The organism is uncultured Halovibrio sp., from assembly GCF_913056445.1.
Classification (GTDB): Bacteria; Pseudomonadota; Gammaproteobacteria; order Pseudomonadales; family Oleiphilaceae; genus Halospina; species Halospina utahensis_B.
Genome location: NZ_CAJXMA010000002.1, coordinates 1 through 57,671, shown reverse-complemented (window position 1 = coordinate 57,671; position 57,671 = coordinate 1). Strand labels below are relative to the sequence as shown.

At 63.1% G+C, this 57,671-nt stretch carries 46 protein-coding genes and 1 pseudogene (1 of these 47 running past the window's edge); 27 read left to right on the top strand and 20 right to left on the bottom strand.

Features of this window, described 5'->3' with window-relative positions:
- The 3 genes in view from QZ501_RS01220 to QZ501_RS01210 are tightly spaced (each overlapping or abutting the next) and all read right to left on the bottom strand, a layout consistent with a single transcriptional unit that may run on beyond the window.
- A protein-coding gene (locus QZ501_RS01220) for an N-acetylmuramoyl-L-alanine amidase (protein ID WP_160897891.1) crosses the window boundary here: on the bottom strand, nucleotides 1-783 show its 5' portion. Its footprint begins 558 nt before the window's first position; 783 of the gene's 1,341 nt are visible here — the first part of the coding sequence; it begins with the start codon at nucleotides 781-783; the stop codon falls past the left edge of the window.
- On the bottom strand, nucleotides 780-1,259 hold the full coding sequence (gene tsaE / locus QZ501_RS01215; protein ID WP_160897890.1) for a tRNA (adenosine(37)-N6)-threonylcarbamoyltransferase complex ATPase subunit type 1 TsaE: 480 nt from the start codon (nucleotides 1,257-1,259) through the stop codon (nucleotides 780-782). Before tsaE ends, QZ501_RS01220 begins: the two co-directional genes overlap by 4 nt.
- Nucleotides 1,252-2,787, bottom strand: a complete 1,536-nt coding sequence (locus QZ501_RS01210) for an NAD(P)H-hydrate dehydratase (RefSeq protein ID WP_295716564.1) — start codon at nucleotides 2,785-2,787, stop codon at nucleotides 1,252-1,254. Before QZ501_RS01210 ends, tsaE begins: the two co-directional genes overlap by 8 nt.
- A 102-nt stretch (nucleotides 2,788-2,889) precedes the next feature.
- Here QZ501_RS01210 and queG point away from each other — a divergent pair, with 102 nt between their 5' ends.
- Both queG and bcp read left to right on the top strand, forming a co-directional pair.
- On the top strand, nucleotides 2,890-3,951 hold the full coding sequence (queG, locus tag QZ501_RS01205) for a tRNA epoxyqueuosine(34) reductase QueG (protein ID WP_160897888.1): 1,062 nt from the start codon (nucleotides 2,890-2,892) through the stop codon (nucleotides 3,949-3,951).
- A gap of 54 nt (nucleotides 3,952-4,005) precedes the next feature.
- Nucleotides 4,006-4,476 carry a thioredoxin-dependent thiol peroxidase gene (gene bcp / locus QZ501_RS01200; RefSeq protein ID WP_295716562.1) on the top strand — a complete coding sequence of 157 codons (471 nt, stop codon included), beginning with the start codon at nucleotides 4,006-4,008 and terminating at the stop codon, nucleotides 4,474-4,476.
- A gap of 49 nt (nucleotides 4,477-4,525) precedes the next feature.
- Here bcp and orn read toward each other — a convergent pair whose 3' ends face one another.
- Nucleotides 4,526-5,080, bottom strand: a complete 555-nt coding sequence (gene orn, locus QZ501_RS01195) for an oligoribonuclease (RefSeq protein WP_295716560.1) — start codon at nucleotides 5,078-5,080, stop codon at nucleotides 4,526-4,528.
- Between the two features lie 71 nt (nucleotides 5,081-5,151).
- Here orn and rsgA point away from each other — a divergent pair, with 71 nt between their 5' ends.
- Complete coding sequence (gene rsgA / locus QZ501_RS01190) at nucleotides 5,152-6,141, top strand: ribosome small subunit-dependent GTPase A (RefSeq protein ID WP_295716558.1); 990 nt, start codon at nucleotides 5,152-5,154, stop codon at nucleotides 6,139-6,141.
- Here rsgA and motB read toward each other — a convergent pair.
- Nucleotides 6,131-7,066 (bottom strand): flagellar motor protein MotB, encoded by a 936-nt coding sequence (gene motB / locus QZ501_RS01185; RefSeq protein WP_160897884.1) that lies wholly within the window; start codon nucleotides 7,064-7,066, stop codon nucleotides 6,131-6,133. The two genes, rsgA and motB, sit on opposite strands and share 11 nt — an antisense overlap.
- Before the next feature lie 34 nt (nucleotides 7,067-7,100).
- On the bottom strand, nucleotides 7,101-7,952 hold the full coding sequence (motA, locus tag QZ501_RS01180) for a flagellar motor stator protein MotA (protein WP_151441070.1): 852 nt from the start codon (nucleotides 7,950-7,952) through the stop codon (nucleotides 7,101-7,103).
- A gap of 277 nt (nucleotides 7,953-8,229) precedes the next feature.
- Here motA and QZ501_RS01175 point away from each other — a divergent pair, with 277 nt between their 5' ends.
- On the top strand, nucleotides 8,230-8,517 hold the full coding sequence (locus QZ501_RS01175; RefSeq protein ID WP_160897883.1) for a hypothetical protein: 288 nt from the start codon (nucleotides 8,230-8,232) through the stop codon (nucleotides 8,515-8,517).
- A 65-nt stretch (nucleotides 8,518-8,582) separates the two neighbouring features.
- Here the strand turns inward: QZ501_RS01175 and QZ501_RS01170 are convergent, their stop codons facing one another.
- On the bottom strand, nucleotides 8,583-9,521 hold the full coding sequence (locus QZ501_RS01170) for a LysR family transcriptional regulator (protein WP_160897882.1): 939 nt from the start codon (nucleotides 9,519-9,521) through the stop codon (nucleotides 8,583-8,585).
- Nucleotides 9,522-9,595: 74 nt separating this feature from the next.
- On the opposite strand from QZ501_RS01170, the gene QZ501_RS01165 reads away from it, so the two are divergent.
- The 7 genes and pseudogenes from QZ501_RS01165 (at nucleotide 9,596) to asd (ending at nucleotide 18,994) form a co-directional block, all read left to right on the top strand.
- Nucleotides 9,596-11,182, top strand: coding sequence for an NADH-quinone oxidoreductase subunit L (locus QZ501_RS01165; protein WP_295716554.1), 1,587 nt, complete (start codon nucleotides 9,596-9,598; stop codon nucleotides 11,180-11,182).
- Nucleotides 11,179-13,671 (top strand): DUF2309 domain-containing protein, encoded by a 2,493-nt coding sequence (locus QZ501_RS01160; RefSeq protein ID WP_295716553.1) that lies wholly within the window; start codon nucleotides 11,179-11,181, stop codon nucleotides 13,669-13,671. Before QZ501_RS01165 ends, QZ501_RS01160 begins: the two co-directional genes overlap by 4 nt.
- A gap of 229 nt (nucleotides 13,672-13,900) precedes the next feature.
- Nucleotides 13,901-14,005 (top strand): annotated as a pseudogene (locus QZ501_RS01155) (sulfate adenylyltransferase small subunit); the annotation flags it as partial.
- Nucleotides 14,006-14,033: 28 nt separating this feature from the next.
- Nucleotides 14,034-15,455 carry an acetyl-CoA carboxylase biotin carboxylase subunit gene (locus QZ501_RS01150; RefSeq protein WP_295716551.1) on the top strand — a complete coding sequence of 474 codons (1,422 nt, stop codon included), beginning with the start codon at nucleotides 14,034-14,036 and terminating at the stop codon, nucleotides 15,453-15,455.
- 22 nt (nucleotides 15,456-15,477) lie between these two features.
- Nucleotides 15,478-17,268 (top strand): sodium-extruding oxaloacetate decarboxylase subunit alpha, encoded by a 1,791-nt coding sequence (gene oadA / locus QZ501_RS01145; protein WP_295716549.1) that lies wholly within the window; start codon nucleotides 15,478-15,480, stop codon nucleotides 17,266-17,268.
- A gap of 62 nt (nucleotides 17,269-17,330) precedes the next feature.
- Nucleotides 17,331-18,143 carry a rhodanese-like domain-containing protein gene (locus tag QZ501_RS01140; RefSeq protein ID WP_160897877.1) on the top strand — a complete coding sequence of 271 codons (813 nt, stop codon included), beginning with the start codon at nucleotides 17,331-17,333 and terminating at the stop codon, nucleotides 18,141-18,143.
- Complete coding sequence (asd, locus tag QZ501_RS01135) at nucleotides 18,140-18,994, top strand: archaetidylserine decarboxylase (RefSeq protein WP_295716546.1); 855 nt, start codon at nucleotides 18,140-18,142, stop codon at nucleotides 18,992-18,994. The genes QZ501_RS01140 and asd overlap by 4 nt, the downstream gene beginning before the upstream one ends.
- Before the next feature lie 9 nt (nucleotides 18,995-19,003).
- On the opposite strand, the gene epmA is transcribed toward asd, so the two are convergent.
- The gene (gene epmA, locus QZ501_RS01130) at nucleotides 19,004-19,948 is read right to left on the bottom strand and encodes an EF-P lysine aminoacylase EpmA (protein ID WP_295716544.1); all 945 of its coding nucleotides are present in this window, start codon (nucleotides 19,946-19,948) and stop codon (nucleotides 19,004-19,006) included.
- Nucleotides 19,945-20,520, bottom strand: a complete 576-nt coding sequence (gene efp, locus QZ501_RS01125; protein ID WP_151441063.1) for an elongation factor P — start codon at nucleotides 20,518-20,520, stop codon at nucleotides 19,945-19,947. Before efp ends, epmA begins: the two co-directional genes overlap by 4 nt.
- Before the next feature lie 39 nt (nucleotides 20,521-20,559).
- Between efp and epmB the strand changes: the two genes are divergently transcribed.
- The 3 genes from epmB to QZ501_RS01110 all read left to right on the top strand — a co-directional run bounded on the left by epmB (nucleotide 20,560) and on the right by QZ501_RS01110 (nucleotide 25,603).
- Nucleotides 20,560-21,600 (top strand): EF-P beta-lysylation protein EpmB, encoded by a 1,041-nt coding sequence (epmB, locus tag QZ501_RS01120; RefSeq protein WP_192497369.1) that lies wholly within the window; start codon nucleotides 20,560-20,562, stop codon nucleotides 21,598-21,600.
- 101 nt (nucleotides 21,601-21,701) lie between these two features.
- On the top strand, nucleotides 21,702-23,474 hold the full coding sequence (locus QZ501_RS01115) for a GTPase (protein WP_295716541.1): 1,773 nt from the start codon (nucleotides 21,702-21,704) through the stop codon (nucleotides 23,472-23,474).
- 41 nt (nucleotides 23,475-23,515) lie between these two features.
- Entirely contained in the window at nucleotides 23,516-25,603 is a 2,088-nt protein-coding gene (locus tag QZ501_RS01110; RefSeq protein WP_295716540.1) for an EAL domain-containing protein, read from the top strand.
- Between the two features lie 18 nt (nucleotides 25,604-25,621).
- Here QZ501_RS01110 and serB read toward each other — a convergent pair whose 3' ends face one another.
- Together serB and parC are read right to left on the bottom strand one after the other, a co-directional pair.
- Complete coding sequence (gene serB, locus QZ501_RS01105) at nucleotides 25,622-26,857, bottom strand: phosphoserine phosphatase SerB (protein ID WP_151441059.1); 1,236 nt, start codon at nucleotides 26,855-26,857, stop codon at nucleotides 25,622-25,624.
- A complete protein-coding gene (gene parC / locus QZ501_RS01100) occupies nucleotides 26,850-29,153 on the bottom strand; it encodes a DNA topoisomerase IV subunit A (RefSeq protein WP_295716539.1) in 2,304 nt (767 codons plus the stop codon). Before parC ends, serB begins: the two co-directional genes overlap by 8 nt.
- A gap of 163 nt (nucleotides 29,154-29,316) precedes the next feature.
- Between parC and QZ501_RS01095 the strand changes: the two genes are divergently transcribed.
- Entirely contained in the window at nucleotides 29,317-29,565 is a 249-nt protein-coding gene (locus tag QZ501_RS01095) for a hypothetical protein (RefSeq protein WP_151441058.1), read from the top strand.
- On the opposite strand, the gene QZ501_RS01090 is transcribed toward QZ501_RS01095, so the two are convergent.
- Both QZ501_RS01090 and QZ501_RS01085 read right to left on the bottom strand, forming a co-directional pair.
- A complete protein-coding gene (locus QZ501_RS01090) occupies nucleotides 29,559-30,164 on the bottom strand; it encodes a YceI family protein (protein WP_202405506.1) in 606 nt (201 codons plus the stop codon). The two genes, QZ501_RS01095 and QZ501_RS01090, sit on opposite strands and share 7 nt — an antisense overlap.
- A 23-nt stretch (nucleotides 30,165-30,187) precedes the next feature.
- Nucleotides 30,188-30,766, bottom strand: coding sequence for a cytochrome b (locus QZ501_RS01085; protein WP_151441057.1), 579 nt, complete (start codon nucleotides 30,764-30,766; stop codon nucleotides 30,188-30,190).
- Between the two features lie 256 nt (nucleotides 30,767-31,022).
- Here QZ501_RS01085 and QZ501_RS01080 point away from each other — a divergent pair, with 256 nt between their 5' ends.
- From QZ501_RS01080 to fabB, 3 genes are all read left to right on the top strand, one after another.
- Entirely contained in the window at nucleotides 31,023-32,282 is a 1,260-nt protein-coding gene (locus QZ501_RS01080) for an EAL domain-containing protein (protein WP_295716536.1), read from the top strand.
- Between the two features lie 161 nt (nucleotides 32,283-32,443).
- A complete protein-coding gene (gene fabA / locus QZ501_RS01075) occupies nucleotides 32,444-32,953 on the top strand; it encodes a bifunctional 3-hydroxydecanoyl-ACP dehydratase/trans-2-decenoyl-ACP isomerase (protein WP_095618655.1) in 510 nt (169 codons plus the stop codon).
- A gap of 14 nt (nucleotides 32,954-32,967) precedes the next feature.
- Nucleotides 32,968-34,185, top strand: a complete 1,218-nt coding sequence (gene fabB / locus QZ501_RS01070) for a beta-ketoacyl-ACP synthase I (protein WP_160897871.1) — start codon at nucleotides 32,968-32,970, stop codon at nucleotides 34,183-34,185.
- A gap of 21 nt (nucleotides 34,186-34,206) precedes the next feature.
- Here fabB and parE read toward each other — a convergent pair whose 3' ends face one another.
- The 7 genes from parE to QZ501_RS01035 form a co-directional block, all read right to left on the bottom strand.
- Nucleotides 34,207-36,105, bottom strand: coding sequence for a DNA topoisomerase IV subunit B (gene parE / locus QZ501_RS01065; protein ID WP_151441049.1), 1,899 nt, complete (start codon nucleotides 36,103-36,105; stop codon nucleotides 34,207-34,209).
- A 93-nt stretch (nucleotides 36,106-36,198) separates the two neighbouring features.
- On the bottom strand, nucleotides 36,199-36,678 hold the full coding sequence (locus QZ501_RS01060; RefSeq protein WP_295716532.1) for a protease complex subunit PrcB family protein: 480 nt from the start codon (nucleotides 36,676-36,678) through the stop codon (nucleotides 36,199-36,201).
- Nucleotides 36,679-36,702: 24 nt separating this feature from the next.
- Nucleotides 36,703-39,093: a S8 family serine peptidase gene (locus QZ501_RS01055; protein ID WP_295716531.1), complete on the bottom strand. Its 2,391-nt coding sequence runs from the start codon at nucleotides 39,091-39,093 to the stop codon at nucleotides 36,703-36,705.
- Between the two features lie 202 nt (nucleotides 39,094-39,295).
- On the bottom strand, nucleotides 39,296-41,341 hold the full coding sequence (locus QZ501_RS01050; protein WP_295716530.1) for a TRAP transporter large permease subunit: 2,046 nt from the start codon (nucleotides 41,339-41,341) through the stop codon (nucleotides 39,296-39,298).
- Nucleotides 41,342-41,379: 38 nt separating this feature from the next.
- Complete coding sequence (locus tag QZ501_RS01045; RefSeq protein WP_160897867.1) at nucleotides 41,380-42,408, bottom strand: putative solute-binding protein; 1,029 nt, start codon at nucleotides 42,406-42,408, stop codon at nucleotides 41,380-41,382.
- 51 nt (nucleotides 42,409-42,459) lie between these two features.
- Nucleotides 42,460-43,506: a hypothetical protein gene (locus tag QZ501_RS01040; protein WP_160897866.1), complete on the bottom strand. Its 1,047-nt coding sequence runs from the start codon at nucleotides 43,504-43,506 to the stop codon at nucleotides 42,460-42,462.
- Between the two features lie 253 nt (nucleotides 43,507-43,759).
- Complete coding sequence (locus tag QZ501_RS01035) at nucleotides 43,760-44,371, bottom strand: TetR/AcrR family transcriptional regulator (RefSeq protein ID WP_295716529.1); 612 nt, start codon at nucleotides 44,369-44,371, stop codon at nucleotides 43,760-43,762.
- Nucleotides 44,372-44,498: 127 nt separating this feature from the next.
- Here QZ501_RS01035 and QZ501_RS01030 point away from each other — a divergent pair, with 127 nt between their 5' ends.
- The 9 genes from QZ501_RS01030 (at nucleotide 44,499) to QZ501_RS00990 (ending at nucleotide 57,623) form a co-directional block, all read left to right on the top strand.
- The gene (locus QZ501_RS01030) at nucleotides 44,499-46,292 is read left to right on the top strand and encodes an acyclic terpene utilization AtuA family protein (protein WP_295716528.1); all 1,794 of its coding nucleotides are present in this window, start codon (nucleotides 44,499-44,501) and stop codon (nucleotides 46,290-46,292) included.
- Between the two features lie 189 nt (nucleotides 46,293-46,481).
- Nucleotides 46,482-47,354 carry an SDR family oxidoreductase gene (locus tag QZ501_RS01025; RefSeq protein WP_295716527.1) on the top strand — a complete coding sequence of 291 codons (873 nt, stop codon included), beginning with the start codon at nucleotides 46,482-46,484 and terminating at the stop codon, nucleotides 47,352-47,354.
- Nucleotides 47,355-47,359: 5 nt separating this feature from the next.
- Nucleotides 47,360-48,976, top strand: coding sequence for an acyl-CoA carboxylase subunit beta (locus QZ501_RS01020; RefSeq protein WP_295716526.1), 1,617 nt, complete (start codon nucleotides 47,360-47,362; stop codon nucleotides 48,974-48,976).
- Between the two features lie 190 nt (nucleotides 48,977-49,166).
- The gene (atuD, locus tag QZ501_RS01015; protein ID WP_295716525.1) at nucleotides 49,167-50,333 is read left to right on the top strand and encodes a citronellyl-CoA dehydrogenase; all 1,167 of its coding nucleotides are present in this window, start codon (nucleotides 49,167-49,169) and stop codon (nucleotides 50,331-50,333) included.
- Nucleotides 50,333-51,145: an enoyl-CoA hydratase-related protein gene (locus QZ501_RS01010; RefSeq protein ID WP_295716524.1), complete on the top strand. Its 813-nt coding sequence runs from the start codon at nucleotides 50,333-50,335 to the stop codon at nucleotides 51,143-51,145. The genes atuD and QZ501_RS01010 overlap by 1 nt, the downstream gene beginning before the upstream one ends.
- 271 nt (nucleotides 51,146-51,416) lie before the next feature.
- Nucleotides 51,417-53,408, top strand: a complete 1,992-nt coding sequence (locus QZ501_RS01005; protein ID WP_295716523.1) for an acetyl/propionyl/methylcrotonyl-CoA carboxylase subunit alpha — start codon at nucleotides 51,417-51,419, stop codon at nucleotides 53,406-53,408.
- Nucleotides 53,398-54,231 (top strand): NAD(P)-dependent oxidoreductase, encoded by an 834-nt coding sequence (locus QZ501_RS01000; protein WP_295716522.1) that lies wholly within the window; start codon nucleotides 53,398-53,400, stop codon nucleotides 54,229-54,231. The genes QZ501_RS01005 and QZ501_RS01000 overlap by 11 nt, the downstream gene beginning before the upstream one ends.
- Nucleotides 54,232-54,386: 155 nt before the next feature.
- Nucleotides 54,387-56,210 (top strand): long-chain-acyl-CoA synthetase, encoded by a 1,824-nt coding sequence (locus tag QZ501_RS00995; protein WP_295716521.1) that lies wholly within the window; start codon nucleotides 54,387-54,389, stop codon nucleotides 56,208-56,210.
- Nucleotides 56,211-56,222: 12 nt separating this feature from the next.
- Complete coding sequence (locus tag QZ501_RS00990) at nucleotides 56,223-57,623, top strand: amidase (protein ID WP_295716520.1); 1,401 nt, start codon at nucleotides 56,223-56,225, stop codon at nucleotides 57,621-57,623.
- Nucleotides 57,624-57,671 lie beyond the last annotated feature (48 nt).

Sequence of the window (57,671 nt, the reverse complement as noted above, 5' to 3'; positions counted from 1 at the left end):
GCGCGCGGCCTCACTACTGGCGCCGTCCGTCGACAGCGCATACACCGATGCACCGCGCGGCCGCGGGGAGCGGAAGGCATCCGCATGCACGGACACAAACAGGTCCGCGTTATAGTCCCGGGCGATCTCGGTACGCTTGCGCAGACCGATGTAATAGTCGTCCTTGCGGGTCAGATAGGCCTCGTAGCCTTCCATGGCATTGATCCGGTCCACCATCCGCCTGGACAGTTCCATGGTGACGTGTTTCTCCTGAACCCCTGAGGGACCGATGGCCCCCGGGTCCTCGCCCCCATGACCGGCGTCCACCACCACAATGATGTTCCGGCGCTTGCTCTCGCTCTGGTCTTCCAGAACCGCTTCCTGCTCCTGCTCACGGGTCTTGTCGAGATCCATGAGATCGACGACCAGGCGGTGACCGTATTTCTGGTTCGGTTTGAGCTGGAAGCTGCGGGGTTCCACATCCTCCTTCATATCCAGCACCACGCGCAGGTCGCCGTTCTTCCGGCGGCCGGTGCGGATACGGCGGATGGGCGTCTCATCAAGGTCCAGCGCGCCGAGGTCGGTCTCAAGATCCGCCTGCTCCACGTCGATCACCAGCCGGCGGGGCGACTCCAGGGCAAACAGCCGGTGTTCCACGGAGCTGCCCGTCTCAAGCACCAGCCTTGTATGATCCGTCGCCGGCCAGATCCGGGCGTTATCAACCGGTGTGCCGGCCTGGGCCTGGGCCACGGCTGCCACCATCAGGGTCAGACCTGCCAGAAAACGTGTCATCCAGGTACTCATTGACTGCTGCTCCTGCCGGCCAGGGCCTGCCTGGCGGCCCCGGCAATCCGATCATTCGTATGAATCCGGGCGCTGCGCCCACTGCCCGCATCCGACAGCTCAACCCGGCATTCCGGCGCCGGAAGCACGCCCCCGGCACGCTCCGGCCACTCGATTACAACCAGAGCCCCTTCTTCCATGTAGTCGCGGATGCCCATCATTTCCAGTTCCTCAGGGTCACCGAGCCGATAGAGATCAAAGTGATAGACCTTCGGCGACAGCGCTTCATAGGGTTCCACCAGCGTGAAGGTCGGGCTGCGTACCGCGCCCTCATGCCCCAGCGCATGCATGAGTCCGCGCGCCAGGGTCGTCTTGCCAACGCCCAGATCCCCGACCAGGTGGATCACACCGCCGGCGGAACAGGCCTGCCCCAGGGCTGCCCCCAGGGCTTCCGTGGCCTGCTCATCCGGCAGCTCGAGAACCGTTGGCTCAGTCACGCTCCACCTCCGGAAGCACAGCAGCGGTGGCCACGCCGAACGCCTCCGTCAGGTCACCCGCCAGGAGACCATGCGAGCCGGTCCATTCCAGTGCGTGATCCGCAGCCGCCGCATGCCATGCGGCACCGGTAACGGCAGCGCCGAACGGCCCCAGACCCTGGCCCAGAAGCGCCCCCAGGGCGCCACTGAGGACGTCTCCCATGCCGGCCGTAGCCATGCCGGGATTACCGCCCTCGATGACAGCCGGCGTTCGCCCGGGCGCGCCCACAAGACTGCCGGCCCCCTTGAGAATCACGGTCGCCCCCTGCTGCTCAACCAGTGTCGCCAGGGCCTGATAGCGGTCGGCCTCGACCTCCGGCACGCTGGCCCCCAGCAACCGGGCCGCCTCGCCGGGGTGCGGCGTCAGTATCCACTGGCCAGCATCCGCCGGCACCCCCTGCTGCTGCATCAGTGCCAGAGCATCCGCATCCGCGACCACAGGCCCGGAAAAACCCGCCACCCGCTGCAGCATCTGCTGCCCCCAGGCGCTGCTCCCAAGACCGGGCCCAACCACGACCACATCCACGCGCTCCAGCAACGGGTCCAGATCATTACCATGCTCCACGGCCCGCGCCTGGATTTCCGGGCGTCGCGCCAGTGCCGCCGGCACATGGACACCCCGTGTTGCCAGGAACACCAGGCCGGCACCGCAGCGCAGGGCCGCCTCACCAGCCAGGATTCCGGCCCCGCCCATACCTTCATCACCACCAACGACGAGCACACGACCGCATTCGCCCTTATGGGTGGTGGGATGCCTCCGGGGCAGATGGGTGAGCGCGGCTTCCGGCGACCAGAGCCACGCGGCAGGTTCCGGTTCCGCGTCATGGACCGCCGGATCCACGGAAAGATCGTCAAAACTCACAGGCCCGGTGCAGTCCCGCGCCCGCCCCGTGTACAGTCCTGCCTTGCGCCCGATAAAGGTGATGGTGGCCGCTGCCCGGACGGCCGTCCCCAGCACCCGACCCGTGCCACTGCACAGGCCAGACGGGATATCCACGGCGAGCACTGGCACTGGTGAGGCGTTGAGTTGATCGATCACCCCGGCATAGGGCGCACGGACCTCACCGGCAAGGCCGGTTCCGAGCAGGGTATCCACAACCAGATCCGATTCCGCCAACAGCGCACCGAACTGGCCTTCGTCCAGAGATTCAAATGATATGACGTCAACGCCGCTCTCACGGGCAAAGGCAAAGGCGGATGCCGCCGTACCGCTGAGCTTCGAGGGATTGGATACCGCCACACAGTGGCAGGCGATCCCCTGCTGGGCGGCCAGCCCGGCCACCACATAGCCATCGCCCCCGTTGTTGCCACCACCGCAAAGCACCAGCAGCTGACGCGCCTCCGGCCAGCGCCGGCGCGCCAGCCGGAATGCGGCTTTACCGGCCCGCTTCATCAGGTCAAAACCGTCCACCCCGAAGTCCTCGATGGCGGCTCGATCCAGGTTGCGTACCTGCTCAGCGGTGTACAATGGCATTGGCTGGTCGGGCATATTTTCGCTCAAAAATGAACCAGTTATCACAATGCGGTTTAAGAAATCCGCACAGAACCCTGATAAGCATAGCAAATTCCGACTCAAACGCCATAGGACCGGATGACCAACGATCTTACCGCCACCGCTGAACAAATCCGTGACTGGGCCCACGAACTGGGCTTCCAGGCCGTTGGCATTACGGATACGGAGCTGGAGGAAACCGGCCAGCGACTGAACCAGTGGCTGGACAGGGGGCTGAACGCCGATCTCAGCTACATGGCACAGCACGGCGAGAAGCGCTACAGGCCGGCGCAACTGGTGGAAGGCACCGAACGGATCATCGCGGTCCGCCTGGATTACCGCCCCGAGCCCGACGCCCCGGACGCGGTCCTGGCCGACGACGAAAAGGCCTACATCACCCGCTACAGCCTCGGGCGGGATTACCATAAGCTCATGCGCAAGCGTCTGGCGAAGCTGGCTAAGTGGATCGACGAGGCACTACCCGGTTACTACCACCGCGCCTTCGTCGACAGCGCCCCGGTCATGGAAAAGCCCATCGCCGTGAAGGCAGGGCTGGGCTGGCAGGGTAAGCACACGCTGTTGCTGCACCCACAGGCGGGCTCCTGGTTCTTCCTGGGCGAGATCTACACCAGCGCCCCACTGCCGGTGGACGAGCCCTGGACCACCGACCACTGCGGCAGCTGCACCGCCTGCCTGGACGTCTGCCCCACCAACGCCTTCCCGGAACCCTATGTGCTGGACGCGGCCCGCTGCATCTCCTACCTCACCATCGAGAACAACGGCCCCATCCCGGAAGAACTAAGACCGCTGATGGGCAACCGCGTCTTCGGCTGCGACGACTGCCAGCTGGTCTGCCCGTTCAACAAGTTCAGTGAATCCACCGAGGAACCCGACTTCCAGCCCCGCCACGGACTGGACAACAGCACCCTGGCAGAGCTCTTCCTGTGGGACGAGGCAACCTTCCTGAAACGCACCGAGGGCTCCGCCATCCGGCGGGCGGGCTACGAGGGCTGGCTACGGAATCTGGCCGTGGGGCTGGGCAATGCCCCGAGCACCATTCCGGTGATCGAGGCGCTAAGAGCACGGGAGGACTTCCCGTCAGAGCTGGTGCGGGAGCATGTGCAGTGGGCCCTGCGCAGACACGGCATCGTTCAGGTATGATCTGACCCCACACCGAGCTCCCATACCTGACCACCAACGGAGGAACACTGAATCATGAGCTGGGAAGGACAACAGGCGCCGGATTTCCGGCTTCCGGATCAGGACGGAAACGAACACTCCCTGGCGGACTACCGCGGCCAGACGGTGCTGCTCTACTTCTACCCCAGAGACAATACACCGGGCTGCACCGTGGAGGCGCAGCAATTCCGAGACCGTCTTGAGGAGCTGCAGGCGCACGGCGTACAGGTCCTGGGCATCAGCCGCGATACCGTCAAGTCCCACCGCAAGTTCGCGGACAAGGAATCACTGAACTTCCCGATCCTTGCCGACCCGGAACATGAGGTCCTCAAGGCCTACAACCTGCTCAAAGAGAAGACCATGTTCGGCAAGCCGGCGCTGGGCGTGAACCGGGAATCCTTCCTGATCGACGAACAGGGCGTGATCCGCAGGCACTACGCCAAGGTGAAGCCGGAAGCGCACGTGGATGAGATCCTGCAGGATCTGGAAGCCACAACGTCATCCTGAGCGAGTTATGCGAGGACGCACTTCAACGTGAACGCGGACGGAATCGCATTCACAGCTCAAACAACGTCTTCCGATAGTGCTGAAGCTCGGCAATGGACTCGCGGATGTCGTCCAGCGCCTGGTGCGCCCCCTTCTTTTTGAAGCCTTCCAGGGCTTCGGGCTTCCAGCGCCGGGCCAGCTCCTTGACAGTGCTCACGTCCAGGTTGCGGTAGTGGAAGAAGGCTTCCAGTTCCGGCATGTAGCGGGCGAGAAAGCGCCGGTCCTGACAGATGCTGTTGCCGCAGATGGGCGAGGTGCGCGCGTCCACCCATTCCTTCAGGAAGGCGATGGTTTCCAGCTCGGCGTCGCGCTCGGTGAGGCTGCTCTCGCGCACGCGCCGGGTCAGGCCGGAATTGCCGTGGGTGGTGGTGTTCCACTCATCCATGCCCTCAAGCACCGCATCGGACTGGTGGACGGCCAGGACCGGGCCCTCGGCCAGGGCATTGAGGTCCGCATCGGTAACGATGGTGGCCACTTCGATGATGCGATCGCTGTCCGGGTCCAGGCCGGTCATTTCCAGGTCGATCCAGATCAGTCGCTGGGCCCGCTCATTCTGCTCCGCCATGGCTGAGGCGCTCCTTTTCCGATAGGCTGTTGGTTTGGCGTCATCTTCTCACAGCATCAAGACAAGACCCAGTGCCCCGCAAACGCAACCTTTCCCACCAGCAGCAGCGCCGTATCCAGTCCCGCCAGGAACAGTGGCAGGACGCCACACGCGAGCAAGGCCATGACGGCACCGTGGTGGCGCACTTCGGGGGCGAGCTGCTGATCGACTATCCCGTGGATGCCGGCTGGGAACAACGCCGCGCCCAGCCGAGAGCCAATCTGGGCGGCCTGGTCGCCGGCGACCGGATCGTGTGGCGCGAGGAGGAAAACGGCACCGCCGTGGTCGTGGCGCGACAGCCGCGCGAGCGCGAACTCCAACGCCCGGACCGCTACGGCCGGCTCAAGACCATGGCCGCCAACATTGATCGGCTGGTGCTGGTCATCGCGCCGGCACCGGCGCCCCAGCCGGCGCTGATGGACCGTTATCTGGCGGCGGCGGAGATCCACGGGCTGGAAGTCGTTATCCTGCTGAACAAGGCGGACCTGCTGGATGAGGACAGCATGGAGCTTCTGGAGGAAGTCCTCGCTCCCTACCAGGACCTCGGTTATGAAGTGGCACTTACCTCAGCCTCTGACGGCGAGGACAGCGCCCTGCCCGAGCCGCTGGATGACGCGGTCACCAGCATCATTGCCGGGCAGTCCGGGGTCGGCAAATCCAGCCTGATCCGCCGCTGGCTTCCCGGCACCGAGATCCGCACGGGTGACCTCACCCGCCGCGGCGAGGGCACCCACACCACAACCACGGCCTGCCTCTACCGGCTGGCCAACGGCGGCGCCATTATCGATTCCCCCGGCATACGGGAGTTCGGCCTCTGGCACATGGACCCGGAGGTGGTCATCGACGGTTTCCCGGACGTGCGGGAATGGATCGGCCATTGCCGGTTCCGGGACTGCCGGCACGAGAAGGAACCGGGTTGTGCCCTGCAGAAAGCCGTGGAAAACGGGGAGCTGGATCCCCAGCGGATGGAACACTACCTTATGATCCGGGATGAGGCCGAGGCCGGCAGGACTACCAGTTGACCTCGGATTCTTCCACCTGGCTCTCCCGGGCGCGCTCCATCCAGTTATCATTGGCCATGGTCTCGCGATCCTCGGCACTCGCTGTATCGCTGGACTCACGCTCCTCGATGGCTTTCTGCGCGGCTTCGGTCAGCACAATGATCGAGATCCGGCGATTGACGGGAGCCTGCGGATTTTCCTTGTTGAACAGTACTGAGTCCGCCAGCCCCACGATCCGGCCGATGTGGCTCTCGGGAACGCCACCGGCCACCAGCGTGCGCCGGGCGGCATTGGCGCGGTCGGCGGACAGCTCCCAGTTAGTGTACTGCTCGTTGGTCTGGGCAAAGGGCGTGCGATCGGTATGGCCCGTAATGCTGAGCCTGTTGGAGACCTTCGCCAGGGGCTCCGCCAGTTCGAACAGAATGTCCCGGGAGTAGGGCTGAAGCTCGTCGCTGCCGCTGGCGAACATGGGTCGGTTGGAGCGATCCACGATCTGGATCCGCAGCCCCTCATCGGTAATGTCGATCAGGAGCTGATCCTTGAACTTCTGAAGGGTCTCGCTTTCCTCAAGTTTCTGATCCAGTTCCTGCATGAGCTGCTCGGTCTGGCGACGCTCCATGGCCTCCGCCAGCTCTTTAACGTTGTCCTCGTTCAGGCTCAGCGGCTCGGGCGCGACGTCACTCGGCCCCTCATTGCGCGTCACCGCCGGCGCTCCGCCAAGATCCACAGGGTTCGGATTGCCACCCTCCTCGTAACCAACAGGGTCGGAGAAATAGCGCGAGATGTCTTCCTTCTGTTCCGGTGTGGCCTGGTTGGTCGCCCACATCACCAGAAAGAACGCCATAAGGGCCATGGCGAAGTCTGCGAACGCCACTTTCCAGGCACCGCCATGATGGCCGCCACCCTTTTTCTTGACGCGCTTGACGATGATCGGTCGATCTTCCACTGCTTACCTCCGACCCCGATCACCTGCGCCGGTATCAGCGCGAACGGACATGATCATCCAGCTCCTGGAAGCTGGGCCGCGATTCGGTTGGCAGGACCTTGCGCCCGAATTCGATGGCCATCTGTGGTGCCTGGCCGGAGACAGTGGCGAGCAGTGAGTTCTTCACGCACTCGTAGCACTTCATCTCCTCGTCGACCTGGCGCTCCATGGTCTTGCTGATTGGCCCCACGTAACCGTACGCCGCCCAGATACCGGTCAGGGTACCAGCAAGCGCCGCGCCAATAAGGCTGCCAATCTGCGAGGTCTCTCCTCCCAGATAGCCCATGGTGATGATGATTCCAAGGATCGCGGCCACGATGCCGAGCCCCGGCAGGGCATCCGCGACGGAGCCGACCGCGTGCGCGGGTTCCTTGAGCTCTTCCTCACGCTTTTCGATCTCCTGGTCCATCAGCCCTTCCAGTTCATGGGCCGCCATGTTGCCGGTGCTCATGATTCTCAGGTAATCGGTAATGAAATGGAGCAGTTCCTCCATCTTCATGATGGCAGGATACCGGGTGAAGATCTGGCTCTCCTCAGGGTCATCCACATCCGCCTCGATGGCCATGATGCCCTGCTTCCGGGACTTGTCGAACACGTCATACATCAGGCTCAGGAGATCCATGTTGAACGCCTTGTTGAAAGGCGTGCCCATGATGAGCCTCGGCCAGGCGGCAAAGGTCGCCTTGACGGTGTGGAAGCTGTTGCCCATCAGAAAGGCGCCGAAAGCAGCGCCGAATATGACCAGGAGCTCGGTGGGCTGCCACAGTACGGGCAGATTGCCCCCATGCAGCACATACCCGACCAGCACGCTGAACGTGACCACTACCGCGCCGATGATGATGAGCATGGGTTAGCGTAACTCCTGCTGGACTGGTCTCGGGTGGGGATACGACCCGCCGCTAATTCTGGACCAGACCAGACGCACCCGCAAATCGCACAGCATCTGACTGCACCCAGGTCGCGCTATAGCGGCAAAAGTAAAGGACAAAGTGAGTACAGTTCGTTGGGCCGAGACTTGCGAGTCAGCTTCCTGGCGTTGGGTTTCCGTCCCCGAGGCTCTCTCTACCCAATTCGCCCAGAAAGCGCTATATTTTATGTGTGGTATTTTGGTATGGAGTTTGACATTGGAAAATTCTGAACATGTTCGCTATCAGTTGATTGACGGCGACTTCTCAGCCGAAGAGGCTAAGACCATTCTCCTGGCTTTGATCGAACACAAGATCCAATTCCACCGAAAAGACAGGTTCAGCCAGCAGGAGCGGCTAGGCGATATCAGCGAGCAGAGCAACCGGCGTATTGAGCAGCTACTACAGACCAAGGCCGATTTGACGGAACTGATCGCCAGCGCAGGTTCGGAAGATGAACGACTGTCAATCAACTGCGTCATAGATATTACCCGTATTCCTGAGTAACCGGCTTGTTATCAAGTCTTCAGCCTACTTCAGGTCTCTGTCCTCGAACCGACTCAGCCTTGGGTTCACTCGGACGCTCTCATGCTTTGGTGGAGATGTACATCGTCCAGCTGACGTAGCAGCTCCAGTATGACGGGCTTATCATATCGGCGTTTCTCAGTGATGGCGTAAAAGTACTCATAAACATCTGGCAGCTCTCCATACTCCACGAGCATTCCTGAGCGCAGCTCATCCTTGACGACGACCTTCGGCAGCACGGCAGCAAAATTGGAATCCCTGGCGAGCAGACGCAACATGGCCATATCATCGACCTCTGCCACGATGACAGGCGTTACCCCCATACGCCTGCAGTAGAGGTCAAACGAGGCTCGGAAACCACTACTACGCCCTGGAAGGAGCAGCGGGACGCCATCGATATCAGAGACACGGCTCGACGTCTCCATGAGGCGGGGAGGCCCTACAATGCTGCCCACCTGACGGGCAATTTCTTGGCAGGACCGGATGCCTGCCGCTCCCGGGGTTACAGCGGTATTCGACAGGATCAGATCCAGGCTGTGATTTTCCAAAGCTTTGAGCAGATCATCCAGACGCCCCGAGCTGAGCGTCATGTTCACATCGCTACTGCCGATCAGCGGGGACAGGAAAGCCTCCTGGAAGTTCCGCGAGAGCGTGGAAACGGCCCCAACATGGACATCCCGCGTCCTACCTTCTTTACCCTCTGAAAGAAGCCCAACCAGTTCGGCACCGGATTGAAAGATTTCCTCGGCATGACGCATGGCCACACGCCCGGCCTCGGTGAGTTGGAGAGCTCGCCCCTGGCGGTCAAACAAAGTCTGGCCCAACGCCGATTCGAGGCGATGCACGTGGGTGGAAACCGCAGACTGAGCCACATGGAGCTGATCAGCGGCGCGCGTCAGGTTGCCAAGCCGTCCAACCCACCAGAAATGGTAAAGGTGGTGGTAGTTAAGCCTGTTCAATCTAAAAAACAGATCGTTTGGTTCCATAGTTTCTATTTTTAATATGTTTTTAACCAGCTGACAATCCCGGCAAACAGAGTTGACCCAAGAGGTGCTGTCCTATGCCGTGGTTTTTTGACCTGAACGGTTACCTTCCGGCCCTGCTTCCCTTGGCCTGGCTGAGTGCTGCCTTCATTCCATGCCTTCCGAAGCTGCATCGCCAGCATTGGCTCCTCACCCAGGTATTCGCTTCCGCTGCCGTCGTATTAGCTTTTGCGATATTGGCCACAACACTCCACTCAGCAACGCCCACCCACCATTTTCCGCTGCTCGCTGCAGACTCATTGAGCGCGGTGATGGTCCTGATGACGTCCCTTGTGGGCTGGTCCATCCTGCGCTTCTCCAGAAACTACATTGATGGCGAGCCCGGGAGACTGCGTTTTACGCTTTGGTTCTCACTCACGCTGACAAGCGTCACTGTTCTGGTCCTTGCCAGTCACCTTGCCGTGCTTGCACTTGCCTGGCTGGCCACCAGCCTCAGCCTTCACCGGCTGCTGGTGTTCTACCCTGATCGCGCCAAGGCGCTGCTTGCGGCCCACAAGAAGTTCCTGGTCAGCAGGCTGGCGGACATCATGCTCGTCACCGGTTTTGTCCTGATCGCTCAGGGGCTTGGCAGTGCCGATATCGCAATGATCAATGAACGGCTTCAGGCAGGAGCAGGCAACGGGGCCCTGGGTCTGGAAGTGGCGGCCGTGCTGATTGTTCTGGCGGCAGCGCTCAAGTCCGCCCAGCTGCCCTTCCACGGCTGGCTCATCCAGGTGATGGAGGCACCCACGCCGGTTTCCGCGCTCCTCCACGCCGGGGTCGTCAATATGGGCGGCTACCTGCTGATCCGCCTCTCCCCGCTGCTCGAGGCCACGCAGTTCGCGGTCTGGCTGCTCCTTGCCATCGCACTGGCCACGGTGGCCATCGCATCCCTGGTCATGATGACCCGCATCAGCATCAAGGTGATGCTCGCCTGGTCCACCACGGCACAGATGGGGTTCATGCTCCTTGAGTGCGCGCTGGGCCTGTATCATCTTGCGCTGGTTCATCTCGTTGCACACTCGTTCTACAAGGCCCACACCTTCCTCAGCTCGGGACAGGCGCCCATGCAGTCGCTGATCAGGCGCGGCAGCAATGAGGTGGGCCGCCCGCGACCGGCAATCTGGGTTCTCGCGCTTTCAGCCGGCCTCGGCATCTTCATGCTGGGTCATTACGTGTTCGGGAAGCCCATCACCTTGGCAACACTTCTGACCGGCGCCGTGCTGGTAACAGCGGTTGCCTCACTGCTGGCGGAACTCGGCGGGGCGCTGGGTCACGCTGGTTGGCGTAAGGCACTCGCGGCATCATTCGCCATCACCGGCGCCTACCTGCTGGCGGAACAGATTTTCGGGGGGGTCGTGCCAGCCTCGGCAATGCCGCCCGCGCCATCGGCCTTTCTGTTGGCAGCAGGCGTCCTCGCACTTCTTCTGGTGGCGCGGGCGCACATCATGCACCGCCCTGAGGCGCGGCTTTGGCAGCGCGTGCGTCCCCTGCTGTTCAACGGCCTGTACCTGGATGAAGCGTTCACGCGGATCACCTTCACTCTCTGGCCTCCCAAGCCGCGCGCCCGCCGTGAGCAACCGGAACCCGCCCCCATCTACCCGGATGAAGGAGTCTCATCATGACCCTCAACCAAGCCTGCCTCAATCAGTATGCGGAATCCTCCAATCCCGGGGAGGTTCATGACCTCGTCGAGAGAGTTGGCGGACTGATCACACCCTCGTGGCCGCTGGATCAGTTCATAACGGTCAACCCGTTCTGGCATATGACGGATCAGCCCATTGAGTCCGTTGCCGCGAAACTGGCGACGCGTCAGGGGGCCAGGTTGCTGATGCCACGCCCCTATTATCGCCGCCTGTGGGAAACAGGCCACATCAGCGAAGACCACCTGCAAAGGGCAGCCACTGAATACGGAAGCTGTTTTAACACCAGAACACTGGTCCAGGCGGTGCAGAAGGACATAAAGCCGTCCACCATGCACTCCTTCTCGATGGTACTGGACCGTTATGGTCCAAGCAGCGAGAACGAGTTCTGGCATGAGATGATCGTGCACCAGATCAGCCAGTTCTGCGGCGCCTGGTTTGACCAGGGACAGGCGCAGTGGCCAATCGGCGATCGCGGCGGCCTCTACGAGGAATGGCTGGCCCAGGTCGTGCATGAGCGGGGCATTGCCATTGTCTCGGGACTGCCCCGACTGCACAGGGCCTTTGCATCACTGCCCGACCAGCCGGAAGAACTCATCGCCCTGGCACTGGCCGAGCAGGCCATTCCCCACGCCTCGGCAGAAGCCTACCTCCACCACCTGTTGCTGACCATCCATGGCTGGGCCAGCCATTGCGCATGGCACAGCTGGCAGCGTGATCTTGGCCTGGATGGCAGCGACGACTGCCTGCGCGATCTGCTCGCCATCCGTCTTGCCTGGGAACTGGTTCTCTACCGCCTCCACAAGGGCCTGACGCTGGAGCAGGAATGGCTCGAGGAAAAGGAGCGCTGGCCCCTTCTGGACGACCATAACCGGGCGGCACAACGACCGGACTGGATCTGGCAACGGGCCAGCGAGCTGGCCTACCAGCAGCCGCTTGCACGCTTCCTGCCCGCGTGGGGTTGCCATCACCAGGAAGAGCCAACCAGGTCCTTCGAGCGCATCGAGGCCGTGTTCTGCATCGACGTGCGCTCGGAGGTACTGCGCCGTCACCTGGAAGCGGTCTCGCCATCCATCCGCACCCATGGGTTTGCCGGCTTCTTTGGCGTCCCTGCCACCCGTGCCGTCCCCGGTCTCGCGCATGAGCAGGGCCACCTGCCCGGGCTCCTCGCGCCACAGGTGCGCATGCAGCATCCTGACGTGTCCGGAGAGGCCGCCAGCGAAAACCGCCTGGAACTGACCAGATCAGCGCACTGGCAATCCTTCAGCCTGGCCCCGCCCGCCATCTTCGGCTACGTGGAATCGCTGGGATGGCTCTACGGCCTCAAGCTGCTTGCCGGTACCCCCGGCATCAGCCACCCCCCCGCTGCCCTGAACAGTTTCCACGGGCACGGGGAGCCGTTCGGGAAACCGGAGCTCCATGCACTCGAGACGGGCAAAGCCCTGGATGTCGAATCCAAGGCGCAGATCGCGTTCAATGCGCTCACTGGCATGGGCATGACCAGGACTGACGCTGGCGTGGTCCTGCTCGTGGGTCACAAGAGCCCGACCACCAATAATCCTCACGCAACCTCGCTGCATTGCGGTGCCTGCTGCGGCCAGAGCGGATCATCCAACGCCCGGGCCCTGGCCGGACTGCTCAACGACCCGAACGTGCGCAACCAGCTTGAGGCGCTGGGCTGCGATATCGCCGCACACACCCTGTTCCTGCCGGCGGTTCACGATACGGTTACCGATGAGGTCACGCTCCTTGATACCGGCCAGATCCCCGCCTCCCATCACATGGTGGTGACGCGTCTCGAATCCACGCTGGCAGAGGCGGGTCAGCGAACCCGGGATGAACGCGCGGAACGCTTCGGTCTCTCCCCGCACCGGGGCGGGCGGCTTCTCAATGCCCTGGGTCGCCGCCGAAAGGACTGGTCACAGGTCCGCCCCGAATGGGGGCTGGCGGGCAACGCGAGCCTGATCGTGGCGCCACGGGAGCGCTCCGGCCACCTGAAACTCGCGGGGCGTACCTTCCTGCATGACTACGACTGGCACCAGGACTCGAACGCGCAGGTACTGGAGCTGATCATGACCGCGCCGATGGTCGTGAGCCACTGGATCAACTTCCAGTACTACGCCTCCACCGTCGACAACCGGCATTACGGCGCCGGCAACAAGGTGCTGCACAACGTCGTGGGCGGCCATATCGGCGTATTCGAGGGCAACGGCGGCGACCTGCGCACCGGGCTGCCGCTGCAGTCGCTACACGACGGATCCGCCTGGGTGCACCAGCCACTGAGGCTCTCGGTGTTCATTGAGGCACCTGCCGGTGCGATCGATCAGGTTATCGACAGAAATCCATCGGTCCGGAACCTGTTTGAGAATGGCTGGCTTCACCTTTTCCGCATTGATGGCGGAGATCAGGTCATCGAACGGCGGACACGGGAATCAGGATGGCATGCCTTTTCTGGAGAGGCTCATCAATAAATCGAATATCTCGAACTATAAAAATTATTTTTTCGATTTTTTCGAAATCAATAACTCATTAAGGTCTGGATTCCGAATCCGGTAGGCCCATGACGAAACAGCACACGGCAGGAGAAAGCTGTAATCGTGGAAAAGATCACCAACCACCTCCGAGAGCTGGAAGCTGAGGCGATTCATGTTATCCGGGAGGTGGTCGCCTGCTTTGAGAATCCCTGTATCTTCTTCTCACCTCAAGGAAATGCTGGCGGCGAAGACCACCGAGCGCGAGGGGCGTCTGCTCGACAGGGATCAGACCGGGTCCATGGAGAAAAAGAAGCGCGAAGGCTACTTCTGACCGGAGCCCAGCTAATGGAGACTATGACATGACGATCAAAAAGGTGCTCATTGCCAACCGGGGCGAGATTGCCGTCCGGATTGCCCGCGCCTGCCAGGAGCTGGGCATCACGGCGGTCGCCATCTACTCGGAAGCGGACCGCTATTCGCTGCATGTCAAAAAGGCCGATGAGGCCCACTGCATCAGTCAGGATCCGCTCTCCGGGTACCTCAATCCCCATCAGGTGGTGAACATGGCCGTGGAGACAGGGTGCGATGCCCTGCACCCCGGCTACGGATTCCTGTCCGAGAACGAGACCCTTGCTGCCGTCTGCCGGGATCGTGGGGTCCAGTTCATCGGCCCGGCCTCGGAAGTCATCCACGGCATGGGTGATAAGACCGAGGCGCGTAACACGGCCATCCGCGCCGGCGTTCCGGTAACACCGGGCTCCGAGGGCAACCTGGAGGACGTGGAAGACGCGGTTGCCCAGGCCGGGCGCATCGGCTACCCGGTCATGCTCAAGGCCACCTCCGGCGGGGGTGGCCGTGGTATCCGCCGCTGTGACAGCGAGAAGGAACTGCGCCAGAACTACGAGCGGGTCATTTCCGAGGCCACCAAGGCCTTTGGCAGTGCCGAGGTCTTCCTCGAGAAGTGCATCGTCAACCCGCGCCACATCGAGGTCCAGGTCCTGGTCGACCGCCAGGGCAACGCCATCCACCTCTACGAGCGTGACTGCTCCGTGCAGCGGCGCAACCAGAAGCTGATCGAGCTGGCACCATCGCCACAGCTGACCGAGCAGCAGCGCGAGTACCTTGGCGATCTGGCCGTACGGGTGGCGAAGGGCTGTGGCTACGAGAACGCCGGTACCGTGGAATTCCTGCTGGACGACAGTGGTGAGTTCTACTTCATGGAGATGAACACCCGGGTGCAGGTGGAGCACACCATCACCGAGGAAATCACCGGCGTGGACATCGTGAAGACCCAGATCCGCATCGCCGCGGGCGACCCCCTGCCGTACAGCCAGTCCGACATCAGCTACCGGGGCTTCGCCGCCCAGTTCCGGATCAACGCCGAGGACCCGCAGAACGGCTTCCTGCCGAGCTTCGGGCGCATCAGCCGCTACTACTCGGCCGGTGGCCCGGGGGTGCGAACGGACGCGGCCATGTATACCGGCTACGAGATCCCGCCGCACTACGACTCCATGTGCGCCAAGCTCATTGTCTGGGCCCTCAGCTGGGAGGAGCTGCTGGAACGCAGCCGGCGTGCCCTGAACGACATGGGCATCTACGGGGTCACCACCACCATCCCCTACTACCAGCAGATCCTCCAGAACCCGGAGTTCCGCGCGGGCGGGTTCAACACCAGCTTCGTTGAGAACCATCCGGAACTGCTCGAATACAGCACCAAGTCCAGGCCCGAATCCGTCGCCACCGCCATCGCCGCGGCCATTGCCGCCCAGGCTGGCCTGTGAGCCCCGAATCAGGAGAAACATCATGAGCCAACGCAAGATCCACATCACCGACGTCATCCTGCGCGACGCCCACCAGTCCCTGATCGCCACGCGCCTGCGGACCGAGGACATGCTCCCTGCCTGCGAGTGGCTGGACCAGGCCGGCTACTGGTCCCTGGAATGCTGGGGCGGCGCCACCTTTGACGCCTGTGTCCGCTTCCTCAAGGAAGACCCCTGGGAGCGGCTGCGCCAGCTGAAAAAGGCGCTGCCCAATACCCGGCTGCAGATGCTGCTGCGCGGGCAGAACCTGCTGGGCTACCGCCATTACGCGGACGACGTGGTCGAGGCATTCGTGCAGAAGGCGGCGGACAACGGCATCGACGTCTTCCGTATCTTTGACGCGCTCAACGACGTGCGCAACCTGCAAACCAGCATCCGCGCCGTGAAGAAAACCGGTAAGCACGCCCAGGGCACCCTCTGCTACACGGTCAGCCCGGTCCATGGCACCGAGGCGTTCCTGGAGCAGGCCAAGACCATGGTGGACCTGGGCGTGGACAGCATCGCCATCAAGGACATGGCGGGCCTGCTCACACCCGCCGCCACGTCCGAGCTGGTCAGCGGCCTGAAGCAGCGCTTCGACGTGCCGGTCTTCCTGCACTCCCACTACACCTCGGGCATGGCCAGCATGTGCCAGTGGGCCGCCGTGGAGGCGGGCGTGGACCACCTGGATACCGCCATTTCCTCATTCGCCGGCGGCACCAGCCATCCGCCCACCGAGTCCGTAGTGGCCGCACTCCATGACGCCGGCTACGAAACCGGGCTGGACCTGGAGAAGCTGGACAGCATCGCCCGCCACTTCCGGGAGGTTCGGAAGAAGTACCACCAGTTCGAAAGCGAGTACAACGGCGTGGACACCACTGTCCTGCTCTCCCAGGTCCCGGGTGGCATGATGTCCAACCTTGCCAACCAGCTGAAGGAACAGGGCGCGCTGGACCGCATCCAGGACGTGTTCCGCGAGATCCCGAAGGTCCGGGAGGAGCTGGGCTATCCCCCTCTGGTCACACCGACCTCCCAGATTGTGGGGACCCAGGCGGTGATCAACGTCCTCTCGGACAGCCGTTACGGCACCATCACCAACGAGGTGAAAAAGTACCTCCAGGGCTGGTACGGCAAGGCACCGGGCGACGTGGATCAGAATCTGCAGCAGCGTGCCGTGGGCAAGGAGGAGCCGGTCGAGGAACGCCCGGCCAACCTGCTGGCCAACGAGTTCCACAAACTGAAGGATGAGGTCTCCGACGTCGCCGAATCCGAGGAGGACGTGCTCACCTACGCCATGTTCCCGGATCAGGCACGGACCTTCCTGGAACAGCGCCGCGACGGCACTCTCCAGCCGGAAGTCCTGGAGCCGGCACCCTCGGAGAACGCCTCCGGCCACGTCCCCACCGAGTTCCGCATCCAGGTCCATGGCGAGACCTACGACATCCAGGTGACCGGGGTAAGCCCCGGTGGCGATGACCGGCGTCGGTTCTACATGACCGTCGATGGTGTCCCCGAAGAGATCGAACTGGAAGCCGTCGGTGAGTCCGCCCCGGGCGGTGGTCAGCGGGCCCAAGCCACCAGGGAGGGCCACGTGACCACCAGCATGCCCGGCAACATCGTGGATGTGGTGGTCAGGGAGGGCGACAGCGTCGCCGCCGGCGACCCGGTGCTGATCATCGAGGCCATGAAGATGGAAACCGAGGTGAAGGCGCCGGTAGCCGGCTCCGTCACGGCCGTGCACATCACTAAGGGCGACCGGGTCACCCCCGGTGAGGTACTGGTCGAGATCGAATAGTCTCGTCCGCACCCGGGGCCTCTGGTATCCTTCGGCCGAATACGGACGATACCGAGGCCCCAATGCCATCCCTTCCCATGATTCTTGAGCCGGATACCCTGCATCAGCACCTCCATGATGAGAACCTGCTGCTGGTGGATCTTTCCGGCCCGGAGCATTACACGGAAGCCCATATCCCGGGTGCCATCCACGTTCACCCCCGCGAGACCCGGGGCGCTGCCTCACCCGTACCGGGTCTTTTGCCGGAAAAGGCGGAGCTCGAACAGCTGCTTGGGCGGATCGGTCTCAAACCGGAGCACCACGTGGTTGCCTACGATGATGAGGGTGGCGGCTGGGCCGGGCGCTTCATCTGGCTGCTGGAGTCCGTGGGCCACCGCAACTGGAGCCTTCTCAACGGCGGGCGCATCGCCTGGATCCGCGAAGGCTACCCAACCAGCACCGAGGTGTCAGAGGCCACCGAATCCTCGCGTCCGGCCCTCACCCTGGACCCCTCGACAACAGCGGATCTCGAAGAAGTGCTCGAGGCCGTCAGAGCCGGCAACACCGCCATCTGGGATGCACGCGCCCCCGCGGAATACCGTGGCGAGCGCCAGTCCGCGGCCCGCTCCGGTCACATACCCGGCGCGGTCAACCTGGAATGGACCGAGATCATGGACCCGGAGCGCAACTACCGCCTGCTGCCGGAAGACCGGCTCCGGGAAACCCTGACCTCGCTCGGTATTGAACCCTCGAAACCCGTCATCACCCACTGCCAGAGCCATCACCGCTCCGGGCTCACCTACGTCGCCGCCCGTGCCCTGGGATACCACGACGTGCGCGCCTACGCCGGCTCCTGGGCGGAATGGGGCAACCGCACGGAGACCCCCGTCGAATGATGCATTCCCTGCTCGACAGCGGCTTCATCGCCGCCCAGCACCTGGCCCCCCAGCACGGCCTGTCACGCCTGGCCGGGCGCGTGGCGGACTCCCGGCATCCCGCCCTGCGCCGGCGCCTGATCAATGGCTTCATCCGCCGCTATGGTGTGGACATGAACGAGGCAGCGGACCCGGATCCGGAGGCCTACGCCAGCTTCAATGACTTTTTCACCCGGCCTCTGCGCGATGACGCCCGCCCCATCGAAGGCGACGAGCGCACGCTGGTCTGCCCGGCAGACGGGGCCATCAGCCAGAGCGGCACCATCAGCCGTGGGCGCCTGTTCCAGGCCAAGGGCCAGAGCTTTTCCGCGGCGGAGCTGACCGCCCGGCCCGAACCCGAACTGGCTGCCTTCGAGCAGGGCCGGTTTGCCACCATCTACCTGTCTCCGAAGGACTATCACCGGGTGCATATGCCTGTGACCGGCACCCTTGAGGCAACCACTACCATCCCAGGTCGTCTGTTCTCGGTGAACCCGGCCACCACCCGTAATGTGCCGAGGCTCTTTGCGCGCAACGAGCGGCTGGTCGCCTGGTTCCGTACCGAATACGGGCCCATGGCGGTGGTGATGGTTGGTGCCATGATCGTGGCAGGCATCGAAACGGTCTGGGGAGGCCGGGTTGCGCCCGGGGCGCGAAGCATCCGCCATGCCGCACACGATGGACCTCACCTGGCACGCGGCGCCGAGATGGGCCGGTTCTATCTGGGCAGCACGGTCATACTGATGCTGCCCAGGGGCGCCTTTGAGCCGACGGGTGAACTGAACCCAGAGCAGAGCGTTCGAATGGGCGAGTCGTTGTTCCGCGCCAGCTGACCCCCGGCCTCAGAGGCGTTCCCGGGAAAAGGCCATCACCTCATCCAGGGAACCGGCTCCAGTCCGATGCATGAGCAGGCGGTCCACCCCCATGGCCATACCGCTGCACGGAGGCAGACCTGCCTCCAGCGCCTCCAGAAACCTGACGTCCGGCTCTGGGATGGGCTGACCCGCCTCGCGGCGGCGCGCATTATCCGCCTCGAACCGCCGACGCTGCTCCGTGGCATCCAGAAGCTCCTCGTAGGCGTTGCCGATCTCGATCCCGTCCAGATAGAGCTCGAACCGGCGTGCTACCGGAACCCCGCCGACCTCGGTAACCGCTGCCAGTGCACACTGGTCGGAAGGATAATGCTGAACGATCACAGGGCCCTGCTCTGCCAGGGCCGGCTCCACACAGCCGCTCATCAGCAGATCCAGAGCCTCCCCCCGGTTCAGCTGCTCCCGGGGAATGCCGCTGACCGCTGAAGCCCGTTCCGCCAGCCGGGCGGGCTCGTCCCGCCATGGATCCACACCGGCATGCGCCTGCATCAGCTCCCGGTATTCCCCGACATGGGGGCGCGGACTCTCCAGCACCTCCTGCACCAGATCACCGACCTCCACCACGAGGGCCTCCAGGTCGAAACCGACCCGGTACCACTCCAGCAGCGTGAACTCCGGATTGTGGCGCCGGCCCTGCTCACCTGCGCGAAAGACCGGCCCGATCTGGTAGATGGAGCCGGATCCAGCGGCCAGCAGGCGTTTCATAAAGTATTCCGGGGAGGTCTGAAGCCAGGCTTCCAGACCATCAACAGTCACCGGCAGGCTCTCAATGGCGGGTTCGGTAACGGTATGGCGGCCCAGAACCGGCGTCTGGACCTCAAGCACCCCGCGTGTGTCGAAGAAATCCCGCAACGCCCGGAGCAGGTGGGCCCGGGCGCGCAGCATCGCGGGGGTGGCGCCCGGCTCCCAGCTCATCCGTTGCGGACGCGGGAGACGTACTCGTTCTTGCGGGTATCCACGCGGATGACTTCGCCGATTTCCATGAACAGCGGCACGTTCACCACGGCACCGGTGGACAGGGTCGCCGGCTTGGAGCCGCCCTGGGCGGTATCCCCCTTAACGCCCGGATCCGTGTCCACCACTTCCAGGTCCACGAAGGCCGGCGGTGTGACGTTCAGCGGGGCACCGTTGTACAGTGTGACGGTGTAGACGTCCTGTTCCTTGAGCCACTTGGCGGCATCACCCACGGCGCGCTCGTCCGCAGCGAACTGCTCAAAAGAACCGTCAGTCTTCATGAAGTGCCAGAACTCGCCGTCGCTGTAGACGTACTCCATGTCGAACTCAAGCACATCCGCCGCCTCCAGGGTCTCCCCGGACTTGAAGGTGCGTTCCCAGACCCGGTTCGTCATCAGGTTGCGCAGCTTCACGCGGCTGAACGCCTGGCCCTTTCCGGGTTTGACGAACTCATTTTCAACAATCACGCAGGGGTCGCCGTCGAGCATGACTTTCAGCCCGCCGCGGAATTCGTTGGTAGAATAGGTCGCCATCGATGCCTCGCTCGAATTGCCAGTAAACTTGGGATGCCAATGATACAGTCCGGTCACGCGCCTGTCGAAACCACAACCATCGCCAGCGACCGCCCCCGGTGGCAGAAGGAGCTGGGGCAGGCCGTTACCACGCCTGAAGCCCTGTGCCAGCGCCTGGCGCTACCGGAATCCATGCTAGCTGGCATGGCACCCGGTCACCGCCAGTTCCCGGTCCGGGCGCCGGAACCCTGGCTGCGGCGGATCGAGCCCGGCAATCCGGACGACCCGCTGCTGCGCCAGATCCTGCCCCTGCCCGAGGAAGGCGAGGACCAGCCCGGCTATGTGAGTGACCCGCTGGAAGAAGTCAGTGGCGACAGTGCCAGCGCCACCTCAGGGCTTGTACACAAGTACGCTTCCAGGGCCCTGCTCATGGTCACCGGTGCCTGCGCCATCAACTGCCGCTACTGTTTCCGGCGCCACTTCCCCTATGAGGAACACCAGCTGGGCGGCTCCGACTGGCAGGCTGCCCTGGACCGGATCGATGCCGACCCGGCGATCAACGAGGTGATCTTCAGCGGCGGCGACCCGCTCGCCAGCCCGGACCGGCTCCTGGCCCGGCTCGCTGCGGCGGTGGCCAGTATCGACCATGTGCGCCGCCTGCGCATCCACACCCGGCTTCCCGTGGTCATCCCCCAGCGGGTGAATACCGACCTGCTGGACTGGCTTGGTGGATCACCACTGCAGAAGGTGATCGTGGTGCACATCAACCACCCGGCGGAAATCGACGACGACGTCCATGCTGCGCTGAGGGCACTGGCCGGCGCCGGGGCCACGCTACTGAACCAGGCGGTTCTGCTGCGCCGGATCAACGATGATGCCGATACCCTGGAGCAGCTCAGCGAGCGCCTGTTCGAGTGCGGTGTTCTCCCCTATTATCTGCACGCGTTTGACCCCATCGCGGGCGCTGCACACTATGACCCCGGTGATGAAAGGGCTCGGGCACTGACCCGGACCCTGCTGGAACGGCTCCCCGGCTTTCTGGTACCGAAGCTGGTGCGGGAAGTCCCCGGCCAACCTGCCAAACAGCCCCTGAATCTTTAAAGTCGTTGTGAAATCAACGGCAAAAGCCTGTTGCGCTTGCTATTCTCCCGACCCTGGACTTGTATTGTAAGCGGACACCCAGAAACCAGCGGTAATGATCAATGGCGGGCAAAGCAGGAAAGCCGGATCTCGCGCTTCCGGAACAGAAGCTCAGCAGTCTATCCTTCTGTGAGGCGTCCCCACGCGCCTTCAGGGAATGGGTCGACGGGCTGCCGATCGCCAATGTGGGTGAGTCCGCACGCCAGCTCTACCATGCCGCCATTGAGCTCAACCAGCTCGACATCAGCCCGGCCCTGAGAATGAAGCTTCTGGGTCAGCTTCGCCCGCAGCTGAACTTCATCTGTGACCAGCTGTCCCAGCATTTTCTGGGGCGATCCATCGCTCTGACGGAAAAGCAGCGCAAAGTCGCCAACCTTGCTCAGGCCCTGCAGCGCCACCTGGCCACGGGCTACAAGATCGTCGTGAGCCAGCTCGCCAATACGCCCAATCCGGACAAACAGAAGATGGCCAATGCCCAGGCCTGCCATCGGGCGATCTCCAGCCTCGGCAGCACGCTTCTGCGGGCCAGCCAACTGTACGCGCCCAGCCCCGGCGGCACCTGGTACGAAGCCCACCAGATCTTCAGCTGGGCACTCGCACGCCAGATCACAGGCATTGCCATCGAGGATCCGGTCAACCAGCACCACCGCAGGACTACTGTTGAGGATGCCTACAAACGGCTGCTGCTGCTTGGCTGCTGCCGACCGAATCAGCTTCGCCAGAAGGAGCTGGCGGAAGTTTACAGCCTGTTCGAGTGCTGGACCGCCCATACCCGGATCCTCCAGCGCGGCATGAATGACGCGCTCTTTGTGATCAATCTCGGCCAGGATGCCCCCCCGACTTACCGCAACCTGCTCCGGACACCGCTGACCACGCAGCACATCGGCTTCGACAGCACCGAACTCGCGGAGGGCCTGGCCGCACTGGCGAACAACCGGAACGCCGCCCCACCGGCGGATGCCCCTGAACTGCCCGTGAAGGTCAGTGATGCACTGCTCATGCACCTGGGCCAGGCTCTGGGGGTCCTGACCCAGCGCTCCTACAGGCGTATCGAGAGCTCCGGCAGCCTGCAGGTCGCGGTCGGCATGACCTCCGTACACTATTTTTCCGCCGGCCAGGTGGCCTTCAACCGCTTCGTGGACAGCCAGGACACAGAGCCGTCGCAGAACGTCTTCCTGGGCGCGGCGCAGCGGCGCAATGATCCCTGGGCCAGCGCCTTCGACGCCGGACACCATGAATCCATGACCTCTCCGGATGCGCCGATCAACTTCCGGGGGTCGGGCGGCGATATGGCCGGTGACAGCGAGCATGCCTACCCGCTTTACGAAGTCAGCCTGGAGAACACCAGCCCTGGCGGCTACTGCATCAACTGGGATGCGGAGATGCCGTCCAGCCTTCAGACTGGCGAGATCCTGGGCGTGCGCGAAAATGTCGATCACCCCTGGAGCGTCGCCCTGATCCGGTGGATCCGCCAGGGCGGTCAGCGCAGTGCCCAGCTCGGTATTGAACTGCTGGGCCCTGGCGCGATGCCCTGCGCGCTGCGCCTCGACAACAAGAGCGGCAGTGGCAGTGAGTTCCTGCGGGGGCTGCTGCTGCCGGAACTGAGTGCCATCGGCCAGCCGGCAACCCTGCTGACGCCACGCATGCCCTTCCAGACCGGGCACCGCATCACGCTGCTGCGTGACGGCGAGCAGGAAACAGCCCAACTCAGCCGGCGTGTATCCGCCACCAGCAGCATCAGTCAGTTTGAGCTGCGATTCCGTGGCCCATCAGGCAAAGACCGATCCGGCACCAGTGACGACGATGACTTTGCTTCACTCTGGCAATCGCTGTAAAACTGTGGCCTGCAATCAATTCAGGGAGTTCGCGCGGCATCATGCCCCAGAAGACTGAAACCATCCACCTGCTTCTCCTTGACCCCTCCCAGAATGATGCGGAGCAGGTTGTCAGCCTGTTGCGCAACGCGGGGCGCGCAACACGGGCGCACCGGGTCACGTCGCCGGAAGATCTGCAGGACGCTCTTGGCAGCGGAACCTGGGATCTGATGCTTATCAGGGATGCGGAGCAGGAACCCTCGCCAGAGGACGCCCTAGACCAGATCCGGCGCCAGGATAAGGATCTGCCCGCCATCCTGATGACCACCGGCGAGGACGGCGAACGCCGCAGCGCCGTTATGGAACGCGGCGCCCAGGACGCCGTCCCCTTCGACAACAGCACCCTGCTGCGCCAGGTCATCGACCGGGAGCTGGCCAACCTCGGTGAACGGCGGCAGCGGCGCTCTCTCTCCGGACACCTGCGGGATGCGGAGCAGCGTTGCCACCTGCTGCTGGAAAGCTCCAAGGACGCCATTGCCTATATCAATGACGGCCTGCACGTCTACGCCAACCAGTCCTACCTGGAACTGCTGGGCTATGAGGACCCGGACGACCTTCTGGCCCTGCCGGTTCTGGACACCCTTGACAGCGGCAGCCAACAGCACTTCAAGGAGGCCATGAAGCAGTTCCGCGAAGGGGAGGAACCGCAGGAACCGCTCACCGTCACCATTGAGCGCCCGGACGGCGAAACCATCGAGGTCACGGCCGAACTCTCCGCCGCCACCTATGACGGTGAGCCCTGCATCCAGATCGTGGCCCGCCCCGTCCAGGACAGTGCGGAGCTGGCGGAGAAGCTGCGGGAGATCAGCAGCAAGGACGTACTCACCGGGCTCTATAACCGGCATCACCTGATGGATACGCTGTCCCAGACCATTGCCCGGGTGCAGAAAGACGGCTCGGATGCGGCACTGGCCTACATCGCCCTGGATGAGTTCGTGCACAAGAAAACCCAGATCGGCATTTCCGGAGCGGATCTGGTGATCGGTGACATGGCCGGGCTGATCGCTGCCTGTGCCCGGGAAGACCAGGTAGTGGCACGACTCAGTGACGACGCCTTCTGCATCCTCGGCCCCCAGGACACGGTTGAGAGCATGAAGGAGGTTGCCGAGACGCTGCGCAAACGCGTTGAGGACCACCTGTTCGACGTTTCAGGCCGAACCCTGCAGCTGACGGTCAGCATCGGTATTGCCGCGATCACCGAGAACGCCCCGCAGGCGGAGGATCTGGTGGGGCGTGCCCACACCGCCGCCGACGAGGTGCGCCAGCAGGAAGGCCATGAGGCGGGTAACGGCATCAACGTCCACGAACCGCAGCTGCAGTCCCAGGGCAGTGCGGATGGCACTGCCGACGCCATCCAGCAGGCACTGGACAACGACCAGTTCCGGCTGCTGTTCCAGCCGATCATCAACCTGCGCGGCGAGGGCGAGGAGCACTACGAAGCCTTTGTGCGGATGCTGGATGAGCATGGCAAAGAGGTCTCGCCCTACGATTTCCTGCCCCCGGGCGGGCCCGTGAACACGGCGGCCAAGATCGACCGCTGGGTGGTCCTGCAGACCATCAAACAGCTGGCCAGTCACCGCTCCAAGGGGCACGAGACCCGGCTGTTCCTGAACGTAACCGCGGAGACCGTCCAGGACCAGACCTTCCCGTCATGGCTGGGCGTGGCCCTGAAGGCGGCAAGGCTGCCCGGGGACTCGCTGATCTTCCAGATCGCGGAGCGCGATGCCACCACCTACCTCAAGCAGGCACGCGATTTCTGCGGCGCGCTGCGTGAACTGCACTGCTCCCTGTCCATCACCCACTTCGGGGGCGCGCTGAATCCGTTCAACACCCTCAAGCATCTGGACGTGGACTACGTGAAACTGGACGGCTCCTACACCGACGAAATCCAGAAAAACGAGGAATCACGCCAGACGGTGAAGGAAATGATCCAGACCCTGCACCAGCAGGGCCGTCTAACAGTCATGCCGCTGGTCGAAAGTGCCTCGGTGCTGGCTACCATCTGGCAGGCGGGCGTCAACTACATCCAGGGTTACTACCTGCAGGCGCCAACGCCGGACATGGACTACGACTTCGGCGAGGGGGACTGAGAAGCGCGAAAGGCGCTTCTACTGATCCCGGTTCATGGCCACCAGGTCCGGCGCCCTGTCCGATTCCCGGTATCCCAGCAGGTACAGAATCGCGTCCAGCCCCAGGGTGGAAATGGAATGGCGGGCGGACTCCTTAACCAGCGGCTTGGCCCGGAAGGCTACGCCCAGTCCGGCCTTGCTGAGCATGGGCAGGTCGTTGGCGCCATCGCCCACGGCAATCACCTGCTCCAGGCGGATGCGTTCCTCATCCGCGATCTGCTCCAGAAGTTCGGCCTTGCGCTGACCGTCCACAATCCGGCCGGCCACCTCGCCGGTTACACGACCATTCTCGATCTCCAGATCATTGGCGTAGACATAGTCGATGTTGAGCCGCTGCTGCAGATGCCGCGCGAAGTAGGTGAAGCCGCCGGAGAGGATCGCGGTGCGGTAGCCCAGGTTACGCAGAGTGGTGATCAGCCGCTCGGCGCCCTCGGTCAGCTTCAGCCGCTCCGCCACACGCTCGAGCACGGATTCCTCCATTCCCTCCAGAAGCGCCACCCGCTCCCGGAAGCTCTGGCTGAAGTCCAGCTCCCCCTTCATGGCCCTTTCGGTGATTTCGGCCACCTTGTGGCCCACGCCCGCCTCGGCGGCCAGCTCGTCGATCACCTCTGCCTCGATCAGGGTCGAATCCATGTCAAACACCACAAGCCGGCGGTTGCGGCGGTAGATGGAGTCCTCCTGGAAGGCGATGTCCACGTTGAGATCCGTGGCAATATGCAGGAAATCCGAGCGCAGCGCCTCCAGGTCCTGGGGCGTGCCGCGCACGGAGAATTCCACACAGGCGATACGGTCACTGCGCTCCAGGCTGGTGCGCCCGGAAAGGCGGGCGATGTTGTCGATATTAAGCCCGTGCTGTGCGGTAATACTGGAGACCCGCGCAATCTGGTCCGCGGTGATGTCCCGCGCCATCAGGGTGACCACATAGCGGCCGCGGCCCTTGCCCTGAACCCATTCGCCGTAGGCCTCCTCGGTGATGGGCTCGAAGCGCACCTGCAGGTCCAGCTCATGGATACGGAACAGCAGCTCCTTGAACACCTGGGGGGCGTTGTTCTCCTCGGGAATCTCCGCAAGGATGCCCCAGGTCAGGTGGTCGTGGATCACCGCCTGGCCGATGTCCAGGATGCGCACATCAAAGCGCGCCATAATACCGGTGATCTCGGAGGTAAGGCCGGGCTTGTCGCGCCCGGAGACATTGATCAGTACCAGTTCACTCATCCGCTGAAGACGCCTCCCCGGCGTTGTCGTGTTCAATCACTTCCATACGGTCAACCCGCTGGAGCCCGCGCGGCAGCTTGTGGCCACGCCGGCCCCGCTCGCCCCGGTAGTGCTCGAGGTCACTGAAGCGCAGCGTCAGGTGGCGCTTGCCGGCGTGCAGCACCAGCTGGTCCCGCTCCGAGAAGGTGGTGACCGCCACCATGGATTCCTCACCGCTTTTCACGCGCGCAGGCGGAATTCCGAGCATCTTGTTGCCCTTGCCCTTGGCCAGTTCCGGCAGCTCACTGAGCGGGAAGACCAGCAGGCGGCCCTCGCTGGACACCGCCGCCAGCCAGACGCTGTCGCCCTCGCGCACCCGCTGAGGGGGCAGTATCCCGGCGCCCTGGGGCACGTTGAGAACGGCCTTGCCGTTACGGTTGCGGCTGACCAGTGACGACAGCGGCGTCACAAACCCGTAACCGGCGGTGGTACTGAGCAGAACCCGCCCCTCACTAGCCATCATGAGGCCGGCAAAACCGGCGCCGGTGGGCGGATTGATGCGGGTGGTCAGCGGCTCGCCCTGGCCCCGCGCCGAGGGCAGCGTATGGGTATTGAGGGCATAGCTGCGCCCCGTGGTGTCAAGCACCAGCGCCTGCTGGTTGTTGCGCCCGCGTGCCGCCAGGGCGAAGCGGTCCCCAGCCTTGTAGCTGAACCCGCTGGGGTCGACATCATGCCCCTTGGCCGCCCGTATCCAGCCTTTCTCGGAAAGCACCACGGTAACCGGATCCCCGGAGACCAGGTCCGTCTCGCTGAAGGCCTTGGCCTCGCCCTTGGCCTCGATGGGGCTGCGGCGGTCATCGCCGAAGGTTTCGGCGTCGGCCTCGAGTTCGGATTTGATCAGCTCGCGCATGCGGTCCTCGGAGCCCAGGGTGGCCTCGAGACTGTCGCGCTCCTGCTGCAGCTCGTCCTGTTCGCCCCGGATCTTCATCTCCTCGAGCTTGGCGAGATTGCGCAGCTTGAGTTCCAGAATGGCCTCGGCCTGCTCGTCCGAGAGCCCGAAGCGGTCCATCAGTACCGGCTTGGGCTTGTCCTCATCGCGGATGATCTGGATCACCTCATCAATATTGAGGTAGGCCACCAGCAGCCCCTCGAGGATATGCAGCCGGGCCGTCACCTTGCCCAGGCGGTGCTCGAGCCGGCGGCGTACTGTCTCATGGCGGTATTCCAGCCACTCGGAGAGCAGCCCACGGAGGTCGCGGACCATCGGACGGCCGTCCAGACCGATGACGTTGAGGTTCATCCGGTAGTTCTTTTCCAGATCCGTGCTGGCGAACAGGTGCTCCATGAGCCCATCGGTGTCCACACGGTTGGAACGCGGCGAGATCACCAGCCGCACCGGATTCTCGTGGTCGGACTCGTCGCGCAGGTCGGTCACCATGGGCAGCTTGCGCTGCTGCATCTGCTGCGCGATCTGCTCCATGATCCGGTTGCCGGAGACCTGGTGCGGCATGGCCGTGATCACGATGTCGCCCCCCTCCAGCTGCCAGCGGGCCCGCATGCGCAGGGTTCCGCGGCCGGTACGGTAGAGCTGGCGCAGATCCTCCCGTGAGGAGACGATGGCAGCACCCGCCGGAAAATCCGGGCCCTGGATATGGTCACAGAGGGCATCCACGTCCGCCCCGGGGTCGTCCAGGAGCCGGATGCAGGCAGAGGTCACTTCCCGCAGGTTGTGCGGCGGGATGTCCGTGGCCATGCCCACGGCGATGCCGGTGGTGCCGTTGAGCAGCACGTGCGGCACCCGGGCCGGCAGGGTCGCGGGCTCATTCAGGGTCCCGTCGAAGTTCGGCTGCCAGTCCACCGTGCCCTGCCCCAGCTCGCTGAGCAGCACCTCGGAGAACTTCGCCAGCCGTGCCTCGGTGTAGCGCATGGCGGCGAACGACTTGGGGTCGTCCTGGCTGCCCCAGTTGCCCTGGCCATCCACCAGCGGGTAGCGATACGAAAAGGGCTGGGCCATCAGCACCATGGCCTCGTAACAGGCGGAGTCGCCATGGGGATGGAACTTGCCCAGCACATCGCCCACGGTGCGCGCGGACTTCTTGTACTTGGCGGTCGCAGAGAGACCCAGCTCGGACATGGCGTAGACGATCCGACGCTGGACGGGCTTCAGGCCATCCCCGATGTGCGGCAGCGCGCGGTCGAGAATGACGTACATGGAATAGTCCAGGTACGCCTTCTCCGTATAATCACGCAGCGCGACGCGCTCATAGCCCTCGTCGGTGGTCTCGAATTCCGGCATAGGCCCTCTGTGCTCCGTCATGGGTGGGTGCCCCTTTCGGGCAAAGCGCCATTATAGGGAGGCTTGCGCTGGACTCCAAACCAACGGTAGTGGATTTCCCGAATAGTGGGCCGGGAGCGCCGGGGGCTACCGTGAATCCACCTTCAGCGACGATCCTGTTATCACGGTGGAACCGATACCCCTTATGGCATCGAGTCGAATACGCGCTGCGCGCCGGGCTGCGGCCCAGGGACTCATGGTGGGCTTTGTCACCTTCGTGCTGATCATTGTAGTGGAATACATGTGGGCTGGCGCTCTGGTGGATCTGCGCCTGTACGGACTCACCAGCCTCGGGGTGAGTGTGCTGGTGTTCCTGAACCTGTTCTGGACCCGACACCAGCGACGCCCAAACAATGAAGGCGCCACTGATGACCGGCTACGCCGCCGTCACTGACGTATGCCTTCCACGGAAAGCATCAGGGTCACTTCTTCCGCCTGCGGCCCCAGATCATAGTCGATCCCGTAGTTCTCCAGTGTCAGGGTCGTTGTACCCTCGAACCCCATCCGGTAATTGCCCCACGGATCCTCTCCGTGATTGATCAGCTCCATCTCCAGGTCGATCTCTCGGGTAACACCACGCAGGGTCAGGTCACCGGTTACGGTGGCGGTATCCTCATCTTCCATCTCGACGGACGTGCTCTTGAACGTAGCCTCCGGGTACTCGCTCACGTACAGGAAGTCCTCTTCCCGCAGGTGCTTATCCCGCTCCGAATGGTTGGAATCCACACTGCTGGTGTCGACGGTCACCTGAACCGAGGATTCTTCCGGATTATCCGCGTCGTACTCGAAGCTGCCATCAAAATCATTGAAACGCCCGTAGAGGGTACTGAAACCAAGATGGCTGATGCGGAACTGGATGAACTGGTGCTGGCCCTCCCGGTCAAAGGCATAGGTGCCACTGGGGTCCGCCGCCAGTGCCTGGCCGGTACCCAAAACGGCCATAGTTACAGCTGATGCGATGAAACTGCGGGTCAGGTTTGTACGGTGATTCATGGTGTTCTCCTTCTGTGTGTTGTCTACTGCCTGTCCGGGGAGCGTGACTGACGCAGCTTCATGCACAGCATCCGTCGCAGCGTGTCGTCACGATCCCAGAAGTGGTGTTTGAGAGCGGCCAGTCCGTGAAGGCCCGCGAGTATGATCAGGGTCCAGCCCAGCCAGCGGTGCCAGTCACCGGCCAGATCCTCCATGCCCTGCACATCGCCTGTGACAGCAGGCACGCTGAACCAGTCGAAGACGGCCACTTCGCGCCCATCAGCGGTGGAGATCAGATAGCCGCTGATCACCATGGCCAGCATCAGCCCATAAAGCAGCCAGTGCACGGCATGGGCGCTGAGATGCTCCACCCTGGTGTGTTCAGGCACCGGTGCGGGAGGGGGCGAAACGAACCGCCACAGCAGCCGCAGCACCAGAGCCGCTCCCAGCAGCAGGCCAACGCTGCGGTGCCAGTCCGGCAGCACGTTGCGCAACGGGTCCATGTATCCGAGATCGACCATGTAAAGGCCGACCCCGAAAAGCCCGATGACGGCAGCCGCCATCAGCCAGTGCAGGCCAACGCTGACAATCCCCCATCGGCTCCATGTGTTACGCCACTGCATTGCTCCCCCTCCTCAACTTTGGAGTTTTTCCAGCCTAGCCCCTGCCTGCGAGCGGTGAAACCGAAAAGTTCTGTCACTGACCTTCAGAAAATCTGACTGTCTCCATGGTGCTTTTAACGTTGTTTGATGACAGGGGATGTCATTACGTTGATGAAATTGGCACAATCCGCTATGCCTGTCAGGAGGAGGGCCGTAAAAACGGGACGTTGTTCATAGTGCAGTCAGGGCCATGCCACCACTCGACCAGAGCAGTTCAGTGAGCGATCTTGAGCGTGTCAGCACCCTGCTGTCTCCGGCAGCTGAGGACCATTGCTGGGTCGGGCGCTATGAAGGTCTGGTGTTGCGTACCGCACTCCAGCCTATATTCAGCATCTCCCACAAGCGCACTGTCGGCTATGAAGCACTGATCCGCGCTTTTGACAACGACTCGTCGCCGGTCCTGCCGCCCCACCTGTTCGATCTCGCCGAGGATCACCCTTCAAACCTGCTCCTGGACCGCCTGTGCCGCGCGTTGCATGTGCGCAATTTCCAGAACGTCTCAGACGAGATCAACTGGCTGTTTCTCAACGTCTCCCCCCAGTGCATGGCCAGCGGCATGCAGTCGGATGCCTTCTTCGGCAGACTCCTGCAGGATTCAGGCTTCCCCGCCCATCGGGTGGTCGTGGAGATTGTCGAAAAACCCAGCGACGACCCGGCCCTGCTGCGCCGCACGGTGGAATACTACCGTTCCCTGGGCTGCCTTACGGCCATTGATGATTTCGGTGCAGGGCACTCAAACTTCGAGCGCATCTGGAACCTGCGTCCGGATATCGTCAAACTGGACCGCCAGATGCTCGCCCGGGCGACTGAAGATAAGCGCACACGACAGATTCTCAAGGGCATTGTCTCACTGCTCCACGAGTCCGGCTGCCTGGTACTGATGGAAGGTGTCGAATCCCGCGACCAGGCCCTCATCGCCGTGGATGCGGGCGTGGATTTCGTCCAGGGTTTCTATTTCCACCGGCCAACAACCGAGCTGGGCAACGCCGTCCGGGGCGCCACAGACTTCGATACACTGCTCGAGGAATACAAGCAGGAGAAACAGCAGCAGTCCGACCCGACACAGACGATCACCAGCTTCTTCAGCCATCGCTTTGAACGGGTGATCAGCGCACTCCAGGCAGGACATGGCTTTGAACAGGCCTGTGAAACGCTGGTCAATCACCACACCGTATCGCGCTGCTACCTCATCGGTGATGACGGTGTCCAGGTCCACGACAGCCTGCTTTCACCGGAAAGCGCCCACCGTCTGGATCCGCGTTTCCGACCACTGGAAAATACCGTACAGGCGGACTGGTACCGACAGCACTACCTTCGCCGCGCCCTGCGCTATCCCGGCGAGCTCCAGATCACCCGGCCCTATCTTTCGGCAACCGGCGCACACATGTGCATAACCCTGTCACGCGCCTTCGTCCACGGGGACCGCACCCTGGTACTGTGCTGCGACATTCTTACCGGTGAGCAGCCTGGAGTCTGAGTTTTCCTGGCACCCACTCAACCAGTAACAGTGATTCCCCGTAAAGCGAACACGTGTTAGCTTTACTCCTCCACACATGCAGTCAAAGTGTGGGAACAGAGTATCAAGCAATCCGCACCAGAGTCTGTTACCGTAACAACTGTAATTCTCAGGAGATCGCCATGACAGTGGCCCAATTTGACAAAGCCGATCTGGAACGCTGCGGAAGAGGGGAACTCTTCGAAGGCGATATGCGGCTGCCGGTTGATCAGATGCTGATGCTGGACCGGATTCCCCACATCAGTGATGAAGGCGGTGAGTACGGCAAGGGCCAGTTGATCGCAGAGCTGGATATTGACCCCGAGCTCTGGTTCTTCGACTGCCACTTCAAGGGCGATCCCGTCATGCCGGGCTGCCTGGGCCTGGATGCGCTGTGGCAACTGACCGGTTTCTATCTGGCCTGGACAGGTGGCCAGGGCCGGGGTCGGGCTCTGGGCTGCGGAGAGGTGAAATTCACCGGTCAGGTGCTACCCTCAAACAAGCTGGTGCGCTACCAGCTCGACATCAAACGCATCGTCCGGCGTGGTGTTACCATGGGCATTGCCGACGGGGTCGTCTCAGTGGATGGGCGCCCCATCTACCACGCGAAGGACCTGCGCGTCGGGCTCTTCACATCCACGGAAAACTTCTGAGGCAGAGACTAGCAATGAGACGTGTCGTGATTACCGGGATGGGGGTCATCTCCAGCCTGGGCAACAACCAGCGGGAGGTCACCGACTCCCTGCGCCAGGTCCGTTCAGGCATTGAGTTCAGCGAGGACGCCCGGGATAACGGGCTCCGCAGCCATGTCTGGGGCGGCCTCCATATCGACCCTAAAGAGCACATCGACCGCAAGCTCTACCGGTTCATGTGCCCCGCCTCCGCCTATGCCTATATGGCGATGCAGGAGGCCGTGGAGCAGTCCGGCCTCACGGACAAAGAGATCAAGGCGGATACCACGGGGCTGATCATGGGCACCGGCGGTGCCTCGACCGTTGAACTGATGGACTCGATCGATACCCACCGCGAGAAGGGTATCCGGCGCGTTGGCCCCTACCGCGTACCGCGGACCATGGGCTCGGCGATCAACGCCAACCTGGCGACTGCCTACGGCATCCGGGGCGTCAACTACGGCATCACCTCCGCATGCGCCACCAGCGCCCACTGCATCGGCCACGCCGCCGACCTGATCGCACTGGGGCGCCAGGACGTGATGTTCGCCGGCGGCGGCGAAGACCTGCACTGGACCCTGACGCTGCTGTTCGACGCCATGGGCGCTCTGTCGACCAAGTACAACGACACACCCGAGAAGGCTTCCCGCACCTATGACGCGGACCGGGACGGTTTTGTCATCGCCGGCGGGGGCGGTGTGCTTGCGCTTGAGTCACTGGAACATGCCCAGGCACGCGGTGCTCCGATCCTGGGCGAACTGGTCGGCTTCGGGGCAACGTCCGACGGCGCTGATATGGTGGCGCCATCGGGTGAAGGCGCCGTCCGGTGCATGCAGCAATCACTGAAGGGCATCGATGAGCCGCTGAGCTACATCAACACCCATGGCACCAGCACACCCATGGGCGACGTCGTGGAGCTGCAGGCCATTCACAAGGTCACGGGCGATGCCATGCCCCCGACCAGTTCCACCAAGCCGCTGACCGGTCACTCGCTGGGTGCGGCCGGGGTGCACGAGGCCATCTACACCCTCATCATGCAGCGCGAAGGCTTCATCACGCCATCCGCCAACATCGAGAACCTTGATGAAGGCGCCGAGGGCTACCCCATACTGCGTGAACTGAAAGAGAATGTGGACCTGCCGCTGGTCATGAGCAACAGCTTTGGCTTCGGCGGCACCAACGCTACTCTGGTCTTCCGCCGCTTCGACGGCTGACCCGCAGGCAGCGGGCCGGGGTCATCCCACGACCTCGGCCTCGTTGCCGTGCTCTTCCAGCCAGGTGCGCCGGTCCGCGGCGCGCTTCTTGCCCAGCAGCATGTCCATCCGATCATCGGTACCATCATCCGGACTCAGTGAAAGCTGAACGAGACGCCGTGTGTCCGGTGCCATGGTGGTCTCACGCAGCTGCAGCGGGTTCATCTCGCCAAGCCCCTTGAAGCGTTGGGTCTGGATTTTCCCCTTGCGCTTTTCCGCCGCCAGGCGGTCGATGATGCCCTGCTTCTCGTGCTCGTCCAGGGCGTAGAAGGTCTCCTTGCCCAGATCGATGCGATACAGCGGCGGCATGGCCATGAAGATGTGCCCCGACTCCACAAGGGGCCGGAAGTGTTTGACGAAGAGGGCGCACAGCAGTGTCGCGATGTGCATGCCGTCCGAATCCGCATCCGCCAGGATGCAGACCCGGTTGTAGCGCAGGCCGGCCAGGTCCCCGGAGCCGGGATCCACGCCAATGGCCACGGCGATATCGTGCACTTCCTGGGAGCTGAAGATCTCTCCCGAATCCACCTCCCAGGTATTGAGGATCTTGCCCCGCAGCGGCATGACCGCCTGGTATTCACGGTCCCGCGCCTGCTTGGCGGAACCGCCCGCGGAGTCCCCCTCCACCAGGAACAGCTCCGACTGGGCCGGATCGGTACCGGTGCAATCCGCCAGCTTGCCAGGCAGTGCCGGACCGGAAGTAATCTTCTTGCGCTGGACCTTGCGTGAAGCCTTGAGGCGGCGCTGGGCATTGCCGATCACGAACTCGGCCAGCGCCTCGGCAATGTCCGTGTGCTGGTTCAGCCAGAGGCTGAAGGCGTCCTTGACCACGCCGGAGATGAAGCTGGCAGCCTCCCGGGAGGACAGACGCTCCTTGGTCTGGCCGGAGAACTGCGGCTCCTGCATCTTGAATGACAGCACATAGCTGCAGCGCTCCCAGATGTCATCCGGCGTGAGCTTCACCCCGCGCGGCAACAGGTTGTGCAGCTCACAGAACTCGCGCAGCGCTTCCAGAAGCCCTGTCCGCAGGCCGTTCACATGGGTGCCGCCCTGGGTGGTTGGAATCAGGTTCACATAGCTCTCGGCCACCACCTCCGTATCCTCGGGCAACCACTGCAGCGCCCAGCTGACCATCTCGGTGTTGCCGCTGATCTCGCCGGTGAACGGCTCCTGCGGCAGGCACTCCCGATCCGCCAGGGCGGTTTTCAGGTAGTCGGTCAGCCCGTCCTCGTAATACCACTCGTCCTTCTCGCCACTCTCTTCCTGCAGCAGAGTAACGGTCAGCCCCGGGCAGAGAACGGCCTTGGCACGCAGGTTGTGGCGCAGGCGGGGAATCGAGTATTTCGGGGTCTCAAAATAATCCGGATCCGGCAGGAAGCTCAGTGTGGTGCCCGTATTGCGCTTGCCCACAGTGTCGATGACGTTCAGGTCTTCGACCTTGTGACCGTGCTCGAAACGGATCCGGTGCAGCTTACCGTCGCGCCGGATCAGCACCTCCAGTTCCCTGGAAAGCCCGTTGACCACCGATACCCCTACCCCGTGCAGCCCGCCGGAGTACTGGTAATTGGCCTTATTGAACTTGCCGCCGGCATGCAGCCGGGTCATGATCAGCTCCACCCCCGGAATGCCCTCTTCCTGATGGGCATCAACCGGCATGCCACGACCATCATCGGTCACCGACAGGCGGCCGTCAGCGTGCAGAACCACATCAATCCGCTTCGCATGGCCACCCAGCGCCTCGTCCACACTGTTGTCGATGACCTCCTGGGCCAGATGGTTCGGGCGGGAGGTGTCGGTGTACATGCCCGGGCGCTTGCGCACCGGGTCCAACCCTTTCAGGACTTCAATGGAATCGGCGTTGTAATCACTGCGTTGGCTCATGGGCTCGGGTGTCCATCAACGGGAGTGAGGCGGCGACCCCTGGGGCCACCGGATTCAGTATGCTCGTAACAGTACCAGAGAAAGGGAGGTGATTCAGCGCCCGGCCGACGCTTCCAGGCTCAACGGAAAACCGTCAGAGTCCATCTCGACGTACAGGCTTGACCAGCCCTCATCGGGGATAGCGAGCGCAACGCAGGGTGTTGTGATGACCTGGGCCATCATGGCGTCACTATCCGGCCTGGTTGCCTCCAGCGACAGGGTCAGGACCTTCTCGACCGTTTGCGCCTGACGCAGCTCCGCGCCGTAACCCGGAGTAGGACGCTGCCCCAGATAGATCACCAGCACGTCCCGTCCGGCCTTGAGCGCCCCCTCACCAGCCGGCAGCAGACCATCCACATCGGGAAATTCCGACATTGACCGCGCCAGCGAGAGCCCGGGGCTCTGACGGTTGCAGTGATCCGCCTTCCCAACCACGTCGACACCGGAAAGCGACGCCATCTCCGCCTGCCCCGACTGGCATCCCACCAGTAACGGCACCAGCAGCCCGATTCCCAAAGTTCGAAGACTTATCATTGCCATAATCCCCTTACCGGCAACTCACTGATTATTGGTTCGACGGTAGCCGGGATCCGCCTGGGTATCAACCGGGCGGGTGAAGGCAGTTTCCAGTGTCACGCTCAGGTTCATGGTCCGGGTCACCTCAACCTCTCGCAGCCGCCCCTCTGACAGGTATTCCGCGCAAGCTTCACCCGGGCCGCAGAAGGCGCCGTCATTGTCCATATCCGTCCCGGCAATCAAATGATAGCGCCCGGGCTCGATGTCGGAAGTGTTGAACTCGAACTGATACCGCCCCTCGTTCGCTTCCACAAGCTTCTGTACGACTTCCACTCTGTCGTTGCTGTCATCAACCGGTATCAACTGGACAAAATGAGCGCCGGCATTCCGGTTCTCCTCCCCGCTCTCGAGCGTGGCGGTGACCGGGAGACTGAATGCCCGGTCCTCGCCATTGGCCGAATAGGTCACCTCCAACGTGTCACGGTATAGGGTGCCGGTATTCATGTTGTCGGTATTCAGCTCAACCCGGAAGCGGCGTTCACCCAGACGCACCACACTCAGCCAGTTCTCGGTGCTGGCAACGTCCGGTTTACTGAATGCCACCCCCGTATTTCCGATTTCACGCAATCGCAGTTCCGCTTCAGTGTTGTCGTCATCAAACTGGAACGCTTCACGCTGGGGCTCCAGGGCCGCATAGCCCGACCAGTCACTGGATGCTGCTGCCGAGGCATCGATCACACCGCTACCGGTCTCTATATCAAACGCATCGGTCCCGGTGGCCTTGGTTATCTGGCCTTCGCGGACCAGAGCCCGCGCCACTGCCGGCGAGAGATCATCGTCCCCCTGCCTCAGCATGGCCATCACACCACTGACATGGGGTGCGGCCATGGAGGTGCCCTGGAGATACCCAACGCCTCCGGGAACAGTGCTGAACACGGCTCCCTTACCATCACCACCACAGCCATTCGTCACGCCTCCGCCCGGCGCAACCAGATCCAGCCACACCCCGAAGTTGGAAAACTCGGAGCGCTCCCCCGTGCAATCCACGCTTCCAACCGCCAGGACCGTTGGGTAGGAAGCCGGGAAAAAGGGTCGGTCGTCCCCGGCATTTCCCGAGGCACCCACAACGATCACGCCCGCATCTTCTGCGTCGGCAATGGCGTCCGCCAGGCTCGGATTATTCGTCTGACTGCCGAGGCTGAGGTTGATGAGGTCCGCCCGCGGCTGACCGCCCTCGTTGAGGACCCAACGGATCCCCTCAATGACATCGGCAACACTGCCCTCATCACTGCCAAGCACGCGCACCGGCACCAGATCCACGGCATGGGCAACGCCGGTCACCTTCCCGTTGGTACCACTTGCATCCGCACCAAGCGTACCCGTCACATGCGTGCCGTGATCGCTGTCGCTCTCGTCCAGGGGCCTGTAGTCATCATCAACCGCGTCATAACAGCCCTGTTGCGCGCAATTGATATTGGGCGCCAGCTCCGGGTGCCAGTCCTCATCGCGACGACTCACACCGGTATCGAGCACAGCCGCCCGCACCCCGGAGCCATCACGCCTGTCCCATGCATTTTTATCCAGATTGATGAGATCGTAATGCCACCTCTGTTTCGGATAACCGGTCTGGGTGGTTGGCGATAGAGCCTTGACCCGATGGTTGGGCGTGGCCGATGCCACCCCGGGTGTTTCTTCCAGCTCCCGGATCCATTCCAGGGTGCGAACCACCGTCTCACTACGGGTGGCATCCGCCGGCATGAGAGCTTCACGCTCACGCGGCATGCGCACATGATGCTGGCCTCCGCCGAGAGCCCGCTGCTGCCCTGCCGACGCAACCGCAGTACCGGCCTGGGTCCGCATCTGACCGCTGCCGCTCCCGGGCTCCATGGTCACAATCGCTTCCCCAGGCAGGATATCCGAACCGGCCACCCCAAGCGTCTCACCCTGGCTGAGCGACGTGACCCGGACCACGTAACGCGCCGGGCCGCCACCGCTTGCCGTCAGGATCAGGTCATGCTCCCCACCCTGCTGCGCCTGGACCGACTTGGTGGTTTCCTGATTATCCGCTGACTCGCTGTCTACCCCACCTGCAACCGGCTCCAGCCTGAGCTGTGTCGAGGGAGGTGCCAGTGTGGCACCGGATGGATTGTAGGGCGCGGGGAAAATGTTGACGGTCACACGCTGCCCGTTCACAAGGCTGAGGCGCAGTTGATCGGTGTCATCCGCAGGGTAGCTGAAGTCATTCCCGTAGCTGCCTGCTCCCGAACTGACGTAGCCGCCTACCGTCACATTACCGGGATAGGGAGACCCCGAATTCTGAACACCGTTCAGCGGCACGTCCCGGGAGCTGTCCAACCCCTGCACCGTCAGGTCCAGCGCCGTATCCGCATCGGTGCGGGTCCCGGACGCGATCTCAATTGTGCCCCGGATCACTCCCGGACCATTTGCCCCCCCACCATCGCCACCACAGGCGGCAAGCACAAGCGTTGAAGCTCCGCTCACGATCAGTTGGGTCAGCCACCTGGGGTACACGGATCGGTCCTCACTATTCCCGGTTGCAGGTCATCTCCATCATCCATGAATACCTACGAAAAAGCGGCCCCGAAGGGCCGCTTTTGTACAAGCTTTCACAGTTTCAACCGTAGAACAGAAGAGGCACCAGGCCAACCAGCAGCAGCGTCGTGCCCATCACCATCAGTGGCAGGATCAGGCGCTGGAAACGCCGGTAAAGGTTGGGCGCCTCGGGTTCCGGGACCAGCGCCTCCTTAACGCCCACCACCTGTCGGGTAAGGAGGTGGTTGAGTGCAACCGGTGGCGTCAGGTACCCCAGCTCGAAGGCCACAATGGTCATGACCCAGAAATGCAGCGCGTCGACACCCAGACCAATGGCTGGCTGCGCAATGGTGGCGGAAACCAGCACCACGGCCGCGAACGGGTCCATGAACATGCCGATGATGGTCAGCATCACCATGAGCGCCAGCACCACCAGCAGGACCGACTCGGCTTCCGCCGGGAAGAGGCCGGCGATCACATGGGAGCGCTCCAGCACACCACCAACAGTCATGGACAGACCAATGAGCGTGAGCAGCGCGCCCACATGCACGGCGGACTCACCGGCACCGAGCGCGATCCGACGGGTGGTGCCCGCGATGCGGCTGCCCCCGCCATCGTAATCAAGCGCTACCAGGGCGATCATGATGATCGGCAGCATCATGGGCGCGGTGAACTCGTTGAACTTCATTCCCAACAGGAACCAGAACAGGAACACCATCACCGCAATCAGGATCACGTCCGGAATCAGCGGCTTGAGCGCCCGCAGCGACTGCTTCATGGCAAGCCGTGGGTTCTCGACCCGGGGCCGCCATTCTTTCTCGCTCCGGGTCACCGTCAGGGTGAAGATGGTGGCGGAGAGGATGAACACCCAGAAGCCCCAGCCAAAGAGTTCGCTCGTTGTGACTTCCTTGTTCAGCGCCGCCACCACCACGATCAACAGGCAGGGATTGAGGACCACGCCCAGGCTGCCGGACATGGCCGTCGTAGCCAGAGACAGCTGACGCCCGGCCCCGGCCCGCCGCAATTCATCATAGACAGTGCCGCCCACCGCAAGGATGAAGATGCCGGAGGCGCCGGTGAACGCGGTCGGGAAGGCCGTGGCGAAGATCACGAGTGAGGCCAGCGTCGCCGGCGGCAGCTGCCAGGGCTGAACAATGGCGAGGAGCCGGTCCGGGATATTGGTCTGTTTGAGCATCATGCCCACAAACACATAGAGACCAATGTTCACGAACAGCGACGCGTGCTTGGTCAGCTGGTTCAGGTAAACACCAAGACCGGCCGTATCCCACTCACCACCGCTGGAGAAGTACAGGTAGCCCATGACCCCCATCCAGCAGTAGAGCGGAATGGCCAGAGGCGATGAGATGGCCAGCTTACCCCGGGGCAGATCCGCCGGCATGCTGAACAGACGCACCAGGTTGATCGCCGCCAGGACGCTGAACATCGTCATCCAGGCCTTCTGGAGCATCTGGAGGCTTCCGGTGTCCGGCGTATCGACAAGATCGCCGAAGTAGTTGTAAAGGGAGTAGACCATCAGCAGGTTGACCACCAGCTGGCCGGCTTCCGCCAGCACCCAGTCCACCCGGCTGATCGGGGGGCGGATACTGATGTGATGGTTCGCGAACGCTGCGGTAGCCGCGCCGAAACCAAGCAGCATGATGAACAGGTAGGTGGAGAGGGACCGATTATCCGTCAACCATGCGGACATGCCCCGCTCAACCGTTTTGTAGGCCACCAGAACGGGCGTAATACGCTCCTGCATGGCCTCGTACTGTTCGTGCTGCTCCTCGCAGCGCTCAACGTTGCCCTTGATCGAACGCCGCAGCTGCTCCTCGCTGGGGCCACCACCACCCAGACCGAAGGGGTCGTCCTCCTTCGCCGACAGCTCTTCCTGAACCCTCTTATCGATGTCGACATCCGTCTCGCAGCTGGGGGCCTCGGCCCCCGGATCCAGCGAGTAATACCCCGGCCATATCTGCTCGCCCATGGACAGCATGCGGGCATGCATATTGCTGCCGAGCCCCATCAGGAGCAGGGCGACCAGCAGCAGGAGAACGATCGCGCCGTGCAGACGGCGCGCATGGCTGGGGGCGCGGGCGCTACCCCAGGAGGAGGACGGTTCCGACATGACTACCTCAATACGTCAGGAATCAGGAATGAGTGGTGTTACTCACGGTCCGGTGCTGTGCACTCGGAGGCACCCGGATTGATCCGGCAACGCACCTTGCGCAGCAGCGTCAGCATCTCGCCGTGATACACCTCCGGCACCTCATTACCGTCCCCGTCCACGCCGTCACGCAGCTCGATGCGGTTCTGCCGGAACATTTCCTGATAATCCGCGATGTCGGCATCCGGAATCTCCACCCAGGTATCGTCCGGGATGTCCTTTTCATATTCCTTGACGGACTTAAGCGCGGTGTTGAAGTGATCAAACGCCACCTCACGCGAGGTCTGGGCCTCCTCGTCCGTCAGCGCGTCATCACGCACCACGATCTGCATGGTCAGCTGGCCCAGCGGGTAATCAATCACGCCGCCGGTGTCTCCGATCCCCCGATAGAGCTCCAGTGCTTCATAAGCCCAGCCTGGCGCGTAAGCCGCGTCCACGGAGCGGTTGTTGAACTTGCCCCCAAAGTCAGTGATCGACGACGGCTCCACGCTCGCATTCACATAGTTCACCATGTGGACCGCATCCGGGTGATGATTGAGGGTCGCGAGGCGCTTGCCTGCAAGATCCTCGACCGTGTCCATGTCCCGGTCCGTTACGAACAGGTAGGCGGCCCCCAGGGGGAAAATCCCCGCGATCTCGTAGTCCCCCTCTTTCATGTACTGACTGGCCGAGGGCTTGTTGATAGCGGCAAGCACCGTCTCCAGGTGCTTATAGGAGGGAATCGCGCCCACGGCACTCAGGGTGCCTGTGAACTCGTTGTAGCGCCGGATCCGGATATCGGTGGCCGCCAGCGCATCGCAATCACCCGCAGAGAAGGAGGACATGGCCACACCCTCGTCGGTGTACGGCTCCAGATTGAACTTGATGCCTTTCTCGCGCATATCCAGCGCATAGTCCTCGATCAGCGCGTACTGGTCGCCACTGGAACCGATCAGGTCGAACACGCACATGTTGATTTCTTTTTCCTGGGCCTGCGCGAAAGGTGCCAGGCCAAGACAGACGGCTGCCGTCAGACTGCGGAGTCGCATGGATATCTCCTGTTGGATGTTGTTGTCAGTTGAGTCCCACTGCGGGCCTGCTCAGAGCAGGCCCTCGGTATCAATGTTGCTGCCCTCGTCCGGTTCGTTACCGGTTTCCCCGAAACGATTGACCGGGGTGCGATAGCCGTGTTCCCGGGTCCAGAGGCGATCGGACACCGCCCATGCAATCTGCATGGCCACACGGTCCGTCAGCTGATACCGCTCCCAAACTTCGAAGTCCTCGGAGGTTTCATCAAGATAGGCCAATGTTTCGGCAATGGTCTTATCCCGACCGACGTTCTCGGCAATCTGAAGCTCAAACGCAGCAGGAATCCGGAGCCCTTTCTCGACACCGAGCTTGCGGTTGCGCTCAAGAACTTCCCAGGCACTGGCACTGACCTCGTCCGGCTTCAAATCCGGGAGCAGTACCCAGATCGTCGCCCTCAGGCCTTCCGGAATACCGGCCCACTTCTCGTTGTCGACGCAGTAGGTGGAACGCTCAACCTGAGCGGCCAGACGGCGGGACACATCGGCACGACCGCCCGCCTTGCCGTCGTTCAGGACCGCCTGGGCGCCGGAGACGAGGCCGAGCAGGAAGGTGATTTCGTCCTGGTCGGTATAGAGGTTCGGGCATTCAGCATCCGGCTTGGGCTCGTAACTGAACCCCGTCAGCATCCGCTTGAAAGCACGCTCGCGGCGCTCCGCCGTAATACCGTACTTGCGCTGCATCGCTTCGCGGGCGTCACGCAGCTCGTTCAGGTTGCCCTCATAGTCGGCCCGCAGGTAACGCAGCTCTTCTTCCTGTGCGTCCTGCTCCATGCAGATGCCCGCCAGAACAGACAGCAGGGTACCGGTCTTGGCCGGCTCCATGGTTACCCGGGAAAAGGAGTAGAGAAGCGGGTCTACCGACTCGCCGAGCGCACAGGCTTTGCCAACGTCGGTCATGGCCAGCACGTAAGGCGTGTTCTCGGCTTCGGCATAACCGGTCATCACGTCACCGGTTATCTTGTGGAGGGGGTTAACGGAACACCCGGCCAGCATTACCAGAGCGACAAGCACACCAGTGATACGAGCCAAGGAGATGCCGTTATTGGTTTTGTTCGGCATGATCACTCTCCATCTGTTACGCAGCAGCCCGGAAGCGGGCACCGACTTGTTGGACAATCCACTCAAGCGCCCGCCACAGTGCGGGTTAAAGCTTGATGATCGTCAAGGCCGTCATGAAACGGCAGTCTCGGGGAGGATGCAACGGCCGAAATGGCAGGCCTGTGATGTCGTTACAGCGAGTAACCGCCGGTAACAACGGTCTGGCCTGAGTCCACAAGGCTACGGACAGCGCAGAATTTTGGGAAAAGAGGCTTCAGGCAGGAGGGATTTTCAGCATGCTCATCACATGATCCGCCAGATTCTCAATGGTCATATCCCCCTCGGGCCGGTACCAGGTAATGGTCCAGCTGAGTGCGCCAGTGAGGAACCGGCGCAGTATGAACGGCTCCGCCTCGATCAGCCCATCGCTTTTGGCACGGGTCAGCGTGTCCAGCCAGATGCCCTCGTAGCCCTCCCGGAGTTCCAGGATCTCCGCCTGACTGGCTTCGGACAGGCTCCGCCACTCATAGACCAGCACCGCCATGGCCTCGCCCGTCTCGCCATTGATCGACTCCAGCTCACACTGCACCAGCGTCCGCACCGCCTCGCCCGTATCGGCTACCGCCTCAAGGCGCGACCGCATCCGACCCGTGTTGACCAGAATCGCCTCCCTCATGACCGCCTTCAGGATCTCCTCCTTGGTACGGAAATGATGAAAGATGCTCCCGGACTGGATACCGACCGCGGAGGCCAGATCCCGCACCGTGGTGCGTTCATACCCCTTGTCCCGGAACAGGTGGGCAGCCTGGCGCAGGAGACGGCCTCTTGGGGACTCCGGGTCGGTGAAGCTCGGGGGATCGGACGGGGCGGCCATTTCCTGGGACAAAGCAGAAGTCTCCATGTGGATAGTGCGACTGATTCTAGCAGGAACACAGTCTACCACAGTTTACAAACCAAGCGCTTGCTAGGTATATTCAGTCGAACCAATGGCAAGCACACAGAGGACCACCACCATGAGCGCCCCCCAGTCACTGCGCATCGGCTGCGCCGCCGCCTTCTGGGGCGACACCCAGACCGCCGCGCGCCAGCTCGTGGAAAAGGGCAACCTGGACTACCTGGTCTTCGACTACCTGGCCGAAATCACCATGTCAATCATGGCCGGCCAGAAAATGAAGGACCCCAGCCAAGGCTATGCCCGGGACTTTGTCGATACCGTCATGGGGCCGCTTCTTGGGGAGGTCAGCAACCAGGGCCTAAAAGTCATCAGCAATGCTGGTGGCGTGAACCCCACCGCCTGCCGCGATGCCCTCCAGGCCCTGGTGGATGAACAGGGCCTGGACCTGAAGATCGCGCTGGTGCTGGGCGACGACCTGATGCCACAAAAAAGCGAACTCTCGAAGGCCGGCATTACCGAAATCGACACCGGCGCCCCCCTGCCCGACATGATGGTCAGCCTCAACGCCTACCTCGGTGCCCCGGGCATCGTGCAGGCGCTGGAACAGGGCGCGGACATCGTCATCACCGGCCGCGTCGCCGACAGCGCCGTCGTCCTGGCGCCCCTGATGCACGAATTCGGCTGGAGCTTCGACGATTACGACCGTCTCGCCCAGGGCAGCCTCGCCGGCCACCTCATCGAATGCGGCGTCCACGCCACCGGCGGCAACTTCACCGACTGGGAACGCGTCGCCGAGAGCTTCGACAACATGGGCTTCCCCATCGCCGAGGTGGGTCCGGACGGCAGCTTCACCCTGACCAAGCCCCCGGAAACCGGCGGCGAAGTCAGTTTCGGCACCGCGGCGGAACAACTCGTCTACGAAATCGACGACCCGCGTGCCTACTACCTGCCGGACGTCATCTGCGACTTCACCAACGTCACCATCGAGACAATCGGCCCTGACCATGTCCGCATCAGCGGCGCCCGCGGCCTGCCCCCGACCCACACCTACAAGGTCGCCGGCACCTGGCCCGACGGCCACAAGTGCACCGTCACCTTCCTGCTCGCCGGAATGGATGCCGCCAGCAAAGCCGAAGCGGTTGCCAGCGCGATACTGCGCAAGTCCGAACGCCTGATCCAGGAACAGGGCTACGCCCCCTACAGCGACACCAGCGTGGAACTGCTCGGCACCGAAACCACCTACGGCCCCCAGGGCCGACACGGCGACACCCGCGAAGTGGTCATCAAGATCAGCGCCACCCACCCGGACAAGAAAGCCCTGGTCATCTTCTCCCGCGAAATCGCCCAGGCCGGCACCGGCATGGCCCCGGGCCTGACCGGCATCGTCGGCGGCCGCCCCACTGTCTGGCCCAAGATCCGGCTTTACTCCTGTCTGGTGCCCAAGGAGCAGGTATCGGTGAGCGTGGAACTCAACGGTGATAAGACCGAAGTGGCAGTACCACAGACAGGCGGCTTCTCACGGGATCAAGTCGCGGAACCCGTGGACGTACCGGCCCCGGAAGGAAACGCCGACACCGACGTCCGCCTGGTCGACCTCGCCTGGGGCCGCAGCGGCGACAAGGGCGACCACTGCAACATCGGCATCGTCGCCCGCCGCCCGGAGTACCTGCCGTGGATTGCGGCTGCGCTTACTGAGAAGCGGGTAGCCGAATGGATGGGACACACACTGGACCCGGAAAAAGGCGAGGTCCTGCGCTGGCACATGCCCGGCATCAACGCCCTGAATTTTCTGCTGAAACACAGCCTGGGAGGCGGCGGCGTGGCCAGCCTGCGAATCGATCCCCAAGGGAAGGCCTTTGCGCAGCAGTTACTGGAGATTCCTGTGGCTGTGCCTTCGAGTTTGCTGCCGTGATTACTGCAGCATGCCGGCTCGGAGGAGGCGCCAAAGTGGGGAGTGCTGCGAGCTTCGCGGTGACGCAACCGAGGTAAAAAATGAAATGTGTAGGAGCGAAGAGGCAGGTTAGCGCCACCCCAAACGTCGGAAGCCCCGATTTGGGGCATGCAACCAACAACCAGACCTGGGACAAGAGACAAAAACCCGATGAGCTACCAATCAATCTTCAAAGACGGCCTGTTCGAGAACCAGACCATCATCGTCACCGGCGGCGGCTCCGGCATCGGCCGCTGCACCGCCCATGAACTGGCCGCCCTGGGTGCCAACGTCATCCTCATCGGCCGCAAGCTCGAAAAAGTCCAGGCCGTCGCGGATGAAATCAGGGAAGATGGCGGCACCGCCCATCCCTACAGTTGCGACATCCGCGACGAAGACGCCGTCAAACCCGTCATCGAAAGCATCATCAAGGACCACGGCCCCATCCACGGCCTGGTCAACAACGCCGGCGGCCAGTTCCCCTCGCCGCTGGCCGGCATCAACCAGAAAGGCTGGGAAACCGTCGTGCGCACCAACCTCACCGGCGGCTTCCTCGTCTCCCGCGAGGTCTACAACCAGAGCATGACGAAAACGGGTGGTGCCATCGTGAACATCGTCGCCGACATGTGGGGCGGCATGCCCGGCATGGGCCACTCCGGGGCCGCCCGCGCCGGCATGGTGAACTTCACCCAGACCGCCGCCGTGGAATGGGGCGCGTCCGGCGTGCGCGTGAACGCCGTCGCCCCGGGCTGGATCGCCTCCAGCGGCATGGACAGCTACCCGGACAGCATGAAGTCCTGGATCCGTGGCCTGCGCGAGGCCGTGCCCTGCAAGCGCATCGGTACCGAAGCCGAGGTCAGCAGCGCCATCTGCTTCCTGCTCTCCCCCGGCTCCCGCTTCATCTCCGGCGACACCCTGCGCATCGACGGCGGTGCCTCCCAGGGCGGAAGTGTCTGGCCCCTGCCGAAAGCGAAGAACAATGAAGCCTTCAACGGCTTCCACCGGGCGGTGACGCCCCGGGTACTCCAGGACGACGAGGACTGAACGCCATGCAGGTGATTGAATCCACCATCGATCCCAACAGCCCGGAGTTCGCCGAAAACGCCGAGGCCATGCAGACAGAGATCGAGACCTTCCGTGCTGTCGAGCGGCTGGTGCGCGACAAGGCGGAAGAAGCCAGGGAGAAGTTCAACCAGAAGAACAAGCTCCTGCCCCGGGACCGCATCAACCTGCTTCTGGATCGCGGCAGCCCCTTCCTCGAAATCTGCCCGCTGGCCGGCTACAAGATGCACGATGACAAGGACGGCTCCATGGCCGGCGGCGGCATGATCTGCGGCATCGGGTACGTGGGCGGCGCCCGCGTGATGGTTTCCGCCAGCAACAGCGCCATCAAGGGCGGCACCATCACGCCGGCAGGCCTCGATAAGACCCTGCGGGCCCAGGAAATCGCCATGGAGAACAACCTGCCGGTGATTTCGCTGTCGGAAAGCGGTGGCGCCAACCTCAACTACGCCACGGACATCTTTGTGCCCGGCGCCCGGGGCTTCGCCAACCAGGCCCGGATGTCCGCCGCCGGTATCCCCCAGATCACCGTGGTCCACGGCAACGCCACCGCCGGCGGCGCCTACCAGCCGGGGCTGTCCGACTACGTCATCGTCGTGCGCAACCAGTCCAAGATGTTCCTGGCCGGCCCGCCCCTGCTCAAGGCCGCCACCGGTGAGGTCGCCACCGATGAAGAGCTCGGCGGCGCGGAGATGCACAGCGAGGTCGCCGGCACCGCCGAATACCTGGCGGAGAACGACGCCGACGGCGTACGCCAGGCCCGCGAAATCATGGCCACCCTCGACTGGAACAAGACCCTGCCGGCACGGGCGCCACAGACCTGGGAAGAGCCGCTTTACAGCCCGGATGAACTACCCGGCGTCATCCCGGCGGACAGCCGCAGGCCCTACGACGTACGCGAAATCCTCGCCCGCATCGCCGACGGCTCACGCTTCCTCGACTTCAAGAACGATTTCGACAGCCAGACCGTCTGCGGCTGGATCGAGGTCTACGGCCGCTCCGTGGGCATCATCGGCAACAACGGCCCCATCACCCCACGCGGCGCCGCCAAGGCCGCCCAGTTCATCCAGCTCTGCGACCAGTCGCAGACGCCGCTCCTGTTCCTGCACAACACCACCGGCTTCATGGTCGGCACCGATTCCGAGCAGAACGGCATCATCAAGCACGGCTCCAAGATGATCCAGGCCGTCACCAACGCCCGGGTGCCCCGCATCGCGGTGGTCGTGGGCGGCTCCTACGGCGCCGGCAACTACGCCATGTGCGGCCGAGGCCTAGACCCGCGCTTCATCTTCGCCTGGCCCAACAGCCGCACCGCCGTCATGGGCGGCGCCCAGGCCGGCAAGGTGATGCGCATCGTGGCCGAAGAGAAACAACGCAAGAACGGCGTCGAGCCCGACCCACAGCAACTAAATGTACTGGAGCAGTCTACCGCCAAGAAACTCAACGACGGCTCCCACTCCCTATTTGGCACTGCCCGACTCTGGGATGACGGACTGATTGACCCCAGGGACACACGCCGGGTCGTGGGCGAGGCGCTGGCGATCTGCCAGGAAGGTGATGAGCGCGAGCTCCAATCGAATAGTTTTGGCGTGGCGCGCCTATGAGAACCACGGCGGCGCTACCTGAACGTTTGGAAGGCTCTGGAGTGGGGGAGTCTTTCCGGGAGGCTCGATGACAGGGATGTCATCGCGCCAGCGCCCATGGATGGGTTCACAGCGGTCCCGGAAAGACTCCCCCACTTCAGAGCCCGGTACACAACAACCAGTCTAGAGACAAGACAGAGGCCAGAACCCAATGCAATTCACCGAAGAACACCAGGCCCTCAGAAAAACCGTCCGCGATTTCGTCGAAAAAGAAATCACCCCCAACTGCGACGAATGGGAACGCGACGGCCGCTACCCCATCCACGAGATCTTCAAGAAACTCGGCGACCTGGGTCTCCTCGGCATCCAGAAACCCGAGGAATACGGCGGCATGGGCCTCGACTACAGCTACAACCTCGTCGCCGCCGAAGAATTCGGCATCGCCGCCGCCGGTGGTGTGCCCCTGTCCATCGGCGTCCAGACCGACATGTGTACTCCGGCACTGGCCCGTTTCGGTTCTGCCGAGCAGAAAGAGGAATTCCTGCGGCCATCCATAACCGGGGAAAAGGTCGGCTGCATCGGCGTCAGCGAAGTCGGCGCGGGCTCGGACGTCGCGGGCCTGAAGACCAATGCGAAATCCGACGGCGACGACTACATCATCAACGGCCACAAGATGTGGATCACCAATGCGCCCAGCGCCGACTTCATCTGCCTGCTGGCCAACACCAGCGACGACAAGCCGCACAAGAACAAGAGCCTGATCATCGTCCCCATGGACACGCCCGGCATCAGCGTTGCGCCGCACCTGGACAAGCTCGGTATGCGTTCCTCCGAGACCGCCCAGGTCTTTTTCGACGATGTGCGCGTGCCCAAGCGCAACCGCATCGGCGCCGAAGGCACCGGCTTCATGATGCAGATGCTGCAGTTCCAGGAGGAACGCCTCTGGGGCGCTGCCAACGTCATCAAGGCACTGGAAGGCTGCGTGGATAAAACCATCGACTACTGCCGCGAGCGCGAGACCTTCGGCCAGCCGCTGATCAACAACCAGGCCATCCACTTCCGCATGGCCGAGCTGCAGACGGAGATCGAGGCGCTGCGTGCCCTCACCTACCAGGCCTGCGAACTGCACGTGGCCCAGAAGGACGTCACCCAGCTCGCCTCCATGGCCAAGCTCAAGGCCGGGCGTCTGGGCCGCGAGGTGACCGATGCCTGCCTGCAGTACTGGGGCGGCAATGGCTACATGTGGGACAACCCGGTCTCGCGGGCCTATCGCGACGTTCGCCTGGTCTCGGTGGGCGGCGGTGCCGACGAGATCATGCTCGGCATCATCTGCAAACTCATGGGCACGCTGCCCGGCAAGCAGAAAGGAGACTCGTGATGGCCACGCTCCCCGAGTGCGAGACGCTGAAACTGGAACGGTCCAGCAGCATCCTGCATCTCACCCTCAACCGGCCGGACAGCCGCAATGCCATGAGCCTGGCCATGGTCCACGAGCTGCGCTCGGTGTTTGCCGCCATTCGCGACGACACAGGGGTGCGGGCCGTGGTCCTGCGCGGCACCGGCGGGCACTTCTGTGCCGGGGGTGATGTGAAGGACATGGCCTCGGCGCGTGGGCAGAAGGCGGAGGATGGCAGTGATCCGATCTTTGAGCTGAACCGGGCCTTTGGGCATCTGTTAAGCGAAACGGAGTCGGCGCCGCAGACGACGGTCGCGGTACTGGAGGGCGCCGTCATGGGCGGCGGTTTCGGGCTGGCCTGTGTGTCGGATGTCGCCCTGTGCCTGGAGAGCGCGAAATTCGGGCTACCGGAGACAACACTGGGGATCACGCCGGCGCAGATTGCGCCCTTTGTGGTGCGGCGGATCGGGCTGACCCAGGCGCGGCGGCTGGCATTGACGGGGCATCGGTTTGATGGGAGCGAGGCGTTCTGGCTTGGCGTTGTACATGACTTTGCCAAATCCGGTGAGGAGCTGGATCAGAAGCTGAGGCAGGTGCTGGAGCGGATCCGGCATTGTGCGCCCGGGGCTTCGCAGATGACCAAGGAGCTTTTGCTGGCGGTTGAGAGTGAGCCGCTGGATGAGTTGCTGGATCGGGCGGCTCGGGATTTTGCAGGGGCTGTTCGGGGGCATGAAGGCCAGGAGGGAACAATGGCGTTTATGCAGAAGCGGAAGCCTTCGTGGGCTGAGGAATAGCGTCGTCTCCAGATGGTTGAGTTGGTTGCAGGTGTCGGCACGGGGGAGGTCTTTCAGGGACCGCTGTGAACCCATCCATGGGCGCTGGCGCGATGACATCCTGTCATCGAGTCTCCCTGAAAGACCTCCCCCGCACCGACACCCCGAAAACCATTGGAAAACGCTACGAGAAATACTGTAGGAGCGAGCTTGCTCGCGATTGTTTCCAGGATCGCGAGCAAGCTCGCTCCTACAGAACACCAATTAGATCACCTTTATGGGTGCAGGTCGGATGTTCAACAAACTATTGATAGCAAACCGCGGCGAGATCGCGGTGCGGGTGAACCGGACGGCCCAGGCGCTGGGGTACCGGACGGTCGCGGTGTTCAGTGATGCGGACCGGGACGCGCCGCATGTGCGGATGGCGGATGAAGCGGTTCGCGTGGGGCCGGCACCGGCGGGGGAATCGTACCTGAACATTGAAGCCATCCTGGAGGCGGCACGCCTGACCGGGGCGGATGCGGTGCACCCGGGGTATGGATTTCTCTCGGAGAACGCGGCGTTCGTTTCGGCCTGCGCGGAACACGGGATCACCTTCATCGGGCCGCCAGCGCATGCCATGGAGTTGATGGGCAGCAAACGGCGATCCAAGGAGGCGATGGCCGAGGCGGGCGTACCGACGGTGCCGGGCTTCCAGAGCACGGAGACGGATCCGTCGCCCTGGCAGAAGGCTGCCGATGGGATCGGGTACCCGGTGATGATCAAGGCATCCGCCGGTGGTGGCGGACGGGGCATGCGGTTGGTGCATGAGCCCGACAAACTGGCGGATGAGCTGGCCAGGGCGCGCTCGGAAGCGGAGTCGGCCTTCGGCGACGGGGAGCTGATCCTGGAGAAGGCGATCGTCCGGCCACGACATATCGAGATTCAGGTCTTCGCGGATCAGCAGGGTCATGCCATCCACCTGGGGGAACGGGACTGCTCCGTCCAGCGCCGGCACCAGAAAGTGGTCGAGGAAGCGCCCTCGCCGTTCGTCGATGAATCCATGCGTCAGGCCATGGGCGATGCGGCGGTGAAGGCCGCCCAGGCCTGTGGTTATGTGGGCGCCGGCACGGTGGAGTTCATCGTGGACGAGGCGCAGAACTTCTACTTCCTGGAGATGAACACGCGCCTTCAGGTGGAGCACCCAGTCACCGAGGAAGTCACGGGACTGGACCTGGTGGAACTGCAGCTCCGGGTCGCCCAGAGCGAACCATTGCTGTTGCAGCAGTCGGATGTCCGCATTCAGGACCACGCCATCGAAGTCCGGCTCTATGCCGAGGATCCCGCCCAGGGGTACATGCCTCAGACCGGCCCGCTCCACCGCTGGCGCCCCGCTCTGGGTGACGGAATCCGCGTGGATGACGGCATCCGCGAGGGAAACGCGGTCACGCCGCACTACGACCCAATGATCGCCAAGATCGTGGCACGCGGCCAGGACCGCAACAGCGCCCGGCGCAGACTGATCCGATCCCTCGAGGATACGGTCCTGCTCGGCGTCACGCACAACGCCTGGTTTCTCTCCCGCATTCTCGCCCATGAGACTTTTGCCGCCGGCGAGGCCACCACGGCCTTCCTTGAGACCGAATTCCAGGGCGACCCCAGCCTTTCCCCGCTTGACCCCACAACCGCGGAGCTGGCCCTGGCGGCGCTCATGCTTTACCGGACAGGCATCACCGGCCCCCTTGAGGATCACGCAGGCTGGAGCAACAGCCTGCCCAGTGCCTGCCCGATCCAGCTGGCGACCGGTGAGGGACAGCAGTGGGTCCGACTGACCGATCAGCGGGGCCTGATCGAGGCGCAGGTCGGTGAAACCCGCCATGAGCTGCGGATTGAGTCCCAGGATGCGAATGAGTTGGTCGTCACCCTCGACGGTGTGCGTCAGAAGAGCCAATATCAGATTGTCGGATCAACCCTATATTGTCACGCCAAGGGTCGCGCCCTGCGTTTTGAGGACACGACCCACGCTCCGGCCCGGCGGGCCGACGAACAGGGCAGCGGCGAGGTGCGCGCCACAATGGATGGCGCCGTCGTTGAAGTGAGCGTGACCGAGGGTGACCGGGTCCAGGCCGGCCAGACACTGGCGGTACTGGAAGCAATGAAGATGGAACACCCACTCAGGGCCGATCGCGACGGTGAGATCACCGGGGTCCGGGTCAGCACCGGCGACCAGGTGCGCACCCGCCAGATCCTGATGACCGTCACGGCCGACGCCTCACGCGACGCGGAGAGCAACAATGACAAGTAACCTGAACGGAAAGACGGTCCTCATCACCGGCGGCAGCCGCGGCATCGGCCGCGCCATTGCCCTCGCCTGCGCCCGGCAGGGCGCCAACATCGTGGTGGCCGCGAAGTCCGACGAGCCGCACCCGAAGCTGCCCGGCACCATCCACACAGTGGCCGAGGAAGTTGAAGCCGAAGGCAGCCGCGCGCTGGCGCTGAAGCTGGACGTGCAGGACGAGAACCAGGTCGCCGAGGTCATGCAGAAAGCGGCGGACCACTTCGGCGGCATCGACTGCCTGGTCAACAACGCCGGCGCCATCCGCCTGCAGGGCGTGGCGGACCTGCCAGTCAAGCGCTACGACCTGATGCAGTCCATCAACGCCCGCGCGGTCTTCGTGTGCTCCCAGGCCGCCCTGCCCTGGCTGCGCGAATCCGACCACGGTCACATCCTGAACCTGTCGCCCCCCATCAGCCTGAACCCGAAGTGGTTCGCCAGCAACGCCCCCTACACGGTGAGCAAGTACGGCATGTCCATGCTGACCATTGGCATGGCGGAAGAGTTCCGGAAGCTGCCCGTGGCAGTGAACGCGCTCTGGCCACGGACGCTGATCGCCACCGCGGCGATCGAGTTCGAGGTGGGCGGTCCGGACCTGATGGCGAAAGGCCGTAAACCCGAGATCATGGGCGACGCGGCGGCGGCCATCCTCCAGCGCCCGCCCTCGCGCACCACCGGGCAGTGCCTGATCGATGACGATGTGCTGGCGGAAGAGGGTGTGAGCGATCTGGAGCACTATCGCTATGACCCGAACGGGCCGGAGCTGATGAAGGACTTTTTCCTCGACGACTGACACGACACAAGACTCCGAGGGTGCCGGCCGGGGGCAGTGATCCGGGAAGCTCTGGAGCCAGGGATGGCGGAAGAGCAGCCTACAGGGATGTACTCGTGGCGATTCCCGGAGCACTGCCCCCGATCGGCGCCCCGCAGACAACTTGAAGGAGCCCCATGACCACGGATCAGATCCGAGCCACCGACGTCATCCGCAAAGTCCCCGGCCTCATCCGCAAGGCTCCGTACATGGCCCGGGGCCTCTACTACTATTCAATGAGCGACGACGAAAAGGCCCAGAGCATCGGCACCTTCGTCGAACGCAACGCACGCCGCCACAGCGAAAACGCTGCCATCCACTACGGCGAGCAGACCCTCACCTGGCACCAGTTCAACCAATGGGCCAACCAGTACGCCCACTGGTTCCGCAGCCAGGGCCTGAAACGCGGTGACACCATTGGCGTTCTGCTTGAGAACCGCCCGGAACTCCTGGCGGTCGTCACCGGCGCGGGCAAGATGGGCATTGCCTGCGCCATGCTCAATACCTCGCAGAAAGGTGACGTCCTCGTACACAGCATTGGTCTGGTCGAGCCGGAAAAGGTTGTGGTGGGCGAGGAACTCCTGGACACGTTTGAAGCCATACGGGACCGCGTCACGCCGGAGGGTGACAACACCCTGCTGTACCTTGCCGACCGGGATGCCCGCAGCGACTTCGGCGACGCCCCAGAGGGCTATACCAATCTCGCCGAGGCCATCAGTACCGTCGATACACTGGATCCCGCGCCCAAGGACCCACCCCGGCTCGGCGACACCGCCGTCTACATCTACACCTCCGGCACCACTGGCCTGCCCAAGGCAGCCCCGAGCAGCCACCGCAAGTTCTTCAAGGCCAGCGGCAGCTTCGGGCTCATGGCCCTGAACATGACGCCAGACGACGTGCTCTACTGCAGCCTGCCCTTCTACCACGGCACGGCACTGCTGGTATGCTGGGGCTCCGTGCTCTCCGGGGCCTCATCACTGGTCATGAAACGCCGGTTCAGTGCCAGCCGCTTCTGGGATGACGTGCGCTACTACGGCGCCACCACTTTCGGTTACGTGGGCGAACTCTGCCGCTACCTGCTGAACCAGCCAGCCACCTCCCAGGATCGCAACCATCCACTGCGTAAGATGATCGGTAATGGGCTCCGTCCTTCCATCTGGAACGAGTTCAAGGAACGCTTCGGTATCGAACAGGTGGCGGAGTTCTACGCCTCCAGCGAAGGCAACATCGGGTTCACCAACGTCTTCAACCTCGACTGCACCGTGGGCATGTCCACGGCACCCTACAAGCTCGTGAAGGTGAAGGAAGGCACCAAGGAACCCATCCGGGACAACCAGAGCAAGCTGCAGGAAGTCGCAAAAGGCGAGCCCGGCCTGCTGATCGGCGAGATCAACCAGAAATGGAACTTCGAGGGCTACACCCGCAAGGAGGACACCGAAAAGTCCATCATCCGGGACGCCTTCAAAAAAGGCGACGCCTGGTTCAACACCGGCGACATAATGCGCGACATCGGCTGGCGCCACCTGCAGTTCGTCGACCGCATGGGCGACACCTTCCGCTGGAAGGGCGAAAACGTCTCCACTAACGAAGTGGAGAACATCATCGACGGCTTCGGGGGCTTTGAGGACATTGTCGTCTACGGCGTGGCCATCCCGGGCCATGACGGCAAGGCGGGCATGGCCACCCTGGTGCCGCGCGACCAGGCACCGGATCTGGATGCCCTGCACCGCTATCTGAAAGACAACCTTCCGCCCTACGCGGTGCCTGTCTTCCTGCGGCTGACCGAAGCCATCGAGACCACCGGCACTTTCAAGTACAAGAAAACCGACCTCCAGAAGCAGGCCTGGCACCCGGGCGACGAAGGCGATCAGGTGTTCGCGCTACTGCCGGGCGGCAACGGTTACCAGGAACTGGACAAGGCCACCGTGGCAGCCATCGACCGCGGCGAGATCGCCTTCTGAGGGAGAGTATCGATGACAGATCCAACGCCGAAGATCCATGCCTTCCAGGACGATGCCCTGGGCAACGATGATGCGGTAGCGCTGAAGGAACGACTCAAACGAGGCACGGTTTCCAAGCAGGACGTGACCCGGGCCGCCATCGAACGCCTGCGCCAGCTGGATCCACAGCTTAACGCTCTGGTGGCGGAATGCTTCCACGAGCCACGGCAAAGTACCCCGGGTCGAAACGGCAGCCTGTCCGGCATCCCGTCACTGCTCAAGGACAACACCGACCTCCAGGGGATTCCCAGCCGCCATGGCTCCGCCGCCATCCAGCCGCACCCGGCCAGGCACGACGGCGCCTACGCAAAGGAATTCCTGGCTGCAGGCCTGACTCTGCTTGGCAAGACGGCTCTCCCCGAGTTCGGTTTCAACGCCACCACCGAACCGGCCCACGACGAGCCGACCCGCAACCCCTGGAACCCGGCATTCTCAACCGGCGGTTCCTCAGGTGGTTCCGCGGCCATGGTCGCGGCTGGCGCCGTCCCCATGGCCCATGCCAACGATGGCGGTGGTTCCATCCGCATTCCCGCTGCCTGCTGCGGCCTGGTCGGGCTCAAGCCCACACGCGGGCGCCATGCTGTCAGTGAAACCGCCCGCCCACTACCGATCAATGTGGTCAGCGAAGGCGTGGTCACCCGCACGGTCCGTGACACTGCTCTATTTCATGCCGAAATGGAACGCGTGCACCGCAACCGCAAACTACCGCCCATCGGCCATGTCCAGGGGCCGGGCCAGAAGCGGTGCCGTGTGGGCCTGATGCCGGACTCCATCAACGGCACCCCGACCGACGAGGCCACCCGGCGCGCCGTGGAGGACACCGCCCACCAGCTGGAGCTCAACGGCCACCGGATCGAGCCCGTGGCCCCACCGGTGGATCCCTCGTTCCCGGAGGACTTCAAGCACTACTGGGGCATGCTCTCATTCCTGGCTACCAGCGGGGGGCGATTCGCCTTCGGCAAGGGCTTCGACGCAGACCAGGTGGACGGACTGAGCCGTGGGCTCTACCAGCGCTTCCGCCGCAACATGCACCGCCTGCCGGCCATCATCACGCGGCTCAAGCGCACCCGGAGTCAGTACGCCCGCTTCTTCGAGGACTACGACATCCTGCTCTCACCGGTGCTCGGCCACACCACGCCAGAGCTCGGCTGGCTGCACCCGGACGTGCCCTACGACACCCTGATGGAGCGCCTCTCCGCCTACGTGAGCTTCACGCCCTACTGCAACACGGCGGGCGGCCCAGCGCTGTCGATGCCCATGGGCTGGACCGAAGCCGGCCTGCCCATCGGCGTCCACCTGGCCGCCGGGCACGGGCAGGAGCGGTTGCTACTCGAGCTGGGGTATGAACTGGAAAGTGAGCAGAGCTGTTTCTGAACAGGGAACGCTTAACCCGAGCGGGCCTGTTGGGATGGTTCCTGGGCC

Coding starts and splice junctions, on each gene's coding strand:
- QZ501_RS01210 (WP_295716564.1), bottom strand. CDS start 2,787: ATGCCCGACCAGCCAATGCCATTGTACACCGCTGAGCAGGTACGCAAC.
- queG (WP_160897888.1), top strand. CDS start 2,890: ATGACCAACGATCTTACCGCCACCGCTGAACAAATCCGTGACTGGGCC.
- bcp (WP_295716562.1), top strand. CDS start 4,006: ATGAGCTGGGAAGGACAACAGGCGCCGGATTTCCGGCTTCCGGATCAG.
- orn (WP_295716560.1), bottom strand. CDS start 5,080: ATGGCGGAGCAGAATGAGCGGGCCCAGCGACTGATCTGGATCGACCTG.
- motA (WP_151441070.1), bottom strand. CDS start 7,952: ATGCTCATCATCATCGGCGCGGTAGTGGTCACGTTCAGCGTGCTGGTC.
- QZ501_RS01170 (WP_160897882.1), bottom strand. CDS start 9,521: ATGGAACCAAACGATCTGTTTTTTAGATTGAACAGGCTTAACTACCAC.
- QZ501_RS01165 (WP_295716554.1), top strand. CDS start 9,596: ATGCCGTGGTTTTTTGACCTGAACGGTTACCTTCCGGCCCTGCTTCCC.
- QZ501_RS01160 (WP_295716553.1), top strand. CDS start 11,179: ATGACCCTCAACCAAGCCTGCCTCAATCAGTATGCGGAATCCTCCAAT.
- QZ501_RS01150 (WP_295716551.1), top strand. CDS start 14,034: ATGACGATCAAAAAGGTGCTCATTGCCAACCGGGGCGAGATTGCCGTC.
- oadA (WP_295716549.1), top strand. CDS start 15,478: ATGAGCCAACGCAAGATCCACATCACCGACGTCATCCTGCGCGACGCC.
- QZ501_RS01140 (WP_160897877.1), top strand. CDS start 17,331: ATGCCATCCCTTCCCATGATTCTTGAGCCGGATACCCTGCATCAGCAC.
- asd (WP_295716546.1), top strand. CDS start 18,140: ATGATGCATTCCCTGCTCGACAGCGGCTTCATCGCCGCCCAGCACCTG.
- epmA (WP_295716544.1), bottom strand. CDS start 19,948: ATGAGCTGGGAGCCGGGCGCCACCCCCGCGATGCTGCGCGCCCGGGCC.
- efp (WP_151441063.1), bottom strand. CDS start 20,520: ATGGCGACCTATTCTACCAACGAATTCCGCGGCGGGCTGAAAGTCATG.
- epmB (WP_192497369.1), top strand. CDS start 20,560: ATGATACAGTCCGGTCACGCGCCTGTCGAAACCACAACCATCGCCAGC.
- QZ501_RS01115 (WP_295716541.1), top strand. CDS start 21,702: ATGGCGGGCAAAGCAGGAAAGCCGGATCTCGCGCTTCCGGAACAGAAG.
- QZ501_RS01110 (WP_295716540.1), top strand. CDS start 23,516: ATGCCCCAGAAGACTGAAACCATCCACCTGCTTCTCCTTGACCCCTCC.
- serB (WP_151441059.1), bottom strand. CDS start 26,857: ATGAGTGAACTGGTACTGATCAATGTCTCCGGGCGCGACAAGCCCGGC.
- parC (WP_295716539.1), bottom strand. CDS start 29,153: ATGACGGAGCACAGAGGGCCTATGCCGGAATTCGAGACCACCGACGAG.
- QZ501_RS01095 (WP_151441058.1), top strand. CDS start 29,317: ATGGCATCGAGTCGAATACGCGCTGCGCGCCGGGCTGCGGCCCAGGGA.
- QZ501_RS01090 (WP_202405506.1), bottom strand. CDS start 30,164: ATGAATCACCGTACAAACCTGACCCGCAGTTTCATCGCATCAGCTGTA.
- QZ501_RS01085 (WP_151441057.1), bottom strand. CDS start 30,766: ATGCAGTGGCGTAACACATGGAGCCGATGGGGGATTGTCAGCGTTGGC.
- fabA (WP_095618655.1), top strand. CDS start 32,444: ATGACAGTGGCCCAATTTGACAAAGCCGATCTGGAACGCTGCGGAAGA.
- fabB (WP_160897871.1), top strand. CDS start 32,968: ATGAGACGTGTCGTGATTACCGGGATGGGGGTCATCTCCAGCCTGGGC.
- parE (WP_151441049.1), bottom strand. CDS start 36,105: ATGAGCCAACGCAGTGATTACAACGCCGATTCCATTGAAGTCCTGAAA.
- QZ501_RS01060 (WP_295716532.1), bottom strand. CDS start 36,678: ATGATAAGTCTTCGAACTTTGGGAATCGGGCTGCTGGTGCCGTTACTG.
- QZ501_RS01050 (WP_295716530.1), bottom strand. CDS start 41,341: ATGTCGGAACCGTCCTCCTCCTGGGGTAGCGCCCGCGCCCCCAGCCAT.
- QZ501_RS01045 (WP_160897867.1), bottom strand. CDS start 42,408: ATGCGACTCCGCAGTCTGACGGCAGCCGTCTGTCTTGGCCTGGCACCT.
- QZ501_RS01040 (WP_160897866.1), bottom strand. CDS start 43,506: ATGCCGAACAAAACCAATAACGGCATCTCCTTGGCTCGTATCACTGGT.
- QZ501_RS01030 (WP_295716528.1), top strand. CDS start 44,499: ATGAGCGCCCCCCAGTCACTGCGCATCGGCTGCGCCGCCGCCTTCTGG.
- QZ501_RS01025 (WP_295716527.1), top strand. CDS start 46,482: ATGAGCTACCAATCAATCTTCAAAGACGGCCTGTTCGAGAACCAGACC.
- QZ501_RS01020 (WP_295716526.1), top strand. CDS start 47,360: ATGCAGGTGATTGAATCCACCATCGATCCCAACAGCCCGGAGTTCGCC.
- atuD (WP_295716525.1), top strand. CDS start 49,167: ATGCAATTCACCGAAGAACACCAGGCCCTCAGAAAAACCGTCCGCGAT.
- QZ501_RS01010 (WP_295716524.1), top strand. CDS start 50,333: ATGGCCACGCTCCCCGAGTGCGAGACGCTGAAACTGGAACGGTCCAGC.
- QZ501_RS01005 (WP_295716523.1), top strand. CDS start 51,417: ATGTTCAACAAACTATTGATAGCAAACCGCGGCGAGATCGCGGTGCGG.
- QZ501_RS01000 (WP_295716522.1), top strand. CDS start 53,398: ATGACAAGTAACCTGAACGGAAAGACGGTCCTCATCACCGGCGGCAGC.
- QZ501_RS00995 (WP_295716521.1), top strand. CDS start 54,387: ATGACCACGGATCAGATCCGAGCCACCGACGTCATCCGCAAAGTCCCC.
- QZ501_RS00990 (WP_295716520.1), top strand. CDS start 56,223: ATGACAGATCCAACGCCGAAGATCCATGCCTTCCAGGACGATGCCCTG.